This window comes from Sphingomonas sp. BLCC-B65 (assembly GCF_028550675.1).
GTDB lineage: Bacteria > Actinomycetota > Actinomycetes > Actinomycetales > Microbacteriaceae > Microbacterium.
Genome location: NZ_JAQQGL010000002.1, coordinates 228453 through 285074, shown reverse-complemented (window position 1 = coordinate 285074; position 56622 = coordinate 228453). Strand labels below are relative to the sequence as shown.

Below are 56622 nucleotides of genomic sequence, written 5' to 3'. Positions count from 1 at the left end.
GCCCGTAAGCGACGGCGAGGCGGATGCCCTCTGCACGCACGTCGCGCGCGGCGAAGAGGCGATCGATGAAGCCGGACGGCAGCTTCGCGGCGTGGAAGGAGACGAGCAGCTCAGCGCCCTCGCGATCGACCACGAGAGGAACGCCGGGAAGCACCGGCACGTCGGAGCCCGCCGCGCGGCAGAGCGCCACGAAGGCGGCGACCTCCTCGGCATCCCCGGCGTACTGCGTGAGGCACATCCTCCCTCCGGCGCGCTGCTTCTCGGCGACGCGTGCGCCGCGTTCGGCGATGGGCGGGGCGGCGGGCGACTCGGCGAACGACGTGAGAAGCCCGAGGGCGGCCGCGCGCGGGAGCGTCGTGGTCGATTCGAGGTCGAACACGGGGCGTGCGTCGGGGCGGTCGCCCGTCTGCGTGTGATCGCCCGTGACGCAGTGCACCCCGGCGACACCCAGGGCTCGCAGCGAGAGCAGTTCGCGCTCCAGCGCGGTGCGGTTGCGGTCGCGGGTGTTGAACCCCATCCACAGTCGCAGCCCGGTCGCGCCGATCAGCGCCGCACGGTAGGACGGAGGAAACTGCACGCGGGAGCGTCCGGCGTCGCCGGACAGGACGGCGTCGACGCTGCCGATCAGCGCCTCGGCCGTCGTGCCCACGGCGTCGGCGCGCAAGGCGCGCACGGGAAAGCCCGTGAACACGAGTGGTCGCCGCGCCGCGATCGCGACCAGCTCGCGCCCGGCGAGTGTCGATGCCGTCGACGGGTCACCGGAGCCGGCCTCCGGATCCGTCGCACGCGCCGCAGCGCCCGTCCAGCGTACGGGCAGCTCGCGAGCGAGGAACACGCACGGGGTCGGGTGCACCTCGCACGTGCCGTCGGCGTTCACACCGCCGCAGGGACCGTAGGCCATCGACTTCGGGCACCCGGCGACGCGGCTGGACAGCGCCGCGGGCGTGGAGGTCACGATGCTCATGCGATGCTCGCCGTCTCCGCGGCGATCACGGCCCGCAGTCGCGCCGCTGCCGACGCCAGAGCATCGACCGCGGCGAGTTCGGCGGCGTCCGCCCGATCGGGCGGCTCGGTGGCCCCAGCCGCGATCGCCGACAGGTGGACGCCCACGACCCCGGGGATCGCGAGTGCACGGTGCGCCCAGGCGACGGCGGCGGCGATGCCCGACTCGACCGGGTCGTCGGCGCCGGCCACCGCCATGACGAGTTCGTCCGGCAGTCCGACTCCGGGAAGCGCGGCCAGCCGTCGGGTCGTCGCGGCCGACGTGAGCACCGGAACCGACACGAGAACCGGCACGGGAGTCGCCGTGGTTGCCAGAGCGGCGGTGAAGCGGCGGATCTCGGCGAGGTCGCCGCAGAGGTTCAGGATGCCGAGTTCCGCCCCGGCGTGCGCTTTGCGCGCGAGACGGGTGGGACGGTAGTCGACCGGCGGCGCGGAGGGCTGCTCGGCCACGGCGACGAAGAGCCCGGCCCGGCGGGCGAGCGCCGCGAGACGTGTCGCGTCGAGGTCGAAGACCGGCTGCGCCTGCGGGAGGGCGGTGGAGGCAGGGTGATCGCCGGTCACGGCGAGCACGCCGGACACGCCCAGGTCGGCGAGCGCGGCGAGCTCACCCTCGATCGCGACGCGGTTGCGGTCGCGGCAGGTGAGACCGGCCACCACGCGAGATCCGGCGGCGGCGAGCAGGAGCGCCTTGTGAGTCGGGCTGAGCGCCTCCCGCAGCCCGGGCGGCTCACCGGCGATCACGGCGGTCAGCTCTCGCAGTCGCACGCCCGCCTCGGTGATGACGCCCGGGTCGACGGAGCGCACCGGAAGGTCGGCCGTGATGACCGCACCCGCGTCGACCAGGGCCGCGAACGCCGTCGACGCCTCTCCTCGCGGCAGGACCGGCAGCGCGTCGCCGCTGTCGCGGGCGGCGACCGGAGCGTCCACCTCTGCGGTGGAGAACTCCAGATGACGCAGCGCCGCGGCGTCATCGACGAACGAGCATCGGATGCCGGGCACTTCGCAGCCGCCGTCGATCGTGACACCGCCGCAGGGCCCGTGGATCATGCGTTTCGGGCAGCGCCGTGTCGCCTCATGCAGGCGCAGAGAAGCGGTCACGGGTGTTCCTCTCGCGGTGGCGGGCCGGTCCGACGATGTTGGTGTCGCCAACAATGCCACTGTAGAAGCCCGCCGTTTCGCCGGTGTTACGGTCGCGTGTGCGTCGATGTCGGCGCGAGATCACGCGGTGTGCGGGCCCTAGAGTGAGGCCCATGCCGATGTCCGAGCTTGCCGCCTCCCGCCTCGACGACTGGCTGGAGAAGCTGTCCGCGCCCGTGCCCGATCCCGGTGGGGGCGCCGCCGCCGGGATCGTGATCGCCACCGGTGCCGCCCTGGTCGCCATGGCGGCCGGGTACGTCCGGGCAGACGCGGCGGCGGAGCTCGTCGCCACGGCGACCCGGGTGCGCGGCGAAGCGCTCGCCGCCGCGGAGCACGACGGGCGGATGTCGGGCCTGCTCGTCGCCGCCTTCCGGCGCCCGACCGACGACCCCGGGCGCGAGGAGGCGCTGCGCACCGCCACCGTCGCCGCTGCGGATGCCGGTGCCGGTCTGGTCGCGCTCGCGGCATCCCTGGACGGCACCCTCCTCTGGCTGGAGCGTTTCGGCGAGGCGCGCCTGGCTCCCGATGTCGCCGTCGCGGCGCGAATGCTCGCCTGCGGCATCCGCTCGACCGCCGTCAACATCCGTGGGAACACCACGAGCGCCGCCGCTGCGGGAGTCGACGCTCCGACCCTGCAGCGGCTGCGCGCCGCGGGGGAGCGGGCGGAGCAGGCCGCTGCCCGCTTGGACGCGGTGGCAGAGCGGGTGACCGCGACGCTCTGAGAACACGCCGATGCCCTGACCCCGCGGAGGGAGTCAGGGCATCGGCCGTGAGGACGGTCAGTTCATCTTGATCGACGTGTCGATGAACTGGTTCGTGTAGAGCTCGGACGGATCGATCGCCGATGCGGCGGCCTGCGTGATGCTACCGGCGGTGACGAGGAAGGGCGTGAAGTCCTTCACGATCGACGCCATACGGTCGGGGTCGAACTGGCCGAACACGCCCGATGCCTTGTCGTTGGCGACGAGCCCCAGCTTCTTCTGCTGCTCGACGGAGAACTGCGCGACGCCCTCGGAGTAGGTCCAGCCCGTGTCGTACTTCTCGACGAGGTCGAGGATCACGGCGTTGCCGTGCTCGGGCGCGTTGAGGAAGTCGATCTGCGACTGCTGCATGATCGGGACGAGCTTCTTCAGGCAGTCGGCCTTGTCGGTGACGTCGGCCTTTCGCACCGCGAGCGGCTCGGGGTAGATGTTGTAGCCGAGCTCGGACAGCAGCTGGTAGCCGACGTCCTTGCCCCACTGCGAGATCTCGTTCTTGTAGATGTAGGGCTCGGCGGTCGCGAAGCCCTGCTGCAGGATCTTCGGGTCGGAGACGAAGCGCTGCGGGGTGCCCTCGTAGCTCGTGTCGATCTGCGACTTCGTGATGATGCCCTGCGAGAGCAGGAGGTTCGGGATCACGTCGCCGGAGGTGACGATCGGGTCGCCGCCGGACGCGGCCTCCTTGATCGTCGTCGCGCCGTTGTGGCTCGCCGGGTCCCACATGAGGATCTGCGGGCTGAAGGTCAGCTGCGAGGTCACCGCGACGGTGGGCTGGTCGGCGTTCGCGACGATCGCGGCGTCGGTGTTGACCGCACCGATGAGGATGTCGGTGTCGAGGTACATCAGGGCGGGGACGGGCTGGAAGTTGACCGCGGGGCCGCCGGAGCGCACCTCGATCTTGACACCGGTGTCGGTGCCGTTGACGACCAGGGGACCGGTGACCGTCTTCTTGTCGGTGTCGACGGTGTAGCCGTCGCCGACGAGGTTGTACATGGCGCCGTGCTCGGACTCGGGCTGCCAGTCCTGCTGCATGACGACGGTCGCCGGGCAGACGCTGGCGAGGTCGAGCGGGCCGCCCTTCTCGGCGACGTTCGCCGCCGAGGAGGTCGCCGGAGCCGCGGCGTCGGTGCTGGAACATCCCGCGACGGCGGCGACGGTGGCGGCGAGCGCTCCGATCGCGACGGTGCGTGCGATCACGCGGCGGGAGAGAAAGGCGGGCTGTGACACGGTGTCCTCCTGGAAGGCTTCGGGTGCGGTGTGGACAGACGGGTGGTGCGTGTTCGTGGTGCGGGGAGGGAAAGAAGAGGTGCGTCAGCGGGTGGCGACGCCGAACAGCCGACCGACGACGACGCGGTCCAGCGCGGCGAAGATCGAGAAGACGATCACACCGAACAGAGCCGTGAAGATGATCGCGAGGAACAGCGGCTCCATGTTCAGGCGCAGCGTGTAGGTGCGCAGCAGCCCACCGATGCCCTGGCTGCCCTGCTGGAAGAAGAAGTCTCCGACGATGGCGCCGATGACGGCGAGGCCGGCCGATTGGCGCAGGCCTGTGAAGATCGACGGGATGGCTGCGGGCAGCATGAGCTTCGTCATCCGCTGCCACTTCGTGGCCTTCTGCAGCGTGAACAGGTCGTGGGCGGCGGGCGTGGCCGACTGCAGGCCGAACAGCGTGTTGGAGATCATCGGGAACACCGCGATGATGACGCAGACCACGATGCGGGCGGGAAGCCCGTAGCCCATCCAGATGCCGATCAGCGGCGTGAGCGCGAGGATCGGGATCGTCTGCAGGATCACGGCGTACGGGTAGAGGATCTTCTCGGCGAGGGTCCACTGCGACATGACGATCGCCCACCCCATGCCGATGAGGACGGCGATCGCGAGGCCGATGAGGGCGACGGTGATGGTCTGACCGAGTGCGGCGATCATCGGGCCGATCACCTTGTCGTTGCCGATCGTCTCGGCCAGCACCTGGTGGGGAGGTGGCAGCAGGAAGCGGCGGCTCTCGCTGAGCAGCAGGTACGACACGGCGTACCAGATCGCGATGATGCCGATCAGCGCCGCGACGATCGGCATGGCCCGCGACCAGGCGCCGCGGGCGACCGACCCGGCGCTGCGGGCGCGGGGGCGACGGGCGGCCATCGAGGCGGTCGTCGTCTCGGCGGATGCCGCGGCATCCGCCGCCGGTGAGGCGGACGAGCCGGACGCGGACGTGTCGGCGAGCGAGGCCGGGGCCTTCAGGGCGAGGTTCTGGCTCACGAGTGCGCCTCCAAAGCGTGCGAGAGGTGTCCGACGATGCGTCCGAACTCGGGTTCGTAGCGCAACTCGGGGGATCGGGGGTAGGACCAGGGCAGCTCGATGTCGTCGACGATGCGCCCGGGCCGTCCGCTCATCACGAGCACGCGGCTGGAGAGGTAGACGGCTTCGGAGATCGAGTGCGTGATGAACATCGCGGCGAACCCTTTGAGCTGGAACAGGCGTTGCAGCTCGGTCTGCATCTTCAGACGGGTGATCTCGTCGAGGGCGCCGAACGGCTCGTCGAACAGGGCGAGCTGCGGCTCGGCGACCAGCGCGCGCGCGATCGAGACGCGCATGCGCATGCCGCCGGACAGCGCCCGCGGGTGCTGGTTCTCGAAGCCCTTCAGACCGACCAGCTCGAGGGCCTCCGCGGCGCGACGGCGGCGCTCGGCCGCCCCGACACCGGCGAGCTCGCCGACCAGTTCGACGTTGCGCTGGGCCGTCCGCCACTCGAGCAGGGTCGCCTCCTGGAAGACGAAGCTCGTCGTGTCTGCGCGGACGTCGACCACGCCCTCGGTGGCGTCGTCGAGGCCGGCGGCCAGGCGCAGCAGGGTCGACTTTCCGCAGCCGGAGGGGCCGACCACCGACACGAACTCGCCGGGACGGACGTCGATCGACACGCCCTCCAGGGCGCGCGTCCCGGTGGCGAAGACCTTGGCGACGTCGGTGAAGGCGAGCGTCGGCGCGGTGGTGGCGTCCACCGCCGTCGCGGCGGTGACCGGGGCGGCGGTCGAGTCGATGGCGGTGCTCATAGCAGTGCTCCCTCGGAGGTCGGGGCGGAGGGCGGAGTCGGCACGGCGCGCAGGTCGAGCACGCTGCTGACCACGCGGCGGCGGACGGCGATCACGCGTCCGTCGCGGATGACGATGCGGTCGGGCGCGCGCTCGGCGAGGGCCTCGGCGGTGTGCGCGGCGCGCACGAGCACGACGTCGGCGACGTCGCCGACGCGTCCTCGCGCCGGGGGCAGTCCGAATGCGGCGCGGCCGCCGTGCGAGCTGACGTGCCAGGCTTCGGCGGGCGTGAGGTGACCGGCGACGACGAGCTCGGAGGCGACATCGACCATGTCGGCGTTGCCGAGCGGGTTGAACGGGTCCTGCACGTTGTCGCCGCCGGCGGCCAGCGTGATGCCGGCGGCGAGGATCTCGCGCAGCGGCGGGATGCCGCGGGGCGTCGCGACCGGGTGCTGCCAGCCCTGCAGGTAGAGGTTGGTCAGCGGGTTGGTGATGATCGAGACGCCGGCCTCGGCGACGGCGGCGAGGGTGCGGGCGCGGGTCTCGGCATCCTGCATGGACAGGCTCACGCAGTGCCCCGCCGAGCGGATCACGCCGGCAGGCCAGTGCCGCGTGCGGGCGGCGAGCTCGGCGAGACCCGTGGATGCCGCGTCGAGCGTCTCGTCGGTGTGCAGGTCCATGCCGAGGCCGAACTCTTCGGCGAAGGCGGCGTTGCGCTCCAGATCGGCGCGGGGGTCCTCGGCGAGGTGGGGAAAACCGCCGATGAGGTCGATGCCGAGGGCCACCGCGGCGCGTCCGAGGTCGTCGGGGCCGTCGGACGCGCCGGGGCTGGCGACGATCTGCAGGTCGACGATGCCGGCGAACTCGTCGCGCAGCTCGATGAGGGCGCGCACTCCGCGGAGGGGGTCGTCGCCCAGGTGGTAGTTCGTGTGCGAGCGCACGGCCGTGACACCGGCGTGCAGCGCGGCCACCAGGTGCCGCCGGGCGCCGGTCTTGATGTCGTCGGAGGAGTGGTGCTCGCCGTGGTCGATCCAGCACGCGATCGCGTCGTCGAGCGATCCCTCGGGCTGGCCGAACGAGGTCCAGGTGTAGCCCTTGTCGAGGTGGGCGTGCAGATCCGCCAGGGGCGGCAGGGCGATCCAGCCCGTCGCATCGACCGTCTCGCCGCCGGCGCCGCCCGCGAGCTGGGACGCATCGGCGTCGACCACGACGCCGCCCGAGAAGGCCAGGCGGTCGCCGATCTCGCCGCAGGCAGTGAGGCCGGTCAGGGCGGCGATGCGCTGGCCCGGCTGCAGGAGTTCGGCGTCCATCTGATCGTCCTCCTCGGGGTCTGCGGTGTCGTGCGGTGTTGTTGGTATGGCCAACATCGGGTGAGAATCAGTAAACGCTCGACGTGTTTCCTGCCAGGCCTGTCGGGATTGCGGCCGTGTTAAATCCGCGCGAAGAGTGCGGCCGGTCGCCGCCCTCGCGCACGGGGGCGTTGCGCGAGCGGAGAGAGTGGGAGCCATGAGCTACTTCAGTGACGTCGAACGCGACCTCGTGGTCGCCGCCCGCACCGTGCTGGCCGATGGGATCGTGGCGCTGGACCTCGTCGCGCACAACGGTCGCGATCTGCCGGTCTGGGAGCCGGGGTCGCACGTCGATCTGATCTTCTCCGACGCGCGCGTGCCCGCGGCCGAGCGCGTCGAACGGCAGTACTCGCTCTGCGGCGACGCGGCCGACCGCTCCACCTGGCGGGTCGCGGTGCTGCGCGAAGACGAGGGACGCGGCGGATCGGTGCGGGTGCACGAGGAGGTGCAGGTGGGGCAGCGCCTGCGCGTGCGCGGACCGCGCAACCACTTCGCGTACGAGATCGTTCCCGCCGTCACCCACCGCTTCGTCGCCGGGGGCATCGGGATCACGCCCCTTCTCGGCATGGTCCGGGCGGCGGCGCAGGCCGGAGCGGAGTGGACCCTCGACTACGCCGGACGGTCGCTGTCGACGATGGCATTCGTCGACGAGCTGCGCGCGCTCGACGGTGGCGCGGGGCGGGTGCGTCTGTACCCCGCCGACAGTGGGGCACGTCTGGATGTGGCCGGGCTGGTGGATGCCGCGGGTGACGGCGGTCCGGTCTACGCGTGCGGACCCGCCCGGCTGATCGCCGCCCTCGAGGACGGTTTCGAAGCCGCCGGCCGCGCCGCAGCGCTGCACGTCGAGCGGTTCGAGGCGATCGAGTACGGCGAGCCCGTCTGGCCGGACCCGTTCGAGGTCGAGCTCGCCCTGTCGGGCGACATCGTGACCGTGCAGCCCGGGCAGTCGGTGCTGGAGGCGATCGAGGAGCAGAGCCCCACGACGATGGTGCTCTCCAGCTGCCGTCGCGGGACGTGCGGCACCTGCGAGGTGCCCGTCCTGGAGGGCGAGATCGAGCACCGCGACTCCGTGCTCACGCCGCTCGAGCGCGAGCAGAGCACGGTCATGATGGTGTGCGTCTCGCGCGCAGCGTGCCCGCGGATCGTGCTCGACGCCTGACGCGATGCCGGAACGGCGCCGCGACGCTCACCGGCCGACGCGCTCCCGGAGGGCCCCGGTGAGGGCGTCTTCGTCGGCGGTGACCAGCCGGTAGTCGCGGACGACGACGCGTCCCGCGACCACGACATGGCGAGGGCGGCGTCCCGGATGGGCCCAGAGCAGGCCCGCGACCGGGTCGGCCACTCCGGCGTCGGCGACCCCGGAGACATCCCAGACGCAGAGATCGCCCGCCGCTCCCGGAGTCAGAATGCCGAGGTCGGCGCGTCCGAGGCCGATCGCACCACCCGAGGTGGCCATGGCGAGCACGTCACGGGCCGGCAGCGCGGTGCCGACCAGACCCGACACCTGCATCGCCAGACGCGCATCGGCGAGCAGGTGCCCGGCGTCGTTGGAGCCGCCGCCGGAGGTGCCCAGTCCTACCGTGATGCCGGCCTCCTGCAGGCGGCGCACCGGAGCGATGCCCCAGCCCATCGGCACGTCGCAGCCCGGAGCGTGGGTCGCGGTGATGCCGGCGGCGCCGAGTCGCACGATCTCGTCGTCGGTGACGTCGCACAGGTGCGCGATCGTCACCCCCGGCTCGAGCCACCCCCACTCCTCGAGGAGGTCCAGGGGGCGCCGGCCGTAGCGGGCCAGGGCGATCTCGGTGTCGACCTGCTCGTTCGCCTGGGTGCGCCGGCGCAGCCCGTGGCGTCGGGCGACGTCGCCCAACGCGCGGAAGGTCTCCTCGCTGTCGGAGTGCACGCCGGCGGGACCGACGGCGAGCTGCAGCATGCCGTCGGCGCTCGTACCGCCCGGAGAGGATGCCGCACCCTCGGGGAGCAGGGCGCGCACGATGGCGTCTGCGCTCGCCGCCGCGGCATCCGGCGCATCGCGCGCCGAGCCGCGGACGAACACGAGCCGGGCGCCGAGTGCCGCGGCGGCATCGGCGATCGCCCGCGCGATGGCCACGGTGTCGCCGACGGGGTCGTCGCTGCGCGCCGGGTCGGGCCAGTTGAGCTGATGATCGGCGACCGTCGTCACCCCGCTCAGCAGCGACTCGGCCACGCCGACCCCGGCGGTCGCGCCGACCAGGGACGCGTCGATGCGGGCGTCGGCGTAGGCGGCGGCCATGGCCGGCAGCCACTCGCGCATCGGCACGCCGCGGGTGCCGGGAAGGGTGCGAAAGCCCGACTGCAGCAGGTGGTGATGCGCGTTGACGAGGCCGGGGGTGACGATGCCCCCGTCCGCGTCGAGGGTGTCGATGCTCTCGTCCGGTGACGGTGCGGATGCCGCGGTGGTGACCCGTCCGCCTCGGATCACGAGGTCGCCGCCGCGGTCGCGGACGGGGTCGTCGAAGCGTTCCACGATGCGGGCGGCGCCGGTGAGGATGAGCGATCCGGTCATGCCGTCCGTCCTATCAGCCGCATGTTTCGGGCAGATGTGCGCGCCGGCGCGCAATGTCCGAACCCGTTCCTATCTTCGAGAAAAGCACATTGAAGTACTCGAATACATGTTCTAATCTGTCGAAGTGAGGCCGATCGTGGGGACCGTTGCTGCCGCGGATGTCGCGGGCACCGTGAGCACCCTGCGCGCTCAGATGGAGCGTATGCAGGGGCGTCGCCTCGACACGCCCGTGCTCCCCGTCGCCCCGGCGCTGGCGGAGCTGCTGCCCGGCGGCGGACTGCGAACAGGGGGAGCCTACGCGCTCGGACGGTCGATGGCGCTGCTGTTCGCCCTGCTCGCAGAGCCCTCGCAGGCCGGGTCGTGGTGCGCCGTCGTCGGCATGCCGCACGTGGGCGTCGAAGCGGCCCGCGCTGCCGGGGTCGACCTGTCGCGGCTCGTGCTGGTGCCCGACCCCGGAGAGCGGTGGTTGGCCGTCACCTCGACCCTCGCCGACGTGCTGTCGGTGGTCGCGGTGCGCCCGCCGTCGCGGGCGAAGGACAGCGAGGTGGCCCGGCTGGCCGCCCGCATGCGCGAGCGCGAGGCGGTGCTGCTCGTCCAGGGGCCGTGGCCGCAGACGGAGGCCATGATCGATGTGTCCGATCCGTCGTGGTCGGGCCTCGGCGAGGGGCACGGCATCCTGTCGGGCCGTGAGCTCACGGTCACCGTGACCAGCCGCCGGGCGCCGGTGCCGCGCTCACGGCGCCTGATGCTGCCCGACGACCGGGGCCGCCTGGGCGGCGAATCGCAGCCCACCCGCACGCGCCTGCCCGAACCCGTGCCGATGCGACGGGCGGTATGAGATGACTGTCCTCCCTGCGGGCACCCCGCCGCGGAGCCTGGTGGTCTGGGTGCCCGACTGGCCGATCGTCGCGACCACCCGCGACGGCGACGACCCCCTCGACGCCGCGGAGCCGATCGCCGTGTTCGAGAAGGGGGCGGTCGTCGCCTGCTCGGCCGCGGCGCGCGCCGCGGGTGTGCGCCGGCGCATGCGCCGCCGCGATGCCCAGGCGCGCTGCCCGCAGCTGACCGTGGTGGATGCCGACGCCGTGCGCGATCACCGCGCGTTCGCCCCTCTGATCGCGGCGATCGAAGAGGTCGCGCCGAACGTGCAGGTGATGCAGCCCGGACTGTGCGCGCTGCGCGCCCGGGGGCCGGCGCGCTACTTCGGCGGCGAGGCGGCCGCCGCCACCGTCCTGGCTGGAGCGATCGCCGCGCTGGGCATCGACGACGTGCGCGTGGGCATCGCCGACGGCACCTTCACGGCCGAACAGGCGGCGCGCTCCGGCACCCGCCGCGAGGATCCGGTGCGGATCGTGCCCGCCGGCACCGCGGCGGACTTCCTCGCCCCTTTGCCGGTCGTCGTGCTCGATGAGGAGCTGGCCTCGCTGTTCGGCCGGCTCGGGGTGCAGACGGTGGGGGAGGTTGCCGCGCTGGGCGCCGACCGTCTGGTGGAGCGCTTCGGCACCCGTGGCCAGTGGTTGTACGCGCTGTCCTCCGGCCGCGATCCCCGACCGGTCACCGCTCGCACACCACCGCCCGAACTGCACCGCGAGGTGGCGTTCGAGCCGCCCGTGGAGACCGCCGATCAGATCGCCTTCGCCCTGCGGGTTCCCGCCGCGGAGTTCGTCTCCCGTCTGGGTGCGCAAGGGCTGGTCTGCACCGAGCTGCGTGTCGTGCTGACCGGTGATCGCGGCGAGCGCAGTGAACGGGTCTGGCTGCACCCGGGGGCCTTCGATGCGGCAGCCGTCGTCGACCGGGTGCGCTGGCAGCTCGCCGAGCAGAGCCCGGGCGGGGGAAAGAACGGTGCGCTGCCGAATCACCTGCCCGGACAGCTGCGCAGCGCCGTGGCTCGTGTGCGGATCGAACCCGAGGCGGTGGATGCCGCCGCCCACCACACCGCACGTCTGTTCGGGTCGGGACCCGAGGAGCGCGTGCACCGCGCACTCTCCCGCGTGCAGGCGATGCTCGGCCATCAGGGCGTGCTGACCCCGGCCGTCGGCGGAGGGCGGTGGCTGGGCGAGCGGCAGCGCCTCGTGCCGTGGGGCGATGTCGCGGGCGACCTGCAGGCCGGCGAGCGGCCCTGGCCCGGGAGCCTTCCCGACCCGCTGCCCTCGGCGGTGTTCGCCGAGGGCGTGCCGGTGGCGGTGCTCGACGACGACGGCGACATGATCGCGGTCGATGCGCGGGGCGAGCCCACGGCGATGCCGACCGTGATCGAGCTCGGGGGCAGACGCCGCGGCATCCGCACCTGGGCCGGGCCGTGGCCGGTCATCGAACGCGAGTGGGATCCCGCCCGAGCGCGACGAGCGCATCGCTTCCAGATGGTCGACGACGCCCAGGGGGCATGGCTGCTGGTGTGCGAGGAGGGCGTCTGGCAGATCGAGGGGAGGTACGACTGATGGGCTTCAACAATCCGTCGGTGCGCTGGTCGGAGATGGCGCGGCTGCTGGGCTCTCCCGACATCGGCGGCGACAAACAACCCGACGGCGGTGACGGCCCGGCCTTCTCGCGCAAGCGCGGAAAGTACGAGCCGCCCCCGATCGAACGCCCCGCGGATGCCGTTCCCTACGCCGAGTTGCACGCGCACTCGTCGTTCTCCTTTCTCGACGGGGCGTCGTCGCCGGCCGAGCTCGCCGAGGAGGCGGAGCGATTGGGACTGCACGCCCTCGCGATCACCGACCACGACGGGTTCTACGGCATCGCCCGCTTCGCCGAGGCGGCGGAGCAGCTGCAGCTGAAGACCGTCTTCGGCGCGGAGCTGACGCTCGGCGACGGCGCGGGTGGCGGTGCGGGTGGCCGTGCGGACCTGGGGGCGCCGCCGGCCGGATTGCTGAGTGCACCGAGCCCCGCCCGGTCGGGCGCCGCCGATCCGCTCGGATCGCACCTGCTCGTGCTGGCCCGCGGCGAAGAGGGGTATCACCGTCTCGCCGCCGCGATCACGCATGCCCAGCTCGCCGGCGGTGAGAAGGGGCGTCCCTGGTACGACCTCGATGATCTCGCCGATCGCGGCGGCGGGCACTGGGCGGTGCTCACCGGATGCCGCAAGGGCGCCGTGCGGCAGGCGCTCGCCGCCGGAGGTGCGGATGCGGCCGCATCGGCGCTCGACCGGCTCGTCAGCCTGTTCGGCCGCGAGGCGGTCTTCGTCGAGCTGATCGACCACGGCGCCCCCACCGACACCCGCGACAACGATGTGCTGGCCGCTCTGGCCGCCGCACGCGGCCTTCCGGTGCTGGCCAGCAACAACGTGCACTACGCGGTTCCCGAACGTGTGCATCTGGCGGCGGCGGTCGCGGCGGTGCGGGCGAACCGAGGGCTCGACGAGCTCGACGGCTGGCTGCCGTCGCATGCGAGCGCACACCTGCGCTCGGGCGCCGAGATGACGCGGCGGTTCCGGCGCTATCCCGGTGCGATCGCCCGCACGGTCACCCTCGCCGACGAGCTCGCCTTCCCGCTGCGCCGCGCCAAGCCCGCGCTGCCGAAGCTGCCCGTGCCCGAGGGGCACACGCCGATGTCGTGGCTGCGCCGGCTCGTCTGGGACGCGGTGCCGCACATGTACCCCGACCTCGACGGCGACGGGCGGGCGCGCATCGAGAAGGAGCTCGGCGTCATCGAGCAGAAGGACTTCCCCGGCTACTTCCTGATCGTGCACGGCATCGTGGCCGAGGCGCGTCGGCGCGGCATCCTCTGCCAGGGGCGGGGGTCGGCCGCCAACAGTGCGGTCTGCTACCTGCTGGGCATCACCGCGATCGACTCGATCTTCTACAACCTGCCCTTCGAACGCTTCCTGTCGGCGATGCGGGAGGAAGAGCCCGACATCGACGTCGACTTCGACTCGGATCGGCGCGAAGAGATCATCCAGTGGGTCTTCGACACCTACGGGCGCGAGCGCGCGGCGCAGGTCGCGAACGTCATCCAGTACCGACCGAAGAACGCGGTGCGCGACATGGCCAAGGCGCTCGGGCACTCGCCCGGGCAGCAGGACGCCTGGTCGAAGCAGGTGGAGCGGTGGGACGGCGCCGTCGCCGGCGCGCACGACATCCCCGACCGGGTGCTCGCGTACGCCGGTGAGCTGCTGAAGGCGCCCCGCCATCTCGGCATCCACTCCGGGGGCATGGTGCTCACCGAGCGGCCGGTGGGGGAGGTGGTGCCCATCGAGCACGCGCGGATGGAGAATCGCACCGTCATCCAGTGGGACAAGGACGACGCCGCCTGGATGGGGCTCGTGAAGTTCGATCTGCTCGGACTCGGCATGCTCGCCGCGCTGCAGTACTGCTTCGACCTCATCGCGGAGGCGACGGACGAGACGTGGACGCTGCAGAGCATTCCGAAGGAGGAGGCGGCCGTCTACGACATGCTGTGCCGCGCGGATTCGATCGGCGTGTTCCAAGTCGAATCGCGCGCGCAGATGGGGCTGTTGCCGAGGCTGCAGCCGCGGCGGTTCTACGACCTGGTGATCGAGATCGCGCTGATCCGACCCGGACCCATCCAGGGCGGCGCGGTGCACCCGTACGTGCGGCGCAAACTCGGGATGGAAGAGCCGACGTATGCGCACGAGAAGCTGATCCCGGTGTTGGAGCGCACACTCGGGGTGCCGGTGTTCCAGGAGCAGCTGATGCAGATGGGCATGGCCGTGGGCGATCTCACCGGCGAGGATGCCGATGTGCTGCGCCGGGCGATGGGCTCCAAGCGCGGCATCGAGCGCATCGAGTCGGTGCGCCAGAAGCTCTACGACGGCATGGCGCGCAACGGTCTGGTGGGAGCCGTCGCCGACGACATCTACGCGAAGATCCAGGCGTTCGCGAACTTCGGCTTCGCCGAGAGCCACTCCCTGTCGTTCGCGCTGCTCGTCTACGCCTCGTCATGGCTGAAGCTGCACTACCCCGGGGCGTTCTTGGCGGCTCTGCTGCGTGCGCAGCCGATGGGGTTCTACTCGCCGGCGACCCTCACCGCCGACGCCCGCCGCCACGGCGTCGTCGTGCGTCGTCCCGACCTGCACGCCTCCGGGGTGGATGCCGGGCTCGAGCCCCTCGATGCCGACGGCGACGGCGTCCCCACCGGCGACCCCGCGTGCACCGATCGTCACCAGCCTCCCGTGCCCCTGTTCGACATCACCGCTCCCGACGTCTCGGCCGCCCACCGTCGCGACGCCGGCCACGCCGTGCGACTGGGGCTCGCGGCGGTCACCGGGGTGGGAGAGCGGCTCGCGGAACGCATCGTCGCCACCCGCGACGCCGACGGGCCGTTCCGTGACCTGCGCGACCTCGTGCGGCGGACAGGTGCCACCGCCGCACAGGTGGAGGCGCTGGCGACGGCGGGCGCCTTCGAGAGCATGGGCATCAGCCGCCGCGAGGGCATCTGGCTGGCCGGCGACGCGGCACAGGATCTGCCCGAGTTCCTGCCCGACTCCCTCGTCGCCGTGCAGCCGCCGCTGTTCGGCGACCCCTCGACCTACGACGTGCTGGCCGCGGACCTGTGGGCCACGGGCATCTCGGCCGACGATCACCCCCTCACGCACTACCGTGCCCCGCTGGATGCGCGCGGCGTGCTCACCTCGCGAGAGCTGCGCACGCACGAGGTCGGGCGCCGGGTCGAGGTCGCGGGTCTGGTCACGCACCGGCAGCGGCCGGCGACGGCATCCGGCATCACCTTCATCAACCTCGAAGACGAGCACGGCCTCGTCAACGTCATCTGCTCGAAAGGGGTCTGGGACCGCTATCGCCGCGTGCTGCGCGATGCGCCCGCCCTCATCGCCCGCGGCATGCTCGAGCGGTCGCCCGAAGGCGTCACCAACCTCGTCGCCGACGCCTTCGAAGACCTGCGCGTCGGCGTGCGCCACCGCTCCCGCGACTTCCGCTGACCCTCCCCACCGCCCCACCTCACCCCCGCCGAGCCGCCATCTTTTCGCCGAACCGCCATGATCTTGCGCGCAGCATCATGGCGGGTCGGCGCGTTCGTGGCGGCTCGCGGGAGGGGGAGGGGGAGAGGGGGTCAGGCGCGGCCGGCGTGCTGCTCGGTCTTGGCGAGCTGGTCGGCCAGGTCGTCGGGGGCGAGGGCCGCCTCGCGGAACTCCGTCGTCAGCGGCAGGCGCAGGTGCAGGTCGGTGCACAGGCACAGCTCGACCGTGCCGTGATCCAGCACGAAGTCGAGCACGTGGCCGCCGCGCGTGCGTCCGTCGTCGATGAAGTGCGCGTGGCATCCGGGAACGCCGATGCCCTGCTCGTACAGCGGGGTGCGGAAGGCGACGATCGTGCCGTCGACCTCGTCGAACTGCAGCACGGCATCGTCGTCGGTGGCCTCGGTCATCGGCCGGTACGGCTTCTGCTGGCGGGTGACCGTTCGGGCGGTCACCCGCCGGAAGCGCCCCGTGATGCGCAGCGCGTACATGTAGTTGGCCGACGCGGTGATCGCATCGATCGCGGCCGAGGCCTCGGCGCGCGTGACGCCGTCGGGCAGCGTCCGCGTCAGGGTGGGCACGAAGTCGGTCACCACCGCGTACGGCGTCGCCGAGTCGGCGGATGCCGCGGCGGCGGTGCCGTCGCCGCGGAGGCGGTAGGCGACGCCGTCGACGACGACCATTTCGCCGTCGAGGGCGTTGAACGTGCCGATGCCGAAATCGCCGTGCTCGAGCAGTTCGCCGACCGTCATGTCGTCTTCGTAGATGCCGTCCAGCAGCGCGGCCATGAGGCTCGTCTGGAACAGGGTGTGACGTTCGGCGCTCATGCGCTGTCCTTTCGGGAGGAGGGAAGGTGGATGCCGAGAGGCCGGAGTCTGCTCACAGCAGCACGTCGGCGAGCAGGTCGCCGCCCAGGCGGCGCAGGTTGTCGCGGTAGTCGACGGGCACGTCGATCACCGAGGGGCCGGGTTCGGCGATCGCGGCCAGGATCGTCGGAACGAGATCGTCGATGCGGGTGACCCGGTGGCCGTGGGCGCCGAACGACTCCGCGAACGCCACCACGTCGTAGGCGCCGAGTTCGACCGCCGCGGTGCGCCCGTATTTCTCGACCTGCTGGAAGGCGACCATGTCGTAGGCGGAGTCGTTGAACACGATGTGCGTGAAGCTCGCCCCGACGCGCACGGCGGTCTCCAGCTCGACGGCGGAGTAGAGGAACCCCCCGTCGCCCGACACGGACACGACCGGTGCGCCCGCGTCGGCGAGGCTGGCCGCGATGGCCCAGGGCAGGGCGACGCCAAGGGTCTGCTGCCCGTTCGAGAACAGGAGCGAGCGCGGTCGGTAGGTGCGGAAGTGGCGCGCCATGTAGAGGTAGTTCGAGCCGACGTCGCAGAGCACGGTGGCGGCGTCGGGGAGGGCGGCGCGGATGCCGGCGACGACCGCGACGGGGTCGAGGCCGAACGCGTCGTCGTGGTCGGGGTCGCCGAGGTCGGTGTTCTCGGCGAGGCGGGTGCGCTCACGTTCGACAATGCGGGCGGTGTCGGCATCGTGCTCGAGGGGAAGGCCCGCGCCGTCCACGGCGAGGAGTAGGTCGACGAGGCTCGTGGCGAGATCGCCGACGAGTTCGACCGTCGGTCGGTAGTCGTTGTCGATGTCGGCCGGGATGGTGTCGATGTGGACGATGCGGCGGTCCTTGCCGGCGTTCCATTCCGCGGGCACGAACTCGACGGGGTCGTAGCCGACGGTGAGCACGAGGTCGGCGTGGTGCAGCAGCACGTCGCCGGGCTGATTGCGGGCGAAGCCCACACGTCCGAGGTAGTGGTGTTCGAGTTCGCGCGAGATGATGCCGGCGGCCTGGAAGGTCTCCACGACCGGCAGCCCGGTGGCGCGCAGCAGCGCATGAAGGGCGTCGACGGTGCGGGGATCACCACTGCGGGCCCCGGCGAGGATCACGGGGAACCGGGCCTCGCGCAGCAGCGCGGCGGCGCGATCGACGGATGCCGAGGCCGCCCCGCCGGTGACGGCGGGCACGATCGCATCGCGGAAGCCGATCGCGGTCGTCGCGGTCGACACGTCGTAGGGGAGCACCACGGCGGCGGCGCCGCGGGGTTCGCGCGTCGCGGCGCGGAACGCGTTCACGATCGCCTCGGCGACGTTGTCGGCGGCGGTGACCTCGGCGGCCGAGACCGTGACGGTCTGCAGCATGCCGACGGCATCCATCGCCTGGTGGGCCCGCTTCAGGTGCTGTGTGCGCGACACCGCGCCGCAGATCGCGACCACCGGGTCGCCCTCGGTCGTCGCGGTGAGCAGCCCCGTCGCAAGGTTCGCGGTGCCGGGGCCGCTGGTGACCAGCACGACACCCGGGATGCCGGTGAGCCGGCCGACCGCAGCGGCCATGAAGACCGCGTTCTGCTCGGTGCGGCACGTGATCAGCTGCGGCGCCCCGGCGACCCCCTGCACCGCCGCGAGCGCGTCGAAGACGGGGTCGATCTTCGCGCCGGGCACGCCGAACACCCACCGCACGCCGTGCGCCGTGAGCACGTCGACGACGCGGTCGGCAGCGCGACGTCCCGCGGGCGGCGTCGGCACGTGCGTGTCGGAGGGCGACGGAGATGCGGTGGCGACGGCGGCGATACTCATGACTCCATGCTCCGTCGCCGGCGTCGGGCGAGGAAGACGGCGTCGGCGATGCGAATCATCTGATTCGCAGATGATTTCCGTCGCGTCGGGGAGCGCGGCATGATCGAGGCATGGATGTGCGCCACCTCTCCGTCTTCGTCGCCGTGGCGCGGGAGATGAGCTTCACCCGGGCGGCCGACAGTCTGCTGCTCGCGCAGTCGGCGGTGTCGACCACCGTGCGCGAGTTGGAACGTGAACTGGGTGTCGAGCTGTTCGACCGTTCTCATCGGCAGATCCGACTCACCGGTGCCGGGGAGGAGTTGCTGACGCGCGCTCAGGCGGTGCTCGAGCAGATGCGCGAGATCGGCGAGGCGGTCGCCTCCGCGGCGACCGAGCTGCGAGGAGCCGTGACGATGGGGCTCATGACGGGCGTCGATCTTGTCGACGTGCCGGGGCTGCTGGGTCGCTATCACGCGCGGCACCCCGCCGTAGCGGTGCAGCTGCGCGCGACGGGGCTGGGATCGTCGGGCCTGGTCGCGCAGCTCGAACGCGGCGAGATCGACCTGGCGCTGCTCGCGGTCGTCGATGCGCTTCCGGCGAGCCTGCGGGGAGAGGCCGTCGCCGCGTCGCCCTACGTGCTCGTCGTGCCCGGCACGCATCCCCTCGCGGATGCCGAGGGGATCACCCTCGCGATGCTCGAGGGGGAGAGCTTCGTGGACCTGCCGCCGGGTTACGGGTCGCGGCGCATCGTCGACGACGCCTTCGCCCACGCCGGAGTGTCGCGCCGTGTGCTCATCGAGGTCGCCGACCTTTCCACGGCCGCCGCGTACGTCCCGCAGGGACTGGGCCTGGCGATCGTGCCGCGCTTCGCGGCGCTGGCGGCCTCGTCGGGCTCGGGGCGTCCGTTCGCCGACCCCGCCCCGCGGATGCCGGTGCGCATCGTCCCGCTCGACGACGCCGTTCCGGCGTTCGAGGTGTCTCTCGCGTGGTCGCGCCGTCGCCCCCTGACCGCCGCCGCGCAGGGCCTCATCGACCTCTTGCGCACAGAGCTGCTGCCGTAGCCCCTCAACGACCGGGGGTTGAGCGGGACGGAACAGGACTCGACGATCGTCCAACCCCGTGACGCGGACAAGCGGCGTAGCGTCGGGGGCATGGCGAACGTTGCAGACTTCTTCATCGACACCCTCAAGCGCGCCGGCGTCACCCGCATCTGGGGTCTTCCCGGCGACTCGCTCAACGCCTTCACCGATGCGCTGCGACGCGACGGCGGCGATGATGCGATCCGCTGGATGCACATGCGGCACGAGGAGGCCGCCGCCTTCGCCGCCGGTGCCGAGGCCGAGCTGACGGGCGAGCTTGCCGTCGTCGCGGGCTCGTGCGGCCCTGGCAACCTGCACTTCATCAACGGTCTGTTCGACGCCAACCGCAACCGCGTGCCGCTGCTGGCGATCGCCTCGCACATCCCGTCGGCCGAGATCGGCAGCACCTACTTCCAGGAGACGCACCCCCAGGAGCTCTTCCGCGAGTGCAGCGTCTACACCGAGCTGGTGAGCGACCCGGCCCAGCTGCCGTGGGTGCTGGAGATCGCCATGCGCGCCGCGGTCGAAAAGCGCGGCGTCGCGGTCGTCGTCGTGCCCGGCGACGTGTTCTTCGCCGACGCGCCCGACCGGCGGCCGACGGCCCCGATCCGGGCGGCCGGCTCGACGGTGCTGCCGTCGGCATCCGCTCTGGCCGCCGCCGCGACGGCGCTCAACGACGCCAAGAAGGTGACGATCCTCGCCGGGGCGGGCGTCGCGGGCGCGCATGATGAGGTGCTCGCTCTCGCCGAGACGCTGCAGGCGCCGATCGTGCACGCCCTGCGCGGCAAGGAGCACATCGAGTGGGACAACCCCTATGACGTGGGGATGACGGGGCTGCTGGGCTTCTCGTCGGGGTACAAGGCGATGGAGTCGTGCGACACCCTGCTCATGCTCGGCACCGACTTTCCGTACCGTCAGTTCTTCCCCTCGAAGGCGACGGTGATCCAGGTCGACATCCGCGGCGAGCAGTTGGGGCGGCGCACGCCCATCGACGTGGGATTGGTCGGCGGGATGAAAGAGACCGCGAACGCGCTGCTGCCGCTGCTGCAGGGCGACCGCTCGTCGAAGCATCTAGACGACAGCGTCACCCACTACCGCACGACGCGTGAGCGGCTCGACGACCTGGCCGTCGACGACGGCAAGGCTCCGGTGCGGCCGGAGTACGTCGCGCGCGTGCTGGATGAGCTCGCCGACGCGGATGCCGTGTTCACCGCCGACGTCGGAAGCCCCGTGATCTGGGCCGCCCGCTATCTGCACATGAACGGCACGCGGCGGCTGATCGGCTCGTTCGCGCACGGATCGATGGCCAACGCGATGCCGCAGGCGCTCGGGGTGCAGGGCGTCGACCGCTCGCGCCAGGTGATCGCGCTCGCCGGCGACGGCGGACTGGCCATGCTGCTGGGTGATCTGCTGTCGATCCGCCAGAACGACCTGCCGGTGAAGATCGTCGTGTTCAACAACTCGTCGCTCAACTTCGTCGAGCTCGAGATGAAGGCGGCGGGCATCGTCAACTTCGGCACGGGGCTCGACAATCCGAGCTTCGCCGCGATCGCCGAAGCGATGGGCATCACGGGCATCCGCGTGGAGAAGGGCAGTGAGCTGCGCGGAGCGATCGCGCAGGCGCTCGCGACCGACGGGCCGGTGCTGGTCGACGTCGTCACGGCGCGTCAGGAGCTGGCGATGCCGCCGTCGATCACGCTCGCCCAGGCGAAGGGGTTCTCACTCTGGGCCCTGCGCACCGTGCTGTCGGGGCGCGGCGACGAGCTGATCGACCTCGCCGACACGAACGTGTGGCGGCGCCTGTTCCACTGACGCGGCCTGCTCCGGCGCCCGTCGGGCCAGGCGGTGGCGGCGCTCGATCGCCTGGCCGGCGTAGCTCGCGCCGACGATGAGTGCCGCCCCGGCGACGCCGACGGGGCCGATCGCCTCGCCGCCGACCGCGACGCCGACCACGAGCGCCCAGACGGGTTCGGTGCCCATGAGGATGCTGGCGCGCGCGGCCGAGGTGCGCCGCACCGCCCAGAGCTGCACGGCGAAGGCGAACACCGAGCAGAGCAGTCCGAGAAACAGCACGTCGGCGAGGGCCGCGGCATCCAGTCGCGCGGCCGCGACCGGCAGGGAAGGCCCGGCGATCGCGCTGAACACGACGCTGCCGACCACGAGCTGCACGACGACCACGCCGAGCGAGCTGTCGCGCCGCCCGCGGGTCAGATGTCCGCTGGCGGTGACGTGCACCGCGCGCACGACCGCGGCGGCGATGACGAGCACGTCGCCGGCGGTCGGCAGGTGGATGCCGTCGCCCGAGACCAGCAGCGCGACGCCGACGACGGCGGCCACGGCGGCGATGAAGTACGCGCGCGGCAGCCACACGCGTGACGCGATGCCTTCCAGCGCCGGGGTCATGACGAGGGCGAGGCTGATGAGCAGGCCCGCGTTGGTCGCGGAGGTGAGGCTCACGCCCCAGGTCTCCAGCCCGATGACCGCCGCCTGCGTGCCGCCCAGGGCCACGGCGATGACGAGGCCGCGCCCGCGGGGGAGATGCTGCCGGGTGAGGGCGCACAGGATGCCGGCGCCGGCGGCGGCGAAAAGGAACCGCAGGGCGTTGGCCGAGGCGACGCCCGTGAGGGCGATGAGGTCCTTCGCGACGAGGAAGCTCGCCCCCCAGACGGCGGCGACCGCGAGGAGGGCGAGGTCGACGAGCAGGTCGGAGCGGCGGGTCATGCGCCCAGCGTGACAGCCACGGTCGTGAAGAGCATCGGGCAATGTCTTCATCGATGTGTTAGAGATTGCTTATGGATCCGATGCGCCTGCGGCTGCTGCGCGAGCTGGATGATCGCGGCAGCGTCTCGGCGGTCGCGGCGGCGCTGCACGTGAGCGCATCGGCGGTGTCTCAGCAGCTGGCGATCCTGCAGGCGGACGTTCCCGTGCCGCTCACCGTGAAGCAGGGTCGTCGGCTGGTGCTGACCGATGCCGGGCGCGCGCTCGCGGCGGCCGGCGCTCGCGTCGACGAGGCGCTCGTGCTCGCCCGAGAGAGCGTCGGAGCGTTCCTCGCCCACGATGCCGCGCCGGTGCGCGTGTCGGCGTTCCACAGTGCAGGCGTCGCGCTGTTCGGCCCCCTGTTGGCCGCGCTCGACGGTGTACCCGTCGCGCTGACCGACGAGGACGTTGCGCGCGAGGAGTTTCCCGGACTCGTGGCCGCGCACGACCTCGTCATCGCGCACCGGCTGGCCCACGACCCGGACTGGCCGCGAGAGCGAATGGTGGTCACGCCGCTGTTCGTCGAACCGCTGGACGTCGCGCTGCCGGCGGCGCACCCCCTGGCATCCGCCGATCGGATCGATCCCGCGGCCCTCCGCGGACAGACGTGGATCTCGACGCACGAGGGCTTTCCACTCACCGGCGTGCTGCAGGCGATCGCCGCGCTGAGCGGAGAGCCGCCGGTCATCGCCCACCGGGTGAACGAGTTCTTCGTCGCCGCGCAGATCGTCCGCGCCGGGGCGGCGATCGCCGTCATGCCGCGGTTCACGGGGCGCGCCCTGGCGACCGACGGCATGGTGCTGCGACCGCTGGCTGGGGTCGCCCTCAACCGTCACGTGGACGTGCTGGCCCGCCCCGACGCGCTGGCACGCGCGGCCGTGCGCCGTGTGCGGGCTGCGCTGGTGGATGTCGCCGCCGACCTCGCGCGGTGACGACCGCCGGGGCATGCTGGTGGCATGGAGTTCTCCGGCTGGCACGTCCTGATCTTGATCGTGGTGCTTGCGGGCATCGCGCTGTTCGTCGGTGCGGTGGTCAGCATCGCGTCGTCGGCGGCGACGAGCCTGGAGAAGACGCTCTGGGTTCTCGTCACGCTGATGTTCCCGCTGATGGGGCCCATCGTTTGGTTCGCCGTCGGGCGGCGTTCGATCGTGGTCAATCCGGCAGATCGCCGCTGACGCAGCCGACGGTCAGCCGGCGAGCGCGAGACCGCAGGTCTCGATCGTCCACCCGATGAACGCCTGGTAGTTCGGGTCGCTGCCGACCGCCTGCATCGCCTGCGTGTTGGTGAAGGTCTCGACCGGCACGTCGGCGATCTGCGTCTGCGGAGCGAGTCCCTCGAGCACGCCGATGAGCTCATCGGTCGACGCGGCGAACACCTCGGCGCCCGCGGCGACCTCGGCGGGCACGCCGGTCATCGGAAGCAGCGCGCGGATCGCCGCCGACTGGCGACGCGTGGCGGCGAGGTCGTCGGCGACGGTGCCCTGCTTCGCCTGCGCCGCGGCTCCGTTGGCATCGCAGAGCTCGCGGTAGTCGGCGCTCGCGGTCGACGGTGCGGATGCCGAGGACGTCGGCGTCGGGGTGGGCTCCGCTGAGGCGGCGGGGGTCGTGCCCGCGGCATCCTGCGTGCCGTTGGAATTCCAGACGACAGCCAACCCCACGATCACGCAGACGGCGACGATGATCGCCGCGATCGCGATGCCGGGCACGAGGAAGCGCGGTCGCGGCGTGGGGCGTGTGGAGGCGTGCATAGGTCCTTCTTCCTCGATCGTCTGTCGCCGGGCGATGCCTGCCAGCCTATAAAACACGCCCGGAGTCGCGGGGGCGGCGAGCGTCGGGCGACGCCCGGATGGCCTGGGGCTGAGAGCGCTCCCGTAGGCTGGAGTCGACCTCTTCCTTCCCCTTGAGAACGACTGCGTTCCGTGCCACTTCGTCGCGATATCCAGGGCCTGCGCGCGCTCGCCGTGCTGGCCGTCATCGGCGCGCACGCCGCCGGCTGGCCGCGGGGAGGCTTTGCCGGTGTCGACGTGTTCTTCGTCATCTCGGGATTCGTGATCACCGGAATGCTGCTGCGCGAACAGCAGGAATCGGGACGCATCCGCCTGTCGCGGTTCTCCGCGCGGCGTGCCCGTCGGCTGCTGCCGGCGGCGCTCGTCACGGTCGGTGCCGTGGTCGGGGCCGCGTTCGCTCTGTTCGGTCGGGCGCGGGCGGAGCAGGTGATGTGGGACGGTGTCTCGGCGCTGCTGCTGGTGTCGAACTGGCGATTCACACAGCAGGGCACCGACTACTTCCACGCCGGCGATGCCGTCTCACCGCTGCAGAACTTCTGGTCGTTGTCGGTGGAGGAGCAGTTCTACCTCGTCTGGCCGGGGCTGCTGATCGTGTCGCTGCTGTTCGTTCCCGCCGTGGCGCGTCGCGGTCGGGCGGCGGCCGCGGTCGCCGCCGGGTGGGCGGTCGTCGTGATCGCGGCATCCTTCGGCTGGGCGCTGCTGCAGGGGTCGTCGGCGCCGACGGCGGCGTACTTTTCGACGGCGACGCGCGCGTGGGAGTTCGCGCTGGGCGCGCTGCTCGCGGCAGGCGTGCCGCTGCTGCGTCGGCTTCCCGCGGCGCTCGGGGCGCTGCTCGCGTGGATCGGTGTCGCGGGCATCGTGGCGTCGCTGGTGCTCATCGACATGACCGCCGTGGGCTTTCCGGGGCCGTGGGCGGCGGCGCCGACGCTCGCGACCGCGCTCGCGCTGACCGGTGGCGTGACCGCGCCGCCGCGGGCACTGTTCCTGTGGACGAACCCGGTCGCGGTGGTCGTGGGCAACGCGTCGTACTCGCTGTATCTGTGGCACTTCCCGGTGGTCGTGTTCGCCGCCGCGCTGCTGCCCGCGTCGCCGTGGTCGCTGCCGCTGACCCTCGCGATCGTCGCCGTCGTCGGCTTCGCGTCGTACGCGATCATCGAGCAACCGCTGCGCTACGCGCCGTTCCTGGGCGGGCGGGTGCCGGCGACGGCAGCGCCCGATGCCGAGGAGCGGGCGGTCGAGGCATCGGATGCCGCGGAGCCCACACCGCCCGCGGTCGCGCCTGCGGTGCCGGTCGTGCGGGCGCCCGAGATCGCGACGCGGCGTCCCGCGGGGTGGCAGCCGGGCACGCGCTACTTCCCAGGCAGTCCGCGGACGGCGGCCCAGAGTGCGGCGGCGGAGTCGGTCGAGGTGGCAGCGGCATCCGTTCCGGAGGTCGTGCCTGTCGAGCCTGTGAGCGCTGCACCGGTGGTGGAGGCGCCGCGGGTGCCGTCGGTCGCGATGGCGGACAGTGCGGCCGGGGCGATCGCGGCTCCGATGGCCGTGTGGCGGGAGCGCTTTCGCACGCAGGTCGCGTTGGCTGCCGCCGGTCTCGTCGCCGCCGCGTTGCTGGTCGTGCTCGTCGTGCAGGTGCAGCAGCCGCGTCCCTTGCCGCCGACGGCCGGAGGAACGGGCCAGGCGGCGCCCGCGATCGAGGATCCCACGGCGGCGCTGCAGGCCGATCTCGCGGCGGCGGTCTCGGCGACCGCGTGGCCCGATCTGCATCCGTCGATCGATGAGGTGATGGCGCAGTCGTCGGGAGCCAATCCCGCACACGACTGCTTCGCGCCGACGCCGCAGCCGGATGCCGCCGCGTGCACGTGGGGGAGCGGTGATGCTCCGCGGCACCTGTACCTCGTGGGCGACTCGACCGCGATGGCGTATGCGCCGGCGCTGAAGGCGCTCGCCGAGCAGAGCGGGGGAGCGATCCGCGTCACGACGGTCGGGCTCTATGGATGCCGGTTCACCGACGTGCTGGTGCAGAACGACGACCCCGCGGTGATGCAGGCGTGCACGCAGCGCAAGAACGACGTCGCCGCGATGATCGCCGCCGACCACCCCGAGCAGGTACTGGTCTCGAACGCGTACACGCTCGGGCGCACGGCGGACGGGCGCGACCTGAGCGCGGCAGATCTGATCGCCGCAGAGGCAGCAGAGATGGCGCGGTACGGGATGCCGGGGCGCATCGTCTACCTCGAGGCGCCGCCGGAAGGCGCGCCGCTCGGCAACTGCTACACGCGGGTCGGGTCGCCGTACGCGTGCGCGACGAGCATCACGCCGGTGTGGCGCGACATGCAGGCGGCGACGGCCGCCGCTGCGGCCGCATCTGGCGATCGCGTGGTGGATGCGCTGGCGTTCACGTGCTGGCAGGACGTCTGCCCGGCGTTCGCGGGGACGCTGCCGATCCGCTACGACCAGACACACCTCACCGTCGCCTACTCGGCGCACCTCGCGCCGTACCTGCGGTGGGCGCTGGACGGCGCCGCCGCGGCCGGTGCGCAGGCGCCGCCCGGCTAGAATCGATGCGCCAGCCTCTGTAGCTCAGTGGAAGAGCCACTCCGTCCTAAGGAGCGGGTCGGGGGTTCGAATCCCTCCAGGGGCACACTGTTTTTTCCCTCTGATCAGGTATTTCTCTCGCGGTCACACTCGCCACACGCGCTCTCCTCCGCTTCTCGTTCGCATTTGTAAACGCTATGATCCGGAAGCAACGCTCTTCGGACAAGAGACAGTTGGTGTCTCAGAACGTCGAAGTTGGAGCGGTTTCCGTGCCTCGAGCCTCCTCCGGAGGCTAAGCAGTGTGCCCTCGACGATTACTGCAGGCGGCTGTAGTGGGTGCGCGGGCCCGCCGCCAGTGCCACGCGCGTTATCGCGTCGTTGAGGCGCGATGCGGCGGCATGCGAATCGTCGTCGAGTAGGTCGGCGAACGCTTCGAGCCTTATCGCCGCCGACGCGTGACCGAGCATTCGCTGCACGCGTAGGGGCGGATGGGCTCAAGCTTCGATAGCCACCTGGAGCTCGCGTGCCAATCTGCCGGCGTGCGTATGCCGCCACCTTTCGTCGTCGGTGCGCGACGGAGCCTGCCACATACGCCACAATCGGAACAAGCCACGGCTTCAGCCGTACGTGATCGACAACGAAGAGGGGATGAGATTGCGACTCGCCGAGTTCACGATTGAGAACTACCGCGGTATCCGGTCCGCCCAGCTGGGGGGCATATCCACGTCGCCGCTGATCCTGCTCACGGGTAAGAACGGCACTGGCAAGAGTCTTATCCTCGAGGCGCTGACGGCGGTGTGGTCGGGCAACATCAACCTCCCCGAGTTCGTTGGTCCCTACGGCCATCTACTTCGCGTATCTATCGGACTGACGCTCGAACCTCATGAGTATGAGGTGGTCGACTCGTGGCGTGTAGCACGAGCGCTTGCCCCAGTTCAACGGATGCCCATTCACACCCTGGAGGCTCGATCGACCAATCGCGAAAGCACCGGAACCTACAGCACGCAGGACGATCTCCTCTGGACGCTTCAGAATCCGCTGTTTGCTCAGGATCATCCATTCGCGAGCATTGACTTACTATCCGCGCGGCGCCAAGTCTCGCTGAACACGACAACCTCCGTCGACCTCGCTCTTGTGAACCGCGCTGTCGCAGCACGTCAACGCCGATCGATGTATGAACAGGAGATCCGATGGAAGTCGGGTATGCAGATGCCGGACATCGGTAGTTACCTGACCTCCTTGGACTATCGCGACTACGTCGCGGCGCGGGACGGCATAGAACTCGACGACGAATACGCGAGAATCCAGGCGGCGTTTCTGCAGGCGACCGGCAAGAACATCACCCTTCCGACCTATAACCCCAACACCACTCGATCTGACATCCTTGTCGAGTTGCCGGGGGGCAAGGCGCACGGGCTGGCAGATCTGTCGAATGGTGAGCGCGAGTTGCTTGGCTTGCTCTACTTTGTCAGCCAGATCTCGACGCTCGGCGGCGTGTTGCTCCTAGACGAGCCCGAGAAACACCTTCACCCAACACTCCAGCTCGCCGCCCTCAATGCCATGTCCTCCATCGCCGATCGCGGCCAAGCAATCGTTGTGACGCACTCCGCGCCGGTCATCTCTTCGTCCGCTCCAGCGAGCGTCGTGATCGTCAACGCAGCGTGGTCCTCCGCTAACAATCAACTACAGCGTGCGACCGACGGCGACGACCATGCCGATCTTCTCGCTGAGTTGGGATTGTCGCGACGCGACATGTTGCAGGCGAACTACTTGTTAGTCGTGGAGGGGGCCAGCGACGAGAAGAGACTCAGGATGCTCATCCCGGAGGAGATTGCCGGCGCTAGGGTCGTGATTGCTGGCGGGCGCGCAGGAACTCTAAATGCCGCGTCTGCACTTCGCGGACTCCGCCTGGAGATCCCCTGGCTCGCGGTGGTTGACAGGGACTTTCTCTCTCCTGAGGAAGTTGAATCGATCGAAGACTCGGGAGGAGTCTTCGTCTGGCGTGCGCGCATGCTCGAGAACGTACTGATACCGAGTGTTATCGAGCTTGGTCTTCTCACGCCTGCTGGATCACCGCAAGAGATTCAAGCATCCGTGACGGAGATCGTTCAGGGTCTGAAGACAGCCGCTCTCGAGCAGTTCATTGAAGCCCGACTGACAAGGAAGATGCCCGAGTCGTCAACCGGCGCTGGGGAACTTGATTCACTGGATCGCATCGCTCGCTCTATCCGAGAGCAGCGTGACCTCTGGGAGTACAGACTTACGCATTACTCGGCGTTGCGAGAGGAGGTGCAAGGCGAGATTCTCGCCGAATGGGGAGACGATGTCATGTCTCATATAGATGGCAAGCGTGCCCTGGCCCAGCTTCAACACCGTTACCCGGTCTTCAAGAACGTCTCAATGCTGGTCGACGCGTTGACCGTGAGATTGCGCGAGTCGCCAGAGCTACTCCCGGCTGACGTTCGACGGCTGCAAGAAGCGATCGTCGGGATGGTTGAGACGCGGCCTCGCGTCGGAGCAGACGCGAGCTCTGGTTGGAGTGAGGAGGTGCAGGCTGAGATTTCGACGGACTTGACTCCTCCGAGTCCAACGCTAAACGTGGCCGGCCATGACCCCTACTACTACGGCGGCGGCAAGTAGACATCCTCACAAGTCTTTGCGAGCCTCACACCCGCGCCCGGCACGCGCCGTCGTCTCGTCTGTCCCGGCTCGCACTCGGGCGTGAGGAACGAACTGGTGACAGGTTCGGTTTAGGCCGCGAGTGTGAGCGGCTCGGTTAGCTTGGCTTCGAACGCGATGGGAGTCAACCCGCCGAGGGTGTCCTGGGCTCGCTGTCGGTGATACTTGCGCTCGATCCAGACCACGATCGCCAGGCGCAGCTCTTGCCGCGTCGCCCACCGCTGCTGGCTGAGCACGTTCGTTTGAAGAAGCGACCAGAACGACTCCATCGCCGCGTTGTCTCCGGCCGCACCGACACGGCCCATCGATCCGACCATGTCGTGCCGACGCAGCTCGCGGGCCATCGCTCTGCTGCGAAATTGGCTGCCCCTATCGGCATGCATGATGCATCCAGCGACCTCACCGCGGCGGGCGACGGCGTTGCGGACGGCGTCGACGGCGAGCTTCGCGGTCATCCGATCGCTGATCGAGTAGCCGACGATCCGGTTGGAGAACACGTCTTTGATCGCGCAGCAGTAGAGCTTGCCTTCGCTCGTGCGATGCTCCGTGATGTCCGTGAGCCACAACCGATTCGGCGCGTCCGCGCGGAACACGCGCTGCACATGGTCGCCGAACACGGGCGGACCGATCTTCTTGCCCTTTCCGCGCCGGCGACGTTGCGCGGACGAAAGAATCCCGGCCTGGGAGCACAGCTTCCACGCCGTCCGCCTGCTCATCCGCCATCCCGCCCGCTGCGCTTCGTCGGCGAGGTACCGGTACCCGAACGTCGGATCGTCCGCGTGGGCGTCATGCAGCGCATTGATCCGATACGCGCGGAGCACGTCCGCATTCCGGACGGGATCGTTGCGCCATCGGTAGTAGGGCTGTCTTGCGAGCTTGAGGACCCGGCACGACACCGTCACGGGGATCCCCGATTCGGCGAGCTCAGATACGAGCGGGTACGTCATTTTGGGGAGCCGCCGAGGTGCAGATTCGCCTGCGACAAATACGCCGCCGCACGGCGAAGGACCTCGTTCTCCTGCTCGAGCAACCGGATCCGCTTCTTCAACTCCCGAGCCTCGGCGGCATCCGCGGCGGTCTGGCCGGGCCGGTCGCCGTCTTCGATGTCGGCTTGACGGAGCCAATTCTGCAGCGTCGCTTCGCTGATACCGAAATCAATGGCGATCTGCTTGATCGTGACGCCGCTCTCACGGCTACGAGCGACCGCGACAACATCCTCACGGAACTCTTTGGGGTATGGACCGGGCATGATGACATCCTCCCCGCCAGCGCCTCCCGGCACTAACGATCAGTTGTCACTGATCCGTTCCTCACGCCCGTCCGCTATCTAGGGTAGCCAAACGAGAGTTCGACACGTGTAAGCGCGCTAAACCGGCCGCTCTTGACTTCGAGTCATGCCCCGCGCACCTGCGTCAGGGAACGTGGGAGTCGTTGTTGATTCCCAGCTCGAACAACTCACCGGCCCACAGAAGCTGCGCGAAGAGAACGCCGATGAGTGAGGCGACACCCACCGCCGCGATCGCAAGGGTCACGCCTCGCCTTCGGTAGCCGCGCCATCCAAAGATCAACAGCATGCCGAGGCCGAGGAGATGAGCCAGGATGAGCGGAAGCCCTCCAACGACTTCGGCGAATCCCGCCATAGAGGTCCCCGCCGCGACCGCCTTGCCCTGCTCGCTCTGCGCTTCCTCCTGCGCCAGGCCATACCAGGCCCATGCGATCGCCGAGGCGACGACACCAAGACCAGCGGTCACCCAGAAGGCGACGCGGGCACGCTTCGATTCCGGCCGTGCTTGTGGGGCCATCGGCTCAGCCTACGAGGAGGTGGCGCACGGGGAGGGCCACAGACCTCGAAGGCCTCATTCGGCTCGCGTCGCCGCGACGCCGTGGGTGGCCCAGATCGCACCACCCAGCGCAGGTCGTCCGGGGCTAGGTTCGGTCTCGTGAGTGATAACCGCCGTGTGCCCATTTCGCCTCAGAGTGTCGATGCTCCGTTGACGACGTCGGCGGTCTTCCTGGTCGTGACCGTGAGCGACGACGCCGACGCGATCGCCACCGCGCGCTCCGTCCTAGGTGACCTCTCGGGACTGCTCAAGACCGTCGGCATCCGAGACCTCGATGCCGCGCTCGCCTGCACGGTCGGCATCGGCGCGCGCGTCTGGCCGGCGCTCACCGGGCGCCCGATGCCGGCGGAGCTCCACCCCTTCCGGCCCATCGAGGGTGCGGTGCATCGCGCCCCGAGCACGCCGGGTGACCTGCTCTTCCACATTCGCGCGAACCGGCGGGATCTGTGTTTCGAGTTCGAGAGGCTGCTGCTCGACGCGCTGGGCTCGAGCGCTGTCGTCGTCGATGAGACCGAGGGCTTCCGCTATTTCGACATCCGCGACCTGCTCGGTTTCATCGACGGCACGGCCAACCCGGTGGGCGCCGACCTGCCCGAGTCCACCCTCGTCGGCGACGAGGACCCCGCCGGACGCGGCGGAAGCTACGTCGTCGTGCAGAAGTACGTGCACCCGCTTGACCGGTGGAACGCGCTTTCCGCCGAACAGCAGGAAGCGGTCATCGGGCGACGTAAGTTCGACGGCGTCGAACTGGATGACGCGGAGTCGGGCCAGAAGGCGCACAAGACCCTCGCGACCATCGTCGACGACGGCGGCGTCGAGCACGACATCCTCCGCGACAACATGCCGTTCGGCAGCCCCGCCACCCAGTTCGGCACCTACTTCATCGGCTACTCGCGCCGACTCTGGGTGATCGAGAAGATGCTGGAGCGGATGTTCATCGGTGACCCGCCGGGACTCCACGATCGACTGCTCGACTTCTCCATGCCGCTCACCGGCTCCACATTCTTCGTGCCGTCGGCCGACGTCCTCGATGGCCCGGGCGACTCCGCCTAGGCCCGCTCGGAACTCCGCGGCTCAGCGATCAGTGTCTCGATCGTGGCGAGGCGCTCTGCGGGCGATCCCGTGACCTCCGTCACCGTCAGCTTCGCCGGGATGACGTCAGAGTCGTCCAGAAGGTCCAGCAGCACGTCGTTCATGGCCTCGCGCAGCGCGGCATCCTCGTCGTCGCCGACGTTGATCGGATGAGCAGCCGTCAGCGGGAGCACCACGAGGTGATCGACTGTCTCCAGCGCCGCGCGCGTGCGGACAATCGCACTCGAGAGCGTCGAGCGGTCGAGCGCCGTGCGTCCGAGCTCATCCAGTGCCAGCAGATAGGCCAAGAAGTCGAGCGGGCCGCGCTCGGCGATGAGGTTCTCACCCGATTCTCGCTCGATCAGCCGGCCCGCTGCGAGTCGCAGCTGCGAGGCGAACATCGCCGCGGCCGGTCGATCGTCCGACTCGTCGATGAGCTCGAACGGGTCGGCGAACACGGCGTACTCCGGATGCCGCCGCGCAAAGTCGGCGATGAGCGTGCTCTTGCCACTGGCATGAGTTCCCGAGACGACGATGCGCACGAGCTGACACTACGCGACGAGCTGAAACCGCCGGGCCGGCACCTCAGCCGCCGAACTCCGCCTTGAGGAAGTACGGCGTCTGGTTCGCATTGCACGCGGCGCCGATCTGCGCCACATCATCCGCAATGCCCGCCTGCGCGGTGCCGGGCTCGGTGGCCGTCGACACCGTGTGCGACATCGATGTGAGCGGCCCCTTCAGGCTCGACGTGGAGGCGGCTGCGAGGGCAGCGAGCTGGGATGATGCCGCGGTGACCCGCGCCGTCCAGGTCGCGGCATCGAACGCCTTGTACTGGGAGTACCCCTGATCGGCGTTGATGAGGGCGCTGTAGATGTCGACGAAGGCGGCGCAGTCCGCGGTCACCGCGGCATCCCGAACGAACTCCGCGGTGGAGAACAGCGGCGTTGCCGTCCACGCGACGCCGTCGTCCACCGTCACCGCGATGGAGGGTTGGGTCTTCGCATCCACCGGCCACGCGAGCGCCGCCGGCGCGCCGCACGTTCCGCTGATCGGGGACGTGTTCTCCGCCATCGCATCGCCGAACTCGACGACGTAGTGCCCGATGCCCTCGCAGGTGAAGTCGATCGACACCGAGCGGGCGCCCGCGGGAACGGGGAAGTCCAGCCCCGGCCATCCCGTCGCACCGGTTCCTGTCACGGTGGCGCCCGCCGTCGATGTGGCTGTGGCCTCGTCGCTGGCGGAAGAGCTCGGTGACGGTGCTGCGCCGATCGTCGTCGCGCAGCCCGACAGTGCGAACGCTGCGGCGATGAGAGCACCGAGGACCGTGGTCGTGTGCGTCGTCGTTCGTGAGAGCGTCATCTCTGATGTCTATCAGCGGTGGTCGCGGAACGCACGGGAGACGCCGCGCCACCGCATTCGCGAAGCGCAGTAAGTCCGAGAAGAAATTCTGAACACTGGCACCTCGTTCACGAATATGAACTAGAGTCGCGGTATGAGTGACGCCGTGGTCAAATCAGCCGATCGGGCGCTCGTCGTCCTCGAGTTCGTCGCCGAGCGTAGCGCCGCGACCTTCAGTGAGATCGCCGACGGCCTCGCCCTTCCGCGCTCCAGTGCCCACGGGCTGCTCAACACCCTCGCATCGAGCGGGTGGCTCGTCTTCGACCCGGCGACCAAGCTCTACTCGCTCGGGCTCCGCGCATGGCAGGTGGGTCAGCGTTACGAGGGTCACCGCGACATCGTCGCGGCCGCGCAGCCGCGCATGGATGCCCTCGCCGCTCAGCTGGGGGAGACCGTCCAGCTCGCGCGACTCGACGGCCTCGAGAACGTCTACATCGCCATCAGCGATTCGCCGAATCCCATGCGGCTGGCCTCGTCGGTCGGCATGCGCCTGCCTTCCTATGCCACGGGAATCGGGAAGGCCCTGCTGTCCATGCTCGATCCGGCCGACGCGGGCCATCGCCTGCGCGCCATCGAACGGCGCGCGTATACGGCGCACACGGTGACCGGCGCCGACGAGCTGCTCGCGGTACTGGGTGCGGCGCGAGCGCAGCGCTTCGCCGTCGACGATGAGGAATTCACCGAAGGATGCCGCTGCGTCGCCGTGCCGCTGACGCGGATGGACGCCGCCGGCCTCTACACCGCGATGTCGGTCACCATGCCCACCTTCCGCACCACCGAGGCGTGGCCCCGCGACGTTCTCGGGCCTCTTCGCGACACCGCCGCGGCCATCCAGGACAGCCTCGGGATCGCTGCGCCCTGAGGGTCAACTCTTGCTTGACAAGCGGGTTATTCACGCCCACTATGTTCATATACGTACATCAGGGTTCACGTATATGAACACAAAGGAGTGATCGTGAGCTGGAAGAAGAGGCTGGTCGCGCTGGGGGCGACCGCTGTGATTGCGAGCCTGGCGTTGTCCGGGTGCAGCAAGGCAGGAGACTCCGCGGGCGCCGCAACGGCGAGCGCGGGGCAGAAGATCACCATCGGCGTGGTGATCACGGGTATCTCGATGTACCCCTACTACCAGGCCCAGGCCGCCGGCATTGAAGCCGCCGCGAAGGCCGAAGGCAGCGACGTCGACGTCGTCGTGCTCGACAGCCAGGCGAGTGACCAGACCGAGCAGTCGAACGTCGAGCAGATGATCAACCGCAAGGTCAACGCGCTGATCTTCACGCCCGGCTCCGCCGAGGCCGGCGCGGCCCTCGCCACCCAGGCCAAGAACGCCGGCATCCCCGTCGTCGCCGTCGACCGCAAGGCAGGCGACGACACGGCCGCCTACGTCGGCTACGACAACGTCAAGCTCGGCGAGGCCATGGCCACCTATGCCGTGAAGCAGCTGGGTGGCAAGGGCAACATCGGCGGAGAGATCGGTGTCGCCGGTGTCGTCAACGTCATCAACCGGGCCAAGGGCTGGCAGAACGTGATCTCCCAGAACCCCGGCATCACGTATGTCGGCGAGGTCGAGACCGGGTTCGACCCCGCACAGGCCTACACCGTGACGCAGAACCTGCTCACCGGTCACCCCGAGACGCAGTACCTGCTCGTCATGGACGACAACACCGCACTCGGCACCATCCGCGCCGTCAAGGAGTCCGGCAAGGACGTGAAGGTCGTAGGCCTCGGCGCGCAGACTGCGGGCCTGAAGGCCGTGCAGGACGGTGACATGGCCGCAACGGTGCTCATGAAGCCCTACGAGCTCGGCTACGTCGGCCTGCAGACCGCCGTGAAGATCGCGCGCGGCGAGAAATACGACCCGGCACCCACCTTCGACAACCCCGTCATCACGAAGGACAACGTCGCCGACTTCATCGGCAAGGAGGGCGTGGGCTGGTGAACACCCCCACGGCAGCCGCCGCCTCCGGCACTCCGGTGCTGGAGGCGCGCGGCCTCACCAAGAGCTTCGGCACCGCTCGCGTGGTCGACGGCATCCACCTGAGCCTGCTGCCCGGACGCGTGCACGCGCTCGTCGGCGAGAACGGCGCCGGCAAGTCGACGATCATCAAGATGCTGTGCGGGGTGGAGCAGCCTGACGAGGGCGAGCTGCTGCTCGACGGCGAGGCCATCACTCTGCACGCACCGGCGGATGCCGCGTCGGCGCGCATCGCAACCGTCTACCAGGAGCTCGACGTCATCGACGAGCTGACCGTCGCCCAGAACGTCATGCTGGGGCGCGAAGTGCGCCGGGGTCCGTTCCTCGACGACCGCGCCTCGGCGCGCCTCGCCGCCGCCGCGCTGGCCCGAGCCGGCTCGACCGTCGACACGCAGGCCTACCCGCGCGACCTGTCGCTCGCGCAGCAGCAGCGCATCGTCATCGCCCGCTGCCTGCTCGCCGAAGCGCGCGTGCTGATCCTCGATGAGCCCACGGCTGCCCTCGGCCCCCACGAGGTCGACGACCTCGCCGTGCTCGTGCGGGAGCTCACCGCCTCCGGCGTGAGCGTGCTGTTCGTCTCCCACCGTCTCGAGGAGGTCATGGAGATGGCCGACGAGGTCACCGTGCTCCGCGACGGTCGCGTCGTGTCGCACCGGCCGGTGGCCGAGACCGACCCCGCCCGGATCATCCAGGAGATGACCGGCCGTGAACTCGACCTCACGGCCGTGCGCTCGCCGGCCGCCGCGGCCGCATCGGCCGAACGGCCCGTGGTGCTCGAACTGCGGGGCCTGCCGATGCGCGAGAGCACGCTCGACCTCGCGGTGCACGCCGGGGAGATCGTCGGCATCGCCGGGCTCGCCGGCTCCGGACGCACGCGTCTCATCTCGCACATCATCGGCGATCCCTGGCACGGGGGACAGGTGATCATCGACGGCACCGACGTCGGACGACTCGATCCCGCCCGAGCGCTCGCCGCCGGCATCGCGTTCCTGCCCGAAGACCGCAAGCGCGACGGCCTCGTGCTCGAACAGTCCGCGCCCTTCAACGTGTCGCTGTCGGGGCTCATCCGCGCCGGCCGGCGATGGACGAGCCGCCGCGACGACACCCGCCGTTTCGACGACGCGATGCAGCGGATGTCGCTGCGCGGCAACCCGCGCGGACCCGTCGGGCGCCTCTCCGGCGGCAACCAGCAGAAGGTGCTCCTCGCACGCCTGCTGGCGACCGATCCGCGAGTGATCATCCTCGACGAGCCCACGCGCGGCGTCGACATCGGCGCCAAGAAGGAGATCTGGGAGCTGCTGGAGGCGCTGGCCGACAGCGGACTGGCCATCGTCATGGTCTCGTCCGAGCTTCCCGAGATCCTCCGCCTCAGCGACCGCATCCTCGTCGTCGCCGAGGGTCAGGTGACGGGCGAGTTCCCGGCATCCACACCACAGCACGTGCTGCTGCGCGCCGCCCTGCCGGCGCGCGAGCGCGTGGCCTGATCCGTCTTCCACAGAAAGGTCCACGTCGTCGTGACCACCACTCTGCCCGCCACCGCCGCGGAACCGCGCCCGACCGGCTCGCGCCGCCGTCTCACGCTCTCGACGCTGCGGGGGAGCACCCTCCTGCTCGTGCTCGCCGCCCTCGTCGTCGTCTTCTCGCTGCAGTCGCCGCTGTTCTTCACCTACGGCAACTTCGTCTCGATCCTGCAGGCCTGCGTCGTCGTCGGCCTGCTCGCGCTCGGGCTGACCGTCGTCGTGCTCACCGGAGGCATCGACCTCTCGTTCGCCTCGGTGATGGCACTGACGAGCGTGACCGCGGGAGCCATCAACGTCTCGCTCGGCATGCCCGCGGTCGTTGCCGTCATCGTCGCCCTCGTCGTCGGGGCCGCCTTCGGCGCGCTCAACGGGCTGCTCGTTGCCATCACACGGCTGCAGCCGTTCGTTGTGACCCTCGGGACGTACTCGATCGCGCTGTCGCTCTCGCTCGCCGTCTCCGGTGGCGGCCCCATCCAGGGCCTGAGCGAGGACTTCACCGACCTCACCGCTTTCCGCGTCGCCGGCATCCCGACGGCCGTGTTCGTCTTGGCGCTCATCGTCGCGGTGCTGTGGGTCGCGACCCGCAAGACCCGGTGGGGACGGTTCGTATACGCGACGGGCGGCAACGAGAGCGCTGCGCGCCTGGCCGGCGTGCGCATCAAGCGCATCAAGTTCAGCGCCTACGTGCTGTGCGGACTCACCGCCGCCGTTGCGGGCGTGCTCAACACCAGCACCCTTCAGGTCGCCCAGCCCCAGCCCGGATTCAACCTCCTGCTGACCGGCGTCGCCGCCGTCGTCGTCGGGGGCGCCTCGCTGACCGGCGGTATCGGCAGCATCGGCGGCACGGTCGTCGGCGTCGTCCTGCTCGCCGTGCTCTCCAACGGGCTCAACGTGCTGACCGTGGCGCCCTTCTGGCAGAACCTGGTGCTCGGCGTCGTCATCATCGGCGCGGTGCTCCTGAACGAGACGGTGCGCGCCCGCTCGGCGGAGTCGGGCTCGTGATCGACGTCGTCGACGCGCACCACCACCTCTGGGTGCTCGGCACGCCCGGCCAGCACTACGCGTGGCTCGAAGACGCGCCGGTCGAGCGCTTCCACGGGCCCGACGCGCCGCTGCGCACCGACTACGAGCTCGACGACTTCCGCGCCGACGCAGAGGGGCTCCGCGAGATCGGCATGCGTCTGGTCGGCTCGGTGCACGTCGATGCGGGCGCGTCCGACGGCGTCGCCGAGGCGCGCTGGATCTCGCAGCTGCGCGAGTCGGAGGGGATGCCGCAGGCCATCGTCGCCGGCGCCGATCTCCTCGCCGCCGACGCCGAGGAGCGTCTCCGCGCGCTCACCGACATCCCGGGCGTCGTCGGCGTGCGCCACATCCTCAACTGGCACCCCGATCCGCGCTTCACCTACACCGCACGCGCCGACATCATCAGCGACCCCGTGTGGCTCGCGAACTTCGCCGCGCTCGTTCAGGCGGGCCTGTCGTTCGACGCGCAGGTCTACCCGGATCAGTACGCCGACCTCGCGCGGCTCGCACGGCAGCATCCCGAGGCGCAGATCATCCTCAACCACACCGGCATGCCGATCGGACGCAGCGACGACGAGATCGCGCGCTGGCGGGTGCAGCTGCGCGCTCTGGCCGCCGAACCGAACGTGTCGATCAAGATCTCCGGCCTCGGCATGGTCGATCACCGGTGGGATGCCGCCTCGCTCCGCCCCTTCGTCCGTGAGGCGATCGAGGCCTTCGGCGCCGAGCGCGCCATGTTCGCCAGCAATTTCCCGGTCGACAAGCTCTACTCCTCGTACGCACAGCTCTACACGGCGTTCGACGAGCTGACCCGCGATGCCTCGGCATCCGAGCGGGGCGCCCTTTTCGGGCTGACCGCCCGACGCATCTACCGCATGGGTCTCCTCGGCCCGTCCAGACAGGAGACGACACGATGAAGGCGCTGACTCTGCAGGAGTTCGGCCGCATGGCGGTCGTCGAGCATCCCGACCCGCGCGCTGAGGACGGCACTGTCGTCATCGCGGTCGTCGCGACAGGCATCTGCGGCTCGGACATCCACGGTTACACGGGGGAGAACGGCCGCCGCTTCCCGGGGCAGATCATGGGCCATGAGACGGTCGGACACATCATCGAGGTCGGTGGAGGGGTCGATGGCCTCGCGGTGGGCGACCTCGTCACCGTGAACCCGGTCGTCATCCCCGCCACCGATACGGATGAGTACCGGGGACGCGAACAGCACCACCCCGATCGATACGTCATCGGTGTGCGCGCGGATCTGCCCGCCGCCTTCGCCGAGCGGCTGTGCGTTCCGGCGCGTAATGTCGTCCGCCTTGCCGACGACCTGCCTCCCGACTACGGCGCGCTGATCGAGCCGCTCGCGGTCGCCGTGCACGCCGTGCGCCGGGTCGGCATCGCACCCGGACAGAAGGTGCTCGTGCTCGGCGGCGGACCGATCGGGCAGTCCGTCGTGCTCGCGCTCATCATGGCCGGGGTCACCGACATCGTCGTGAGCGAACTGGATGCCGGGCGGCGCGATCTCATCTCTCGCCTCGGCGCGACAGCGGTCGACCCGACGAGCTCCCCGCTGGTCGCGTCGGTCGAAGGCGTGTTCGGTTCGCTCGCCGACGTCACGATCGATGCGGTGGGCATCAGCCGCACGCTCGAGCAGGCGCTCACCGCAACGCGGTTCGGCGGGTCGATCTCCCTCGTCGGGATGGGAGCGCCGACGGTGGAGCTCTCGGCGTTCCGAGTGAGCACCGAGGAGCGCACGATCGTCGGCAGCTTCACGTATTCGTCGGAGGACTTCGACGACGCGGCGCACTGGATGTCGACGGCGCCCGCCGCGGCATCCGCCCTCATCAGCGAGGTGGTGTCGCTCGATGACGCCCCCGCGGCATTCGCGCGACTGGCGCACTCCACGACCACGCCGGGCAAGGTGCTCGTGCGCTTCAACGAAGGGAACGGCGATGTCTGAGCTGCGGATCGCGCAGGTGCGCGCCTACACGCTGCGCGGCGGCGGGGCCGACTATCACGACCAGCCGGAAGGGCACTGGATCGACGACCACATCGCCACGCCGATGTCGGTTTATCCGGAGTTCCGGCAGTCGCGGCAGAGCTTCGGCATCAACGTCCTCGGAACTCTCGTCGTCGAGATCGAATCCGAAGACGGCACGGTGGGCTTCTCGGTCACGACCGCCGGCGAACTGGGCGCGTTCATCGTCGAGCGTCACCTCGCGCGGTTCGTCGAAGGTGCACGCGTCACCGACATCGAGCGCATCTGGGACCAGATGTACAAGTCGACGCTGTTCTACGGACGGCGCGGTGTCGTGCTGAACGCCATCAGCGGCGTCGATCTGGCGCTGTACGACCTGCTCGGCAAGATCCGTCAGGAGCCGGTGTTCGCGCTTCTGGGCGGCGCCGTCCGCGACGAGCTGGTCTTCTACGCCACCGGTGCGCGACCCGATCGGGCGAAAGAGCTCGGCTTCATCGGCGGCAAGATGCCCCTGCACCACGGGCCGGCCGAAGGTGAGGAGGGCATGCGTAAGAACCTCGAGATGATCCGCGACATGCGTGAGCGCGTCGGCGGCGACTTCTGGCTGATGCTCGACTGCTGGATGTCGCTCGACCTCGACTACGCCACCCGGCTAGCGCACGGAGCCGCCGAGTACGGACTGAAGTGGATCGAGGAGGCGCTGCCGCCGGACGACTACTGGGGTTATGCGCAGCTGCGTGCCCAGGTTCCGCCCACGATGCTGGTGACCACGGGTGAGCACGAAGCGACGCGCTGGGGCTTCCGTCACCTGCTGGAGATGAAAGCGGCCGACATCATCCAGCCCGACGTGGGGTGGTGCGGCGGGATCACCGAGCTGGCCAAGATCTCCGCCCTCGCCGATGCGCACGGCGTCATGGTCGTGCCGCACGGCTCGTCGGTGTACTCGTACCACTTCGTCGTCACCCGGACCAACAGCCCCTTCGCCGAGTTCCTGATGATGCACCCCACCGCGGAGGAAGTGGTTCCCATGTTCTCGCCGATCCTCGACGGTGAGCCGGTGCCCGTCGACGGCCGGCTGAAGGTGCCCGAGACGCCGGGATTCGGCGTGTCGCTGAACCCTGACATCCCGACATTCCGTCCCTACACCCACTGATCCGGCATCCGGAGATCCGGCATCCACTGATCTCGCCGACGGCGAGGAGAGAGAGCACATCATGAAGCTGCGTCGACTCGGGCCCCAGGGCGCGGAGATCCCCGTGGTGGAAGACGGCGGTCGCTACCTGCGCATCGACGCGCTGACCGCCGACATCGACGGCGTGTTTTTCGCCGGTGGTGGCCTGGAGCGCGTGCGCGCCGCGCTCGCCGCCGGAACGCTGCCCGAACTCGACGGTGCGGCGCAGTTGCGCGTCGGAGCGCCGATCGCTCGGCCGACCGCTGTGCTGTGCATCGGGCAGAACTACGCAGCACACGCCGCCGAGTCCGGCGACGCGCCCCCCACCGTGCCGATCCTGTTCTACAAGCACCCGAACACGGTCGTCGGCCCCTTCGATGACGTCGCCATTCCGCCCGGTGCGGTCAAGGTCGACTGGGAGGTGGAGCTCGGCGTGGTCATCGGGCGCCGCGCGCGCTATCTCTCTTCGCCCGCGGAGGCCTTGGACCACGTCGCGGGCTACGTCGTCAGCAACGACGTCTCCGAACGCGCGTATCAGGTCGAACACTCGGGCGGGCAGTGGTCGAAGGGCAAGAGCGCCGAGACGTTCAATCCGCTCGGACCGGCGCTCGTCACAGCCGACGAGGTCGGCGACCCGCAGAATCTGCGGCTGTGGTCGCTCGTCAACGGGCAGCCCCGACAGGACTCCCACACCGGCGACATGATCTTCTCCGTCGCCGAGATCGTCCACCACCTCAGCCAGTACGTCGTGCTCGAGCCGGGCGATCTCATCAACACGGGCACGCCGCAGGGTGTCGCGCTTTCGGGACGCTTTCCCTATCTCTCGGAGGGCGACGTCATGGAGGTCGGCATCGAAAGGCTCGGCGCCGCACAGCAGCGACTGGTGGCCGCGTCGGTGCCCGCCTGACCGGTCGCCGCTTTCCTGTCGCACTCAGCACGGGAATCATTAGCGTCAAGACATGGGGCATTGTCCTGAACGTCCTGACGATGCTGCTGATGGTCCTGCTGTGGTTCTGGATCCCGACGTACGGATAGGGCTCGCTCAGCCGCCCTGCGTCGCGAGCGATCCGATGATGACGGGCGCTCTATTCGCCTCGCACGCATCTGTGATGTCGCGCACGGCTTGACGGTACGTCTCGCTGGCGGGCATCTCTCCGGCATCCGCCAACGACTCGACGGCGCGGATCGTGGGGGTCACCGGCGAGGCGCCGCGGGGAACCACCGACCACACCTGCTGCAGTGCGACTTGCCGCGCGTCGTCGTCGGCTTGGTCGATCGTCCCTTTCGACAGCAGCGCTCTGTCGCCGCGCACTACTGGTCGTCGCGATCACCGGGGATGCATCGTGCAGAGGGGGCGCTGCGCGGCTACTGCGGCGCGCGCACCGAGCTGAAACGCGTGCGGCGACGCAGCGCGAAGCCGAGACGCTCGTAGGCGGCGATCGCGCCGGTGTTGGATGCCGCGGCATGCATCAGCGCCCGGTCGCCGCGCTGCTGGATGTGGAAGGCCACATCCAGCACGAGCCGCGAAGCCAACCCCTGACGGCGGTGGTCCTCATCGACCGCGACGGCGCTGATCTCGGTCCAGCCCGCGGGATGCAGGCGCTCGCCCGCCATCGCCACGAGGCGCCCGCCCCGGCGGATGCCGACGTAGCGCCCGAGCTCGTGGGTGCGCGGGCGGAACGGACCGGGTTGGTTGCGGGCAACGATCGCGAGCATGTCCTCCACATCGTCGGCACCGAGCTCCACAGCCTCTTCGTCCGGGCGCGTCGATAACGCTGGCGTCTCGATCAGCTGCACACCGTCGCCGCCGCCGACGAACTCCCACCCGTCCGGCAGCTCGCCGTCGAAGCCCGACAGACCGAACTGCTCCCCGGCATCCACGATCTCGCGCAGCGCGTCCCAGACCGCGGGGTCGTCCCACGTGCGCACGGCGACGAAGGGCGCGACATCGTCCGGGTAGCGGCGGGCGAGGTCACCGCCGATGGCGAACGCGGCGTGCGCTCCCGTCAGCGACGACCACGCCGCGTTGTCGAGTGCGGCGTCCCGCGCAGCGGCGTCGTCGGAGAGGGTGGAAGCGAGAAGATCGATCGAGACATCGGGCACCACACCACTGTCCGCCGCAACGCGCGAACACGCAAACCGACGCGATACCGCCACCACGCCGAGGCGCCGTCCTCGCACGCGCACGCCTGCGAGACTGTTCACGTGCCGGGTTTCCATCACGTCGAGCTGTGGGTCGCCGACCTCGCAGAGGCTCGCCTCGAGTGGGGCTGGCTGCTTGCGCAACTCGGCTTCGAACGCGACAGCTCGTGGTCCGAGGGGGAGTCGTGGAGCGCCGGAGGGGCGTACCTTACGCTCACGACGTCGCCGAACCTCTCCCGCGCCGCGCACGATCGCCGGGCGCCTGGCGTGAACCACCTGGCCTTCCACGGTGGAACCCGCACGCGCGTCGACGCCATCATGGCCGCCGCGCCCGCGCAGGGGTGGACGCCGCTGTACCACGACCGCTATCCGCACGCGGGCGGTCCCGACCACTACGCCGGCTGGCTGGAGAACTCGGCGGGCGCCAAAGCCGAGATCGTCGCCGACGGCAGCTGATCGCGCGCGGCTGCGAGGATCGACGCATGGCGAGCTCTTTCACGGTCACCACCCGCGCGCGCGTCCCCGGTGAGCGGCTGTTCGACCTCTCGCTCGACATCGATGCGCATCTGGCGTCGATGTCGGCATCCGAGGAGCGCGCGATCGATGGCGTGACCGCCGGCGGGATCGGGCTGGGGGAGACGGTGACGTGGCGGGCGCGCCACTTCGGCATCTGGTTCACGATGACCGTACGCATCGCGGAACTCGACCGACCCCGACGGTTCGTCGACGAGCAGACCCGCGGCCCGTTTCGGTCGTTCCGGCACGAGCACGTGTTCGACGACGACGACGGCGGTGGCACGATCATGACGGACACGATCACGCTCTCCTCGCCCGTCTTCGGGGCGCTCGCAGAGCGGCTGATCCTCGTGCCCTACCTGCGGGGGCTGATCGTGGAGCGCAACCGGCACCTCGTCGACGCGCTCGACGCGCGGTGAGCGGTCTCCCTCGTCAGAGCACGGCGAGGACGAGCCAGGCGAACAGGATGCCGATGACCAGCGCTCCCGCCCACGACATTGCGGCGGCGGCGTACCAGTTCTGCCGCAGCTGCAGGTCGAGGTAGCGAGGGTCGTCGCGGGGAGTGCGGTCGAGCGCGCGGCCGGTGACCAGCATCGCGGGAAGGAGCAGCACGACGCCCAGCACGAGTGCCACCAGCTGCAGGAGAGCGGCCGACGACGCGTACCCCGGGGCGGCGACGTTGCGCAGCGATGAGAGGGCGGCAGCGATGTCTTGCGGACCGCAGATCGCGATCAGCGCCACCGTGCCGATCACGCGCACGACCACGCGCGCCGCGGCATCCGTCGGCGTCGGACGCCTCTGGGGCAGAGGTTCGCCGTGCTCGGCCCGCCACGACTCGCGCGCGGTGCGCCGCTGCAGCAGCGGCCACAGGAGCAGCGCGACCATGCCGGCGAGAATCCAGGCGAACACCTGGTTGGCCGAGACGGCGATGCCGAGCTCGCGCGCTCCGAGGATGCCGCCGATCCACAGGGCGATGACGAGAGGCACCGAGAGGCAGACCGCGGCGATCACGACGAGCGTGCGCACGACGCCGCGGCGACGGGGGGAGCCCGCGGGCGGAGCCGTCTCACCAGACGACGGCGGAGCACTCACACGGTCAGTTTACGAGCGGAGCCGTGCTCATGCCGCCGCGAGATCGCCGCGGACGATCGCCCACACCTGCTTGTCGTGGAAGACGCCGCCGTTGAGCCACGCTCCGCGCAGCGTGCCATCGAGGGTCATCCCCAGTCGGCGGGCGACGGCGGCGCTGCGCTCGTTGTCGGCCCGGCAGCGCCATTCGGCTCGGTTCAGACCGCGCTCGCGGAGGGCGTAGTCGACGAGCACCCGGGATGCCGCGGTCACCAGCCCCCGCCCCTCGGCAGCCGGTTCGAGCCAGCATCCGATCTCGCACTGGCCCGCGGCGGAGCTGAAGCTCACGAACATCACGCCGCCGACCAGCTGCCCGTCGTTCCAGATGCCGAACAGGCGCCCTCCGTCGTCGGCCGCGCTCTGCGCGTACCGCTGCAGGGTGGCGCGGGCGCCGTCGACGGTGTCGGTGACGAACGAGGCACCGACCCACGGACGGATGTGCTCGCGCGCCCGGTCCAGATGCGCGGCGAACTCCTGGGCATGCCAGACCTCGAGCGGTCGCAGCGTGGCGGTGGGGGAGAGGTCTCGGCGGAACATGGCACCTTCCATAACGATCGTTATGTGGGGCAGTCTAGACCCATGTCCCTTACCGAGCGCTCGCGCAGCGACCGGCAGGCCGAGGTGGCCGAGGCGGTGTGGCGCGTGCTCGACCGCGACGGCTTCGTCGGGCTGTCGCTCCGTGTCGTCGCGGCGGAAATGGGCGCGACCACCGGCACGGTCACCCACTACTTCCCGTCCAAGGATGCGCTCGCCGATTACGCGCTGGAGCTGCTCGCCTCCCGGCGGGCCGAGGGCGACACCGCCGCGCCGTCCGAACCGCTCGCGGCGTTGCGGACGGCGCTGCTTGGCATGCTGCCGCTGGATCCGGCGTCGCGGTCGGCGACGCGCATCTGGGTGAGTTCGTGGGATGCGGCGCTCGCCGACTCTCGACGCGCGACCTCCCATGCTCAGCGTTACCGCGACAGTCGCGACAAGCTCACCCGCCTCGTTGCCGACGCGATGAACGCGGCGCCGGGCCGCCGGCAGGTCGACCGCGATCCGAACACGACCGCCGAGTTGCTGCACGCGGCGATGCTCGGTCTCGCGACGCAGGCGGTTCTGGACCCCGTCGTATACCCGCCCGAACGCCTGGCGCAGCTCGTGGACGATGCCATCGCCCGCGCGGTCGCCGACCCGATCGTCACCGGTCAGCACCGCACGGGCGACAGCACGCCGGCTCAGGCGAGCGGTTCGTAGACCTCCGTGACCAGCTCGTCGGCGCTGACTTCGGCGGGCGTGTTCAGGTAGATGTTGAACGCACGTGCGGCGACCGTGTCGTCGCTGCGCACGCGCAGTCCGTCATCGGCGATCCGCCTGTTGATCAGATCATGGGCTGCCGTGATCTGGTCGTACGGGCCGACCACGCGCGCCACGAGGCAGTCGCGCTCCGGAAGCTCGACGATCTCGAGGGGCGCGTCGACCCGCGTACCGGGCGCGACCGGCACGAAGATCGACAGGTCGACGTCACGCTCGGTGTACTGATCATCGTGTTCGATGACCCCGCAGGGTCCGATCGGCGTGATCGACTGGGCGCTCAGCGCGGGCATCATGCGGCCCCAGAGCTGACCCTCGTCCGCGTAGGTGGGGACGGTGCCGCGGAGGCTGGCGAGCGTCATCGCGGGGACGGTCGTGCGGCTGACGGTGATGGTCATGGTGGCTTCTCCTTGCTCGAGCAATCTGTTGATGAGAGAGACACGTCCCTGGGCCGCGTGCTGTTCCTCGAGCAGGGTCTCGCGCTGCAGGCGCAGCGCGTTCGTCCACTCCGGCGTGTGGCGGGCGGCGAGGAGGATGCCGATGGCGGAGACGCCGAATCCGATGTCGCGCAGGTTGCGGATGTCCGCGGCATCCTGGAGCTGTCCTGCCGCGTACCGCCGATACCCGCTCGCGGGCTCGACGTGCGCGGGGACGAGAACCCCGTGGAGATCGTAGTGGCGCAGCATGCGCACGGACAGGCGGCTCAGCGAGCTGAACTGTTCGATCGTCATGAGATCCGTGGTCTCGGTCATGGATGTCATCGTGGCGTCTGACACGGTGTGAGAGTCAAGTCCGGGATAGAGTCGGCGCCGTCACGGACAGACCCGAAAGCCTGAATTCTCGGTGAGCCCACCGAAAAGAGCCCGCCTCGACAGCAGTCGGGACGGGCTCTTTCGTGACTCTGGATCAGAGGGCGCGGATGTTCGCAGCCTGCATGCCCTTGGGGCCACGCTCGGCGTCGAATTCGACCTTCTGGTCTTCGCGCAGCTCCTTGAAGCCGTCGCTGACGATTGCGGAGAAGTGCGCGAACAGGTCGGCGGAGCCGTCGTCCGGCGCGATGAAGCCGTAGCCCTTCTCGGAGTTGAACCATTTCACGGTGCCAGTGGCCATCGTGTCTTTCCTTCTGTTTTTCGGGCCGCCGGAGCGACCGGGTGTGCCGCGTCGACGAATGCGACGCGGACGTGTGTGGGTCGATGCGGAGCCGGCGAGCGCTGCGGTGACAGCGGCGCGCGCGGCGTCCAGGTCGAGGTGGATGCCGAGGTCTTGCCCCTGAGCGCCGCAGGCGCGCGCGCCGGCATCCGTGTCATGGACGAACCCGGCGTACTCGCCGAGAACCGTCGCGACGTGCACGTCGTGATCGGCCTGGCGCCAGGTGACCTCGTGTGAGGTGAGGAGAATCATCAATCGTTTCTGTGCACATCGTCACAGGACGTGCAGGCGGCGAACAGATGCCGCGGGTAGGAGGTGGTGGTCCGAGTGGTGAGCTCTCGACGTCGAGAGGGGTGGGACGGACCCGCGCCCGAGATGCGGGACACACCAGCTTAGCACGGGCCTCTGCTCGTCGCTGGGCTCCGCCTTGCATCGACGGAGGGAGGGGTATAACTGCAGGAATGCGTCGTCCTTTTCCCGCGCCCTTCGTGACGGCGCTGTTGTGGGGCACGTCGCTCAATCCCCTCAACTCCTCGATCATCGCAACCTCGCTCGTCGCGATCGCCGCCGCCTTCCAGGTCGGCGCAGGACAGACGGCCGCTCTCGTCGCTGCGGTGTATGTCGCCAGCGCCGTCGGGCAGCCCGCCATGGGGCGCCTTGCGGGCCAGTTCGGACCACGTCGCATGCTCGTCGTCGGGTTGGGCGTCGTGACGCTGGCCGGCGTCATCGGCGCACTCGCTCCCATCTTCGCGTGGCTCGTCGTCTCGCGGGCGCTCGTGGGCATCGGCACCGCTGCCGGCTACCCCTGTGCCATGGCGATCATCCGCACCCGTGCAGACGCGGCGCGCACCGGCATCCCGGGATCGGTGCTCGGAGGCATCTCCATCGCCAGTCAGGTCACGGCCGCGCTGGGTCTGCCGGTCGGTGGCTGGCTCACGGCGGCGTGGGGGTGGCCCGCGGTGTTCGCCGTGAACGTGCCGCTCGGCCTCATCGGGGTCGGCCTCGTGCTGCGGTGGGTACCTCGAGATCCGCCGCGCACCACGAGGGGCGCGGGCTCGCTCGTGCAGGCGCTGGACCCGGCTGGCATGGCCTTGTTCGCCGCCGCTGTGATCTCGCTCATCGCCGCGATCTCCGACATCCGGCACGTGTCGTGGATCGCGCTCGTGGTCTTCGTGTTGTCGATGACGGCGCTCGTCGTGTGGGAGCTTCGCGCGTTCGCCCCGTTCATCGATGTGCGGATGCTGCGACGCAACGGACCGCTCGTGCGGACGTACGCGAGACAAGCTCTTGCGCTGATGGCGGCATACGCCGTGTTGTACGGCTACGTGCAGTGGCTCGAGCAGGGGCGTGGTCTGGATGCGACGACGAGCGGACTGATCATGCTGCCGATGAGTGCCGTCGCGGCGGTCGGCGCCGCCGTCATCTCGCGCGACGCCCTCATCCGCGCTCCGCTCGTCGTCAGCGGTGTCGCCATGCTCGTCGGCGGTGTCGGGATCGTTCTGCTCAACGCAGCAACGAACGTCATCGCCCTGGTCGCGCTCAGCATCGTGTTCGGGGTGGTTCTGGGCATGACCACCACGAGCAACCAGGCCGCGCTGTACACCCAGACGACCGCCGGTCAGATCGCCGTCGCGTCGGGCCTCGCACGCACCGCGGGGTATCTGGGCGCCATCTTCGCTTCGGCGCTGATCGCGCTGGCCTTCCCGCAGGCCGCTTCGGATGCCGGCATGCACACGATCGGCTGGGTCATCGTGGGCACGGCCGTCGCCGTCCTTCTTCTCGTCCTCGCCGATCCTCGCGTGCCGCGGCGGGGGTAGCGGCGGACGGTCCGGACGGAGCGACGACGGCTGTCATAGGCTCGACGCATGCGACGATCTCTGCCTGCCGCTCTGACGCTCGCCGTTCTCGCCTCCACGATGGCTCTGACGTCGTGCGCCGCGGGCGGGCCTGCGCCCGCTGCCTCGACGACGGCCGCCGTCGCGAGCCCCACGCCGTCCGCGGCGACGAACGGGCCCGCCACCATCGCCGCGCCGAGCGTCTGCGACGCCGTCGATCTGAAGGCGGATGCCGCTGTCGCAGGCGCCGACCTCGCCGCCTGCGTCGTGGGCTTTTCGAAGGCGGCGGGCAGCGGCCATGAGACCTTCTCGGCATCCGACGGCACGACGGGGACGGCGGACTTCGTCTTCGGCGATGCTCCTGCCCTGTCCGGAACGGTCACGAGCAGCGGCGGCACGACGTCGTTCGTGCTCACCCCTGATGCCTCCTGGGTCACGATCGACGGGGCCTGGGTGCAGGGAGACGCGACGAGCTCCGATCCGAAGAAGATGCTGGCGGGCACCATCGGGCAGGCCTACCGGGCGTTCGCCGACCCGTCGGCCACCGCATCGCTCATCTCGTCCGCGCCGACCTGGACGGTGCAGAAGGACCAGGATGTCGTCGACCTCCCCGACGGCACCCAGGCGCGCGCCTGGCGTGTGCAGGCCGACGCGCCTTTCAGCGCCGTCGGCGCCGACGTGCAGGAGATGACGCTCTGGCTGACCTCCGGGCACGTGCCCGCCGGTGTTCAGGCCACGGTGTCGGCGGCCGGCACGCAGACGACGACCACGCAGCACTTCTCGGGCTGGGGGATGCCGGTCAGCATCGCCACGCCGCAGCCGTGAACGTCGCGGACGGCGCCGCCGCCCCCCTCTTGCTCGAACCCTGCGGGGCGGATGCCGTGGCCGATCTCACCGCGTTCCTCCGCGAGGTCGACCTGACTCTCAGCGGGCTCGACGAGCCGGACGTGCGCCTGTGGATCGAGCGCGACGCCGAGGGCCGGATCGTCGGGAGCACGGGCTACGAGCTGAACGCCGCCGGGGATGCCGTTCTCGTCCGCAGCGTCGCCGTCCACCCGCGTCAGCGCGCCGCCGGTCGCGGAACGGCTCTCGCCCGCTTTGCCCTGGCCCGTGCGGCCGACGAGGGGGCCACGACGGCGTGGCTGTTCAGCCGCCGATCCGGCGGGTTCTGGCAGACGCTCGGCTTCGCGCCCGCAGACCGCGACGAACTCGCCGCGCTGTTCGCCGAGACCCACCAGGTGCGGATGTTCCAAGAGAGCGGTCGGCTGAGCATCGAGGTGGCCTGGTCGATGCCCCTGGCGTGAGTCGACGCCGCGGCGTCCTGCGCGCTCACCAGGGGATGGGCTCGCCGTGGCGGTCGAGGTACCGCAGTCCCGGGATGCCGCGCTGATGCTCCACGGTCGCGACGAGTGCGGGGATGCTCTCGCTCACGGTCAGCGGGGCGCCGGTGCCGCCCATGTCCGTCTGCACCCAACCCGGCGCCATCAGCAACAGGGGCCGGTCGGTGCCGCGCCGAGCGGCATAGCTGCGCATGAGCTGGTTGAGCGCGGACTTGCTCGCCCGGTAGACCTCGAAACCGCCGGTCTCGTTGCGACCGATGCTTCCCTGGCCGGAGGACATCACCGCGATCGTCGCGTCGGGACCGAGCAGGTCGTCGAGGCCCTCGATGACGCGCAGCGGCGCGATCGCGTTCGTGAGCATCGTCGTGACGATATCGGCATCCGACATGTCGATCGCTCGCGCGTCCTGCGGGGCGAGCGACACCCCGGCGACCACGAACAGCACGTCGATCGCGCGGCCCCGCAGGTGCGCAGCGAGACGGTCGTGCAGCGCCGCGATCTCGCCGGTCGACGTCACGTCGACGCGCTCGATGTGGAGGGCATCGCTCCCGGCTTCGCGGAGGTCGTGAAGCGGTGTGTGAGCGTCGCTACGTACGGTGCCGTACACCTCGTAGCCGAGGCGGAGGTACTCCGTCGCGACCGCGACGCCGAGGCCGCGGGAGGCGCCGACGATCAGCGCGATCGGTCGGCCGGGGGTGGAGTTCTTCATCGTCTACGTCCTTTCGCTCAACGGTTGTTGAGTCGAGGCTATCACTTCGCTCAACGTGTGTAGAGTGAAAACATGAATGAGCAGCGATCGCGTGCCGACCAGCGCGCCGTGACGAGCGCGCGCATCGTGGCCGCGGCCCAGGAGGAGTTCGCGGCGGGCGGATGGGCCAAAGCGACGATCCGCGGCATCGCGCGCCGGGCGGGAGTCGACCCCGCGCTCGTCATGCAGCGCTACGGCTCGAAGGAGAAGCTGTTCGCGGCGGCGATCCTGCCGGCCGTTGCGCTCGATGATGCGGATACGACGGGCCATCTGGCCGAGGTTCTCGAGATCCGGATGCGTGCGTTGTCGCCGGCGACCGAGGCGCTGTTGCGATCCGCTCCCACCGCGCCGGAGGCCGCCGACGCCCTCCGCGAATATCTGTCTGAACGTGCCGACGGTCTCGTGCGGGCGTGGCGCGACGATGCGGAGGGGCCGGAGAACGCCGACGACAAGCTGCGCGCAGCCATGATCGTCTCCAGCATCCTCGGCATGACGATCGCGCGGCACCTCCTCGGACTCGATGCGCTGGCGCGACTCGATCGGGACGCGGTGGACCGGATCGCCGCGCCGTGGTTCGCGTCGCTCACGCCGCCCGACACGGCCGGCCTTTCGGCGTCCGGGCCCGGTCAGGCCGACGCGGAGCCGCCCCGCCGCAGCCGCAGCGCCCGATAGCCGACGCCGACGCCCGCGACCACGATGCCGCCGACGATCGAGGGCCACGGCAGGGTCGCGACCAGTGCCACGCAGCCGATCATGCCCACGAGCTGCAGCGCGCGGGGAAAGCGGCGGGCCGCGGCATCCTGTCGGAACGCCGCGATGTTGGCGATCAGGTAGTACAGCAGCACGCCGAACGACGAGAACCCGATCGCGGATCGCAGGTCGGTCGTCACGATCAGAAGACTCACGACGACGGCGAGCACGAGCTCCGCGCGGTGGGGAACGGCGTAGCGTGGGTGCACGGCCGCGAGCCACCGCGGCAGGTCGCCCGTGCGGGCCATCGCGAGGCTCGTGCGGCCGATGCCGGCGACGAGAGCGAGAAGGGCTCCGAGGGATGCCGCCGCCGCCCCGACCCGCACCACTGGCGCGGTCCAGGTCCACCCGCCCGCTGCGGCGACCTCCGCCAGCGGTGCCGACGATGACGCGAGGCGGTCGGGGCCGAGGGTGGCGAGCGCGGCCAGGGCGATCGCGACGTAGACGATGAGGGCGAGGCTCAGCGCGATGACGATCGCGCGGGGGATCGTGCGGCGCGGATCGCGCACCTCCTCACCCATCGTGGCGATGCGGGCATACCCCGCGAAGGCGAAGAACAGCAGCCCGGCCGACTGCAGCACGCCATACCAGCCGTGGGGGCCGGAGGCGATGGCCAGATTGTCGGCGGAGCCGGCGCCGGATGCCGAGGCGGCCACGACCACGAGCGCGAGCACCGCCAGCACGACGCCCACGATCACCTTCGTGAGGGCGGCCGTGCGGGTGACTCCGACCGTGTTGACAGCCGCGAGCACCAGGACCGCGGCGACGGCGACCGGCTTCTCCCACCCCGTAGGGGCGGCGTACGAGGCGAACGTCAACGCCATCGCCGCGCAGCTGGCGGTCTTGCCGATGATGAACGACCACCCGGCGAAGAACCCCGACCATGGGCCGATCATCTCCCGGCCGTAGACATAGGTGCCCCCGGAGGTCGGGAACTGTGCAGCCAGTTGCGCCGACGACGTCGCGTTGGCGTAGGCGACGACGGCGGCGACCGCGAGGCCGATCAACAGGCCCGAGCCGGCGGCCGCGGCGGCGGGGGCGAACGCCGCGAACACGCCGGCGCCGATCATCGAGCCCAGGCCGATGGCGATTGCATCGACGAGGCCCAGCCGGCGGGCCAGCGCTGCGGGCGCGCTCATCGGGTGCGGGACGACGTGCGGGGAGGAATCACGCCGTGATTGTAGTGCGCACGCCGAACCCGCCGGTGAACGGGCCGAGGCCCGCTCTCACGGCCGGTGGCGGATCCAGACGCTCTTCTCTCGGGTCCACTGCTCGAAGGCGCGCAGCGACTTCTCGACGCCGCCGAAGCCGGACTGCTTCCATCCCCCGAAGGGAACCGCGAGGTCGCCTTCGCTGTACGCACCGACCGAGACCAGCCCGGCCTCCACGCCGCGGGCCAGCGCCAGCGCGTCATCGAGCCGCGTCGTCCACACCGAGGCTGCGAGCCCGTAGGGGATGTCGTTCGCGAGCGCGAGCGCCTCGTCACGGGTATCGAACGCCTGCACGGTGACGATCGGTCCGAACAGCTCCTGGCGGGTGATGGCCGACCCGGCGGCCACGCCGGTCACCACCGTCGGTGCGACGTAGTGGCCACCGGGCACGACGTCGATCTCGGTGCCGCCGGTGACGATCGTCGCCCCCTCGCGGTGCGCCTGCGCCACGGCATCCGTCATCCGTCGTGCCGCGGCCGCGGTGAGAACGGGACCGAGCTGCGTCGCGGGGTCGGCGGGGTGGCCGACGCGCAATGCCGCTGCCGCGGCGGCGAAGCGGGTCACCACCTCGTCCTGGATCGAGCGGTGAACGAGGATGCGCGAGCCTGCCGTGCAGTTCTGTCCCGAGGTCAGGAACGCCGACTCGACCATCCCCTCGATCAGCTCGTCGCCGAAGGAGAGAGCGTCGTCCATCAGGATCTGCGGGCTCTTGCCGCCCATCTCCAGACTCACGCGCTTGAGGTTGCTCGCCGCGGCGGCGGCGAGAATCGTGCGGCCCGTCGCGGTGGACCCGGTGAACGACAGCGCGCCGATGAGGGGGTCCTCGGCCAGCGCCGCCCCCGTCGTCGGCCCGTCGCCGGGCAGCACCTGCAGCACGCCGTCGGGAAGCCCCGCCTCGGCTGCCAGCGCGGCGAGATGCTGCACCGACCGCGGCGTCGCGTCGGCGGGCTTGAGGATGAGGCTGTTGCCGGCCGCGAGCGCCGGGCCGACCTTCCAGGCCGCCATCGCGAGCGGATAGTTCCAGGGGAGGATCGCCGCGACCACCCCGAACGGCTCGCGTTCGGTGAAGGAGAGGACGTCGGGGCCGGATGCCGTCGTCGTGCCGTACTGCTTGTCGACGGCTTCGGCGAACCAGCGGATGGACTCGATCGCCGACGGCACGTCGTTCTCGCGACACTCGGTGATCGGCTTTCCCGCGTCCTCGCAGTCGAGGCGGGCCAGCGTCTCGGCGTCGCGCGCCATCAGCTCGGCGAGGCGCAGCAGCACCGCGGCGCGCTCTCGCGGCGTCCGACCCGACCACACCCGTGAGCGGAAGATGTCGTCGGCGCGACGGGAGGCGGCGTGCACCTCGGCCGCCGACGTGATCGGCGTCTCGCCGAGGACGGTCCCGTCGGCGGGGGAGCGGAGGGTGAGGGTGGGGGCGGTCATGCGGTCTCCTTCAGAACGAGGTCGTCGCCGTCGCGCACGACGTGGCCGTCGCGCTCCAACTGGGCGAGATAGCGGGCCATGCCGCGCTCGCCGCGACGACGGAAGCCGCGCATCAGCTGCGGCAGGGCGTTGGGCACGAGCATGGCGAGGCGGATCAGCACCGACTCCGACGGCTTCGGGTAGATCTCCAGACGCGGCCGGTCGAGCATGCGCATCATGGCTCGCGCGACCGCCTGCGGCGGCTGCGGCGGGTCCTGGAACTGCAGCGAGTTGCCGCCGTCGATCGCCTCCTGCCGCAGCATGCGCGTATCGGTCGCCGACGGCAGCACGGAGCCGGCGATGATCCCCTTCTGACGCAGGTCGAGCCCGATCGAGAGCATCGCGCCGCGCAGTCCGAACTTCGAGGCCGTGTAGATCGGCGTCTCACCCAGAGGGAAGATGCCGCCGAGCGACACAGTCGTGATCACCCGGGGGTCGTGCGAGCGGTGCAGCAACGGCAGAGCCAGGCGGGTCAGCACCAGCGGCGACAGGAGGTTCACCTCGGTCTCGAGCCGGATGCTCGCGACCGACCGGGCGTCGAAGCGTTCCGCGCTCGTCATTCCCACGTTGTTGATGAGCACATCGATGCGCCCGTAGGCCGCTCCGATCTCGCCGAGCACACGCTCCACCTGATCGTCGTCGGTGAGGTCGCCGGCGAACCCTCGATGGCCCGAACCGGGCAGGGCGGCGGCGGCGCGCTCGGCGGCTTCGGAGCGGATGTCGACGAGAGCGAGGGTCGCTCCGCGCTGCGCGGCCTCGCCCGCGAACGCGCGCGCGATGCCCCCGGCGCCGCCCGTGACGACGATGACCGTGTCGCGGTAGTCGAAGCTCATGCCGCGACCTCCGCTGCCCGCACGGTGCGGCGCGACGCGGCATCCGGAGCCTGGCCCTCCAGCGCCCAGCCGAGGCGGCGGGCCAGCTTCTTCACGTACTTCACGTACGCATCGGCGTCCACGTAGCCGCGGTGGCGCGGCGAGGAGTCGAAGTGCAGGCCGCCGGACAGGTCGGGCGCGTCGGCGATGCGCAGGCGCTCGAACTCGGCCGCTGCGGCTTCGCCCGTACGGCTGCCCGCGATGAACGACGCGAGCAGATGCGCCTGCTGGTCGAACAGTCCGTACGCCCCGCTGTTGGTCTCGATGAAGCCGACGCCGTAGAGCCCGACGTGCTCACGGGAGACGCAGTTGAGGTAGAGGTCGGGGTGCTGCTCGTCGCCGAAGTAGCGCTGCGCGACCGGCACGCGGTGCCGGTACCCGGTCGCCATGAGGATGACGTCGAACTCCTCCCGCGTGCCGTCGGTGAACTCCACCGCGAGCTCGTCGGCGCGGCGGATGCCGGGACGCGCGACGATGTCGCCGTGCTGCAGGTAATGGAACAGCTGCGAGTTGAGCACCGGGTGGGTCTCGAACAGCTTGTGGTCGGGCTTCTGCAGGCCGAGCCGTGCAGGGTCTCCCGTCAGCAGCTTCAGCACCGGTTGCAGGATCGCCCGCTCCAGCGGCTTCGGCAGGAACGACCCCTTGCCGCCGACGATGTCGGACGGAAGGCCGAACACGTGCTTCGGGATGAACCAGTAGCCGCGGCGCATGCTGATCGCGGCGCGCTGGGCCGAGCGGGCCGCATCGCACGCGATGTCGCAGGCCGAGTTGCCCCCGCCGACGATCAGTACGCGCTTGCCGGCGAACTCGGACGGCGAGCGGTACTCGAGGCTGTGGCGCACCTCGCCGGTGTACGACCCCGGGATCTCGGGAACGAAGGGATGCCACTGGCTGCCGGTGCAGACGATGACGCGCTCGTGCTCGGTCGCGGTGCCGTCGGCGAGGGTGACACGCCAACGTGGAGCGCCCGATGTCGACGAGGAGAGGTCGTCGACCGCGGTGACGGC

At 70.3% G+C, this 56622-nt stretch carries 53 protein-coding genes and 1 tRNA gene (2 of these 54 running past the window's edge); 28 read left to right on the top strand and 26 right to left on the bottom strand.

Annotation, left to right across the window (positions count from 1 at the left end; genetic code table 11):
- Positions 1–964, bottom strand: partial view of a methylenetetrahydrofolate reductase C-terminal domain-containing protein gene (locus PP359_RS14700; protein ID WP_499250938.1) — the 5' portion only. Its footprint begins 125 nt before the window's first position; the window shows 964 of its 1089 coding nt (coding positions 1–964); the start codon lies at positions 962–964; the stop codon falls past the left edge of the window.
- Positions 961–2100, bottom strand: coding sequence for a methylenetetrahydrofolate reductase (locus PP359_RS14695; protein WP_499250937.1), 1140 nt, complete (start codon positions 2098–2100; stop codon positions 961–963). Before PP359_RS14695 ends, PP359_RS14700 begins: the two co-directional genes overlap by 4 nt.
- 152 nt (positions 2101–2252) lie before the next feature.
- Here PP359_RS14695 and PP359_RS14690 point away from each other — a divergent pair, with 152 nt between their 5' ends.
- Positions 2253–2861 (top strand): cyclodeaminase/cyclohydrolase family protein, encoded by a 609-nt coding sequence (locus tag PP359_RS14690; RefSeq protein WP_499250936.1) that lies wholly within the window; start codon positions 2253–2255, stop codon positions 2859–2861.
- A 57-nt stretch (positions 2862–2918) separates the two neighbouring features.
- Here the strand turns inward: PP359_RS14690 and PP359_RS14685 are convergent, their stop codons facing one another.
- The 4 genes from PP359_RS14685 to PP359_RS14670 all read right to left on the bottom strand — a co-directional run bounded on the left by PP359_RS14685 (position 2919) and on the right by PP359_RS14670 (position 7233).
- Positions 2919–4124: a hypothetical protein gene (locus PP359_RS14685; protein WP_112930994.1), complete on the bottom strand. Its 1206-nt coding sequence runs from the start codon at positions 4122–4124 to the stop codon at positions 2919–2921.
- Positions 4125–4208: 84 nt separating this feature from the next.
- Positions 4209–5153, bottom strand: coding sequence for an ABC transporter permease (locus tag PP359_RS14680; protein ID WP_036316539.1), 945 nt, complete (start codon positions 5151–5153; stop codon positions 4209–4211).
- Positions 5150–5944: an ABC transporter ATP-binding protein gene (locus PP359_RS14675; RefSeq protein WP_036316537.1), complete on the bottom strand. Its 795-nt coding sequence runs from the start codon at positions 5942–5944 to the stop codon at positions 5150–5152. The genes PP359_RS14680 and PP359_RS14675 overlap by 4 nt, the downstream gene beginning before the upstream one ends.
- On the bottom strand, positions 5941–7233 hold the full coding sequence (locus PP359_RS14670; protein ID WP_112930997.1) for an amidohydrolase family protein: 1293 nt from the start codon (positions 7231–7233) through the stop codon (positions 5941–5943). Before PP359_RS14670 ends, PP359_RS14675 begins: the two co-directional genes overlap by 4 nt.
- A 196-nt stretch (positions 7234–7429) precedes the next feature.
- On the opposite strand from PP359_RS14670, the gene PP359_RS14665 reads away from it, so the two are divergent.
- Entirely contained in the window at positions 7430–8431 is a 1002-nt protein-coding gene (locus PP359_RS14665) for a PDR/VanB family oxidoreductase (RefSeq protein ID WP_499250935.1), read from the top strand.
- 27 nt (positions 8432–8458) lie between these two features.
- On the opposite strand, the gene PP359_RS14660 is transcribed toward PP359_RS14665, so the two are convergent.
- A complete protein-coding gene (locus PP359_RS14660) occupies positions 8459–9814 on the bottom strand; it encodes an amidohydrolase family protein (RefSeq protein WP_499250934.1) in 1356 nt (451 codons plus the stop codon).
- A gap of 124 nt (positions 9815–9938) precedes the next feature.
- On the opposite strand from PP359_RS14660, the gene imuA' reads away from it, so the two are divergent.
- The 3 genes from imuA' to PP359_RS14645 are packed head-to-tail and all read left to right on the top strand — an operon-like array spanning position 9939 to position 15710.
- Positions 9939–10652 (top strand): DnaE2-dependent mutagenesis accessory factor ImuA', encoded by a 714-nt coding sequence (imuA', locus tag PP359_RS14655; RefSeq protein WP_499250933.1) that lies wholly within the window; start codon positions 9939–9941, stop codon positions 10650–10652.
- Between the two features lies 1 nt (position 10653).
- Entirely contained in the window at positions 10654–12252 is a 1599-nt protein-coding gene (locus PP359_RS14650) for a DNA polymerase Y family protein (protein ID WP_499250932.1), read from the top strand.
- Positions 12252–15710, top strand: coding sequence for an error-prone DNA polymerase (locus PP359_RS14645; RefSeq protein ID WP_499250931.1), 3459 nt, complete (start codon positions 12252–12254; stop codon positions 15708–15710). The genes PP359_RS14650 and PP359_RS14645 overlap by 1 nt, the downstream gene beginning before the upstream one ends.
- 131 nt (positions 15711–15841) lie before the next feature.
- On the opposite strand, the gene budA is transcribed toward PP359_RS14645, so the two are convergent.
- Together budA and alsS are read right to left on the bottom strand one after the other, a co-directional pair.
- Complete coding sequence (gene budA / locus PP359_RS14640; RefSeq protein ID WP_112931002.1) at positions 15842–16573, bottom strand: acetolactate decarboxylase; 732 nt, start codon at positions 16571–16573, stop codon at positions 15842–15844.
- A gap of 52 nt (positions 16574–16625) precedes the next feature.
- Positions 16626–18383 (bottom strand): acetolactate synthase AlsS, encoded by a 1758-nt coding sequence (gene alsS, locus PP359_RS14635; RefSeq protein ID WP_499250930.1) that lies wholly within the window; start codon positions 18381–18383, stop codon positions 16626–16628.
- 110 nt (positions 18384–18493) lie between these two features.
- Between alsS and PP359_RS14630 the strand changes: the two genes are divergently transcribed.
- Together PP359_RS14630 and poxB are read left to right on the top strand one after the other, a co-directional pair.
- A complete protein-coding gene (locus tag PP359_RS14630) occupies positions 18494–19423 on the top strand; it encodes a LysR family transcriptional regulator (protein ID WP_347417500.1) in 930 nt (309 codons plus the stop codon).
- A gap of 90 nt (positions 19424–19513) precedes the next feature.
- Positions 19514–21253, top strand: a complete 1740-nt coding sequence (poxB, locus tag PP359_RS14625) for a ubiquinone-dependent pyruvate dehydrogenase (RefSeq protein ID WP_499250929.1) — start codon at positions 19514–19516, stop codon at positions 21251–21253.
- Here poxB and PP359_RS14620 read toward each other — a convergent pair.
- The gene (locus tag PP359_RS14620) at positions 21161–22162 is read right to left on the bottom strand and encodes a DMT family transporter (protein WP_499250928.1); all 1002 of its coding nucleotides are present in this window, start codon (positions 22160–22162) and stop codon (positions 21161–21163) included. The two genes, poxB and PP359_RS14620, sit on opposite strands and share 93 nt — an antisense overlap.
- A gap of 71 nt (positions 22163–22233) precedes the next feature.
- Between PP359_RS14620 and PP359_RS14615 the strand changes: the two genes are divergently transcribed.
- Positions 22234–23130 carry a LysR family transcriptional regulator gene (locus PP359_RS14615; RefSeq protein ID WP_499250927.1) on the top strand — a complete coding sequence of 299 codons (897 nt, stop codon included), beginning with the start codon at positions 22234–22236 and terminating at the stop codon, positions 23128–23130.
- 24 nt (positions 23131–23154) lie between these two features.
- The gene (locus PP359_RS14610) at positions 23155–23373 is read left to right on the top strand and encodes a PLDc N-terminal domain-containing protein (protein WP_499250926.1); all 219 of its coding nucleotides are present in this window, start codon (positions 23155–23157) and stop codon (positions 23371–23373) included.
- A gap of 12 nt (positions 23374–23385) precedes the next feature.
- On the opposite strand, the gene PP359_RS14605 is transcribed toward PP359_RS14610, so the two are convergent.
- A complete protein-coding gene (locus tag PP359_RS14605) occupies positions 23386–23946 on the bottom strand; it encodes a hypothetical protein (protein WP_499250925.1) in 561 nt (186 codons plus the stop codon).
- Positions 23947–24117: 171 nt separating this feature from the next.
- Between PP359_RS14605 and PP359_RS14600 the strand changes: the two genes are divergently transcribed.
- From PP359_RS14600 to PP359_RS14590, 3 genes are all read left to right on the top strand, one after another.
- On the top strand, positions 24118–26538 hold the full coding sequence (locus PP359_RS14600) for an acyltransferase family protein (protein ID WP_499250924.1): 2421 nt from the start codon (positions 24118–24120) through the stop codon (positions 26536–26538).
- A 13-nt stretch (positions 26539–26551) separates the two neighbouring features.
- A tRNA-Arg gene (locus tag PP359_RS14595) sits at positions 26552–26623 on the top strand.
- A gap of 521 nt (positions 26624–27144) precedes the next feature.
- Positions 27145–29157, top strand: coding sequence for an AAA family ATPase (locus PP359_RS14590; protein ID WP_499250923.1), 2013 nt, complete (start codon positions 27145–27147; stop codon positions 29155–29157).
- Between the two features lie 110 nt (positions 29158–29267).
- Here PP359_RS14590 and PP359_RS14585 read toward each other — a convergent pair.
- A protein-coding gene (locus PP359_RS14585) for an IS3 family transposase (RefSeq protein ID WP_499250922.1) occupies positions 29268–30445 on the bottom strand; the annotation gives its coding sequence in 2 pieces (ribosomal slippage) (positions 29268–30176 and positions 30179–30445; 1176 coding nt in all).
- Between the two features lie 163 nt (positions 30446–30608).
- Entirely contained in the window at positions 30609–30998 is a 390-nt protein-coding gene (locus PP359_RS14580; RefSeq protein WP_499250921.1) for a hypothetical protein, read from the bottom strand.
- 138 nt (positions 30999–31136) lie between these two features.
- Here PP359_RS14580 and PP359_RS14575 point away from each other — a divergent pair, with 138 nt between their 5' ends.
- Positions 31137–32090 carry a Dyp-type peroxidase gene (locus tag PP359_RS14575; protein ID WP_499250920.1) on the top strand — a complete coding sequence of 318 codons (954 nt, stop codon included), beginning with the start codon at positions 31137–31139 and terminating at the stop codon, positions 32088–32090.
- Here PP359_RS14575 and PP359_RS14570 read toward each other — a convergent pair.
- Together PP359_RS14570 and PP359_RS14565 are read right to left on the bottom strand one after the other, a co-directional pair.
- Complete coding sequence (locus PP359_RS14570; protein WP_112931020.1) at positions 32087–32650, bottom strand: AAA family ATPase; 564 nt, start codon at positions 32648–32650, stop codon at positions 32087–32089. The genes PP359_RS14575 and PP359_RS14570 overlap by 4 nt on opposite strands.
- 43 nt (positions 32651–32693) lie before the next feature.
- Positions 32694–33467: a hypothetical protein gene (locus tag PP359_RS14565; RefSeq protein WP_433718565.1), complete on the bottom strand. Its 774-nt coding sequence runs from the start codon at positions 33465–33467 to the stop codon at positions 32694–32696.
- 133 nt (positions 33468–33600) lie between these two features.
- On the opposite strand from PP359_RS14565, the gene PP359_RS14560 reads away from it, so the two are divergent.
- From PP359_RS14560 to PP359_RS14525, 8 genes are all read left to right on the top strand, one after another.
- Positions 33601–34368 carry an IclR family transcriptional regulator gene (locus PP359_RS14560; RefSeq protein WP_433718563.1) on the top strand — a complete coding sequence of 256 codons (768 nt, stop codon included), beginning with the start codon at positions 33601–33603 and terminating at the stop codon, positions 34366–34368.
- A gap of 93 nt (positions 34369–34461) precedes the next feature.
- Entirely contained in the window at positions 34462–35442 is a 981-nt protein-coding gene (locus PP359_RS14555) for a sugar ABC transporter substrate-binding protein (RefSeq protein ID WP_135950105.1), read from the top strand.
- A complete protein-coding gene (locus tag PP359_RS14550; RefSeq protein ID WP_347417489.1) occupies positions 35439–36962 on the top strand; it encodes a sugar ABC transporter ATP-binding protein in 1524 nt (507 codons plus the stop codon). The genes PP359_RS14555 and PP359_RS14550 overlap by 4 nt, the downstream gene beginning before the upstream one ends.
- A 30-nt stretch (positions 36963–36992) precedes the next feature.
- A complete protein-coding gene (locus tag PP359_RS14545) occupies positions 36993–38000 on the top strand; it encodes an ABC transporter permease (protein ID WP_433718560.1) in 1008 nt (335 codons plus the stop codon).
- Entirely contained in the window at positions 37997–38938 is a 942-nt protein-coding gene (locus PP359_RS14540; RefSeq protein WP_167487256.1) for an amidohydrolase family protein, read from the top strand. The genes PP359_RS14545 and PP359_RS14540 overlap by 4 nt, the downstream gene beginning before the upstream one ends.
- On the top strand, positions 38935–39975 hold the full coding sequence (locus tag PP359_RS14535; protein WP_135950101.1) for a zinc-dependent alcohol dehydrogenase: 1041 nt from the start codon (positions 38935–38937) through the stop codon (positions 39973–39975). Before PP359_RS14540 ends, PP359_RS14535 begins: the two co-directional genes overlap by 4 nt.
- The gene (rhmD, locus tag PP359_RS14530) at positions 39968–41146 is read left to right on the top strand and encodes an L-rhamnonate dehydratase (RefSeq protein ID WP_499250919.1); all 1179 of its coding nucleotides are present in this window, start codon (positions 39968–39970) and stop codon (positions 41144–41146) included. The genes PP359_RS14535 and rhmD overlap by 8 nt, the downstream gene beginning before the upstream one ends.
- Positions 41147–41207: 61 nt before the next feature.
- The gene (locus PP359_RS14525) at positions 41208–42071 is read left to right on the top strand and encodes a fumarylacetoacetate hydrolase family protein (RefSeq protein WP_036317216.1); all 864 of its coding nucleotides are present in this window, start codon (positions 41208–41210) and stop codon (positions 42069–42071) included.
- A 135-nt stretch (positions 42072–42206) separates the two neighbouring features.
- Here the strand turns inward: PP359_RS14525 and PP359_RS14520 are convergent, their stop codons facing one another.
- Complete coding sequence (locus PP359_RS14520) at positions 42207–42476, bottom strand: hypothetical protein (protein WP_036317219.1); 270 nt, start codon at positions 42474–42476, stop codon at positions 42207–42209.
- 53 nt (positions 42477–42529) lie between these two features.
- Positions 42530–43267, bottom strand: a complete 738-nt coding sequence (locus PP359_RS14515) for a GNAT family N-acetyltransferase (protein ID WP_433718556.1) — start codon at positions 43265–43267, stop codon at positions 42530–42532.
- 102 nt (positions 43268–43369) lie between these two features.
- Between PP359_RS14515 and PP359_RS14510 the strand changes: the two genes are divergently transcribed.
- Together PP359_RS14510 and PP359_RS14505 are read left to right on the top strand one after the other, a co-directional pair.
- A complete protein-coding gene (locus PP359_RS14510) occupies positions 43370–43762 on the top strand; it encodes a VOC family protein (RefSeq protein ID WP_036317222.1) in 393 nt (130 codons plus the stop codon).
- Positions 43763–43788: 26 nt separating this feature from the next.
- Positions 43789–44241 carry an SRPBCC family protein gene (locus tag PP359_RS14505; RefSeq protein ID WP_036317225.1) on the top strand — a complete coding sequence of 151 codons (453 nt, stop codon included), beginning with the start codon at positions 43789–43791 and terminating at the stop codon, positions 44239–44241.
- A 13-nt stretch (positions 44242–44254) separates the two neighbouring features.
- Here the strand turns inward: PP359_RS14505 and PP359_RS14500 are convergent, their stop codons facing one another.
- Both PP359_RS14500 and PP359_RS14495 read right to left on the bottom strand, forming a co-directional pair.
- Entirely contained in the window at positions 44255–44914 is a 660-nt protein-coding gene (locus tag PP359_RS14500) for a hypothetical protein (RefSeq protein WP_433718554.1), read from the bottom strand.
- A gap of 27 nt (positions 44915–44941) precedes the next feature.
- On the bottom strand, positions 44942–45487 hold the full coding sequence (locus tag PP359_RS14495) for a GNAT family N-acetyltransferase (protein ID WP_135950090.1): 546 nt from the start codon (positions 45485–45487) through the stop codon (positions 44942–44944).
- A gap of 42 nt (positions 45488–45529) precedes the next feature.
- Here PP359_RS14495 and PP359_RS14490 point away from each other — a divergent pair, with 42 nt between their 5' ends.
- Positions 45530–46186, top strand: a complete 657-nt coding sequence (locus PP359_RS14490) for a TetR/AcrR family transcriptional regulator (protein WP_433718551.1) — start codon at positions 45530–45532, stop codon at positions 46184–46186.
- Here PP359_RS14490 and PP359_RS14485 read toward each other — a convergent pair.
- On the bottom strand, positions 46168–46995 hold the full coding sequence (locus PP359_RS14485; protein ID WP_499250918.1) for a MerR family transcriptional regulator: 828 nt from the start codon (positions 46993–46995) through the stop codon (positions 46168–46170). The two genes, PP359_RS14490 and PP359_RS14485, sit on opposite strands and share 19 nt — an antisense overlap.
- A gap of 154 nt (positions 46996–47149) precedes the next feature.
- Positions 47150–47644 (bottom strand): cold-shock protein, encoded by a 495-nt coding sequence (locus PP359_RS14480; RefSeq protein ID WP_499250917.1) that lies wholly within the window; start codon positions 47642–47644, stop codon positions 47150–47152.
- 209 nt (positions 47645–47853) lie between these two features.
- Here PP359_RS14480 and PP359_RS14475 point away from each other — a divergent pair, with 209 nt between their 5' ends.
- Genes PP359_RS14475 through PP359_RS14465 form a run of 3 tightly spaced genes read left to right on the top strand, consistent with a single transcriptional unit; the run spans position 47854 to position 50531 of the window.
- A complete protein-coding gene (locus tag PP359_RS14475) occupies positions 47854–49209 on the top strand; it encodes an MFS transporter (RefSeq protein ID WP_433718548.1) in 1356 nt (451 codons plus the stop codon).
- A gap of 48 nt (positions 49210–49257) precedes the next feature.
- On the top strand, positions 49258–50052 hold the full coding sequence (locus tag PP359_RS14470) for a hypothetical protein (RefSeq protein ID WP_433718546.1): 795 nt from the start codon (positions 49258–49260) through the stop codon (positions 50050–50052).
- On the top strand, positions 50049–50531 hold the full coding sequence (locus PP359_RS14465; protein WP_433718545.1) for a GNAT family N-acetyltransferase: 483 nt from the start codon (positions 50049–50051) through the stop codon (positions 50529–50531). Before PP359_RS14470 ends, PP359_RS14465 begins: the two co-directional genes overlap by 4 nt.
- 25 nt (positions 50532–50556) lie before the next feature.
- Here PP359_RS14465 and PP359_RS14460 read toward each other — a convergent pair whose 3' ends face one another.
- Complete coding sequence (locus PP359_RS14460) at positions 50557–51276, bottom strand: SDR family NAD(P)-dependent oxidoreductase (RefSeq protein WP_433718543.1); 720 nt, start codon at positions 51274–51276, stop codon at positions 50557–50559.
- Positions 51277–51348: 72 nt separating this feature from the next.
- Between PP359_RS14460 and PP359_RS14455 the strand changes: the two genes are divergently transcribed.
- Entirely contained in the window at positions 51349–51987 is a 639-nt protein-coding gene (locus tag PP359_RS14455) for a TetR/AcrR family transcriptional regulator (protein WP_433718541.1), read from the top strand.
- Here PP359_RS14455 and PP359_RS14450 read toward each other — a convergent pair.
- The 4 genes from PP359_RS14450 to PP359_RS14435 all read right to left on the bottom strand — a co-directional run.
- Positions 51942–53204, bottom strand: coding sequence for an APC family permease (locus PP359_RS14450; RefSeq protein WP_433718539.1), 1263 nt, complete (start codon positions 53202–53204; stop codon positions 51942–51944). The genes PP359_RS14455 and PP359_RS14450 overlap by 46 nt on opposite strands.
- An 87-nt stretch (positions 53205–53291) precedes the next feature.
- On the bottom strand, positions 53292–54704 hold the full coding sequence (locus PP359_RS14445; protein WP_499250916.1) for an aldehyde dehydrogenase family protein: 1413 nt from the start codon (positions 54702–54704) through the stop codon (positions 53292–53294).
- A complete protein-coding gene (locus PP359_RS14440) occupies positions 54701–55576 on the bottom strand; it encodes an SDR family NAD(P)-dependent oxidoreductase (protein WP_036318066.1) in 876 nt (291 codons plus the stop codon). The genes PP359_RS14445 and PP359_RS14440 overlap by 4 nt, the downstream gene beginning before the upstream one ends.
- Positions 55573–56622, bottom strand: partial view of a flavin-containing monooxygenase gene (locus PP359_RS14435; RefSeq protein WP_135950080.1) — the 3' portion only. It continues 342 nt past the right edge of the window; 1050 of the gene's 1392 nt are visible here — the last part of the coding sequence; its start codon lies beyond the right edge, outside the window — the gene reads right to left on this strand; its stop codon occupies positions 55573–55575. Before PP359_RS14435 ends, PP359_RS14440 begins: the two co-directional genes overlap by 4 nt.

Coding starts and splice junctions, on each gene's coding strand:
- PP359_RS14690 (WP_499250936.1), top strand. CDS start 2,253: ATGCCGATGTCCGAGCTTGCCGCCTCCCGCCTCGACGACTGGCTGGAG.
- PP359_RS14675 (WP_036316537.1), bottom strand. CDS start 5,944: ATGAGCACCGCCATCGACTCGACCGCCGCCCCGGTCACCGCCGCGACG.
- PP359_RS14670 (WP_112930997.1), bottom strand. CDS start 7,233: ATGGACGCCGAACTCCTGCAGCCGGGCCAGCGCATCGCCGCCCTGACC.
- PP359_RS14665 (WP_499250935.1), top strand. CDS start 7,430: ATGAGCTACTTCAGTGACGTCGAACGCGACCTCGTGGTCGCCGCCCGC.
- PP359_RS14660 (WP_499250934.1), bottom strand. CDS start 9,814: ATGACCGGATCGCTCATCCTCACCGGCGCCGCCCGCATCGTGGAACGC.
- PP359_RS14650 (WP_499250932.1), top strand. CDS start 10,654: ATGACTGTCCTCCCTGCGGGCACCCCGCCGCGGAGCCTGGTGGTCTGG.
- PP359_RS14645 (WP_499250931.1), top strand. CDS start 12,252: ATGGGCTTCAACAATCCGTCGGTGCGCTGGTCGGAGATGGCGCGGCTG.
- budA (WP_112931002.1), bottom strand. CDS start 16,573: ATGAGCGCCGAACGTCACACCCTGTTCCAGACGAGCCTCATGGCCGCG.
- alsS (WP_499250930.1), bottom strand. CDS start 18,383: ATGAGTATCGCCGCCGTCGCCACCGCATCTCCGTCGCCCTCCGACACG.
- PP359_RS14630 (WP_347417500.1), top strand. CDS start 18,494: ATGGATGTGCGCCACCTCTCCGTCTTCGTCGCCGTGGCGCGGGAGATG.
- poxB (WP_499250929.1), top strand. CDS start 19,514: ATGGCGAACGTTGCAGACTTCTTCATCGACACCCTCAAGCGCGCCGGC.
- PP359_RS14620 (WP_499250928.1), bottom strand. CDS start 22,162: ATGACCCGCCGCTCCGACCTGCTCGTCGACCTCGCCCTCCTCGCGGTC.
- PP359_RS14615 (WP_499250927.1), top strand. CDS start 22,234: ATGGATCCGATGCGCCTGCGGCTGCTGCGCGAGCTGGATGATCGCGGC.
- PP359_RS14610 (WP_499250926.1), top strand. CDS start 23,155: ATGGAGTTCTCCGGCTGGCACGTCCTGATCTTGATCGTGGTGCTTGCG.
- PP359_RS14605 (WP_499250925.1), bottom strand. CDS start 23,946: ATGCACGCCTCCACACGCCCCACGCCGCGACCGCGCTTCCTCGTGCCC.
- PP359_RS14580 (WP_499250921.1), bottom strand. CDS start 30,998: ATGGCCCCACAAGCACGGCCGGAATCGAAGCGTGCCCGCGTCGCCTTC.
- PP359_RS14565 (WP_433718565.1), bottom strand. CDS start 33,467: ATGACGCTCTCACGAACGACGACGCACACGACCACGGTCCTCGGTGCT.
- PP359_RS14560 (WP_433718563.1), top strand. CDS start 33,601: ATGAGTGACGCCGTGGTCAAATCAGCCGATCGGGCGCTCGTCGTCCTC.
- PP359_RS14535 (WP_135950101.1), top strand. CDS start 38,935: ATGAAGGCGCTGACTCTGCAGGAGTTCGGCCGCATGGCGGTCGTCGAG.
- rhmD (WP_499250919.1), top strand. CDS start 39,968: ATGTCTGAGCTGCGGATCGCGCAGGTGCGCGCCTACACGCTGCGCGGC.
- PP359_RS14525 (WP_036317216.1), top strand. CDS start 41,208: ATGAAGCTGCGTCGACTCGGGCCCCAGGGCGCGGAGATCCCCGTGGTG.
- PP359_RS14505 (WP_036317225.1), top strand. CDS start 43,789: ATGGCGAGCTCTTTCACGGTCACCACCCGCGCGCGCGTCCCCGGTGAG.
- PP359_RS14495 (WP_135950090.1), bottom strand. CDS start 45,487: ATGTTCCGCCGAGACCTCTCCCCCACCGCCACGCTGCGACCGCTCGAG.
- PP359_RS14490 (WP_433718551.1), top strand. CDS start 45,530: ATGTCCCTTACCGAGCGCTCGCGCAGCGACCGGCAGGCCGAGGTGGCC.
- PP359_RS14485 (WP_499250918.1), bottom strand. CDS start 46,995: ATGACCGAGACCACGGATCTCATGACGATCGAACAGTTCAGCTCGCTG.
- PP359_RS14480 (WP_499250917.1), bottom strand. CDS start 47,644: ATGATTCTCCTCACCTCACACGAGGTCACCTGGCGCCAGGCCGATCAC.
- PP359_RS14475 (WP_433718548.1), top strand. CDS start 47,854: ATGCGTCGTCCTTTTCCCGCGCCCTTCGTGACGGCGCTGTTGTGGGGC.
- PP359_RS14470 (WP_433718546.1), top strand. CDS start 49,258: ATGCGACGATCTCTGCCTGCCGCTCTGACGCTCGCCGTTCTCGCCTCC.
- PP359_RS14460 (WP_433718543.1), bottom strand. CDS start 51,276: ATGAAGAACTCCACCCCCGGCCGACCGATCGCGCTGATCGTCGGCGCC.
- PP359_RS14455 (WP_433718541.1), top strand. CDS start 51,349: ATGAATGAGCAGCGATCGCGTGCCGACCAGCGCGCCGTGACGAGCGCG.
- PP359_RS14450 (WP_433718539.1), bottom strand. CDS start 53,204: ATGAGCGCGCCCGCAGCGCTGGCCCGCCGGCTGGGCCTCGTCGATGCA.
- PP359_RS14445 (WP_499250916.1), bottom strand. CDS start 54,704: ATGACCGCCCCCACCCTCACCCTCCGCTCCCCCGCCGACGGGACCGTC.
- PP359_RS14440 (WP_036318066.1), bottom strand. CDS start 55,576: ATGAGCTTCGACTACCGCGACACGGTCATCGTCGTCACGGGCGGCGCC.